Source organism: Frankia canadensis (genome assembly GCF_900197875.1).
Lineage (GTDB): Bacteria > Actinomycetota > Actinomycetes > Frankiales > Frankiaceae > Frankia > Frankia canadensis.
Map to the genome: position 1 here is coordinate 1 of NZ_FZMO01000279.1, position 42,514 is coordinate 42,514.

Sequence of the window (42,514 nt, forward strand, 5' to 3'; positions counted from 1 at the left end):
CGGCCTCGCCCGGGCGTTGACGCTGAACGAGCCGCAGGTCGCGCTCCGCGACGGGAGGTGGAGGTGGCGGTGGCCGTGGGTGTGGACGAGGTGGTGGGCGAGGATGCGGGCGAGGGTGCCGGTGCCGCCGGTGATGAGGATGGTGCCGTTGCGGTCCCAGCCGAGGGCGGACAGGTCGCGGGGGGTGTCGGGGGGTGTGGTGTTCCTGTCGGTGGCCGGCCGCGCGGGTGCCGTGATCTCGACCGGCGCGAGTCGGGGCACGAGGACCGCCCCGTCGCGGAGCGCGACCTGCGGCTCGTTCAGCGTCAACGCCCGGGCGAGGCCGTCGTACCCGGCCGGGGCGAGATCGACCAGCACGAAGCAGTCCGGGTTCTCCGACTGAGCGGTGCGCACCAGTCCCCAGACACCCGCCCGAGCCAGGTCGGCCAGGTCGTCACCGGGCACGGCGGCGACGGCGCCCCGGGTGAGCAGCACCAGCCGGGAACCGGCCAGCCGCGGCTCGGCCAGCCAGCCCTGCAGCAGGGCCAGCGCGTCGGCCGTGCACCGCCCGACACCGTCGTCGCCGGTGCCGGCGGATCCCGGGTCGCTCAACAGAGCCAGCACGACCTGCGGCGCTTCGGTGTGAGGGTCCGCGTCGAGGGCGGCGCGCAGCGTGGCCAGATCCGCGACCTCGTCCAGCTGCCCGCCGGGGCACGCCGCGGCCAGACCGGTGCGCCCGGCCTGGTGACCGCCCGGGCCGACGAGTGCCGCCCAGCGGCCGGACGGCACCCGCTGCAGCTCGTCGGCGGCGGGCACCCAGTCCACGCGGTACAGCGCGCCGCCGCCGCGGGTGGCCGGCAGCCCGCCGGCGGGCAGCGGCCGCAGCACCAGGCTCGCCACCGACGCCACCGGTGCGCCGACGTGGTCGGCGACGGCGAGCGCGATCCGGTCCTCGCCGAGCGGCGAGATCCGAACACGGAGCTGGGCCGCGCCGGACGCGTGCAGACGCGCCCCGGACAGGGCGAACGGCAGCCGGATCGGTGCGGTCGCCTCCGCCGAGCCCACCGCCGGGTGCAGGGCGGCGTCGAGCAGGGCCGGGTGCAGGCCGAAGGCGGTCGCCTCCGAACGGGCCGGTTCGGGCAGCCGCACGTCGGCGAACAGGTCGTCGCCGGCCCGCCACGCGGCGGTCAGCCCCCCGAACGCGGGCCCATAGCCATAGCCGCGGTGCGCGAGGCGGCTGACCAGAGCGTCGACGTCGACCGCGGCGGCGCGCGGCGGTGGCCAGGAGCCGGGGTCCGCCCAGCCCCACCGGTCCTCGTCGTCACCGGCCGGCACCGGGGCGGACGGGTGCTGGCTGATGCGTGTGTCATCCGCGGGGCGCAGGACGCCGTGGGCGTGCCGGGTCCAGGAGTCCTGGTCGGCCTCGGTGTCGGCACGTCCGTAGAGGGCGATCTCGCGGCGCCCGTCCTCGCCGGGAGCGGTCAGGGTGACCTGCAGCCGCACCCCGCCCTGCGCGGGCAGAGCCAGCGGAGCCTCCAGGGTGAGCTCGTCGAGCTCGTCGCGGCCGGCCAGGTCCGCCGCGCGCCAGGCCAGCTCCAGCAGGGCCGTGCCGGGCAGCACCGGCACGCCGTGCACGGCATGGTCCGCGAGCCAGGGATGCGTGCGCAGGGAGATCCATCCGGTGAGCAGGTGGCCACCGGTGCCGAGCGTCGCCGCGGCGCCGAGCAGGGGATGACGAGCGGGGTCCAGTCCGGCCAGCGGCAGCCGGGGCGAGCGCTCGGGTGCGGTGAGCCAGAACCGTTGGCGTTGGAACGGATACGTCGGCAGGTCGACGCGACGCGGTCGGCTGGGGTCCGCCCCGTGATCCGGTGTGGGCGCCGCGTCGCCGCCCGGGCCCGCGTCCGGGCCGGCGGGGACAGGATGTGCGGCGGCGACGAGGCCGGTGAGATCGACCGGCACACCCTCGACGTGCACGCGGGCGGCGGCCTCGAGGAAACGGGCCTGGCCGCCGTCGCCGCGGCGCAGCGTGCCGGTGACCGTGTGCTGCTCGCCGGGTGCCGCGGCGTCGAGGACGTCCTGGACGGGAACGGTGAGCACGGGATGCGGACTGGCCTCGACGAAGACCCGGTGCCCGTCGGCCCGCAGCACCCGCACCGTCTGCGCGAAGCGCACGGTCTGGCGCAGGTTGCGGTACCAGTAGTCGGCGTCCAGGCCGGCGGTGTCGACGCGCGACGCGCTGACCGTCGAGTAGAACGGCACGTCGGCCGGGTGCGGTGCGATGCCCGCGAGCGCCTGGAGCAGGTCCGTGCGCAGCGGTTCGACCTGCGGGGAGTGCGAGGCGTAGGTGACCGGCAGCCGCTGTGTCCGGATGCCGTCGCGCTCGCAGGCGGCCAGCAGCTCCGCGAGCGCGGCCAGCTCCCCGGAGACGACGGTGGCGTGCGGCCCGTTGACGACGGCGACCGCCAGCCGTCCCGACCAGGGTTCCAGGAGACCGTCGGCCCGGTCGGCCGGCAGCGCCACCGACGCCATGCCGCCGCGGCCCGCCAGCGCGGAGCCGATGATCTGACTGCGCAGCGCCACGACCCGCGCCGCGTCGTCGAGGGACAGCGCGCCGGCGACATGAGCGGCGGCGATCTCCCCCTGTGAGTGACCGACGACCGCCTCGGGCTCGACGCCGACGGACCGCCACAGCGCGGCCAGCGCCACCGCGAGCGCGAACGACGCGGGCTGCACCACCTCGACCCGCTCCAGCTCGTCGCCCGTGCCCGCCGTGAGCAGGTCGACCAGGGAGAAGTCCACGAAGGGCGCGAGGGCGTCGGCGCAGGCGTGGATCCGCTCGCGGAACACCGCGCTGGTGCGCAGGAGCTCGGCGCCCATGCCGGGCCACTGGGCGCCCTGGCCCGGAAAGACGAGGACACTGCGGCCGGTGGCCTCGGCCACCCCCTGGACCAGACCTGGCTCCTGCTCGCCGGCGGCGAGCGCGTCCAGCCCGCGCAGCAGGTCGGCCCGTCCGCTGCCGAGGATGACGGCGCGGTGCTCGAACGTCGCCCGGCTGTGCGCGAGCGAGTGGGCGATGTCGGCGTCGCGCAGCCGTGGCCGGGCTCCCAGCCAGTCGCGCAGACGCGCCGCCGCGTCCCGCAGTGCCGCCGGCCCGCGGGCGGACAGCGCCCAGGGCAGGACCGTCGCCGGGTGATCCCCGTCCGGGCCGTCCTCGCCACGGTCGTGCGTGGTGGAGCGGTACCCGTCCGGGTTGTCCGCGTCGGAACCGTGCACGTCGGAACCGTGCACGTCGGAACCGTGCACGTCGGAACCGTGCACGTCGGAACGGGGCGCGCCGGAGCTGTTCGCGTCAGAGCTGTTCGCGTCGAGGCGGGCGTCCACTGGTGCCGCCTCCAGCACGACGTGCGCGTTCGTGCCGCTGATGCCGAACGAGGAGACCGCGCACCGGCGCGGGCCCACACCGGCCGGCCAGCTCACCGGTTCGGTCAGCAGGGCCAGGGCACCCCGTGACCAGTTCACGTGCGGCGACGGCGCGTCCACGTGCAACGTGCGGGGCAGCAGCCCGTGGCGCATCGCCAGGACCATCTTGATGACCCCGCCGACGCCGGCGGCGGCCTGGGTGTGCCCGATGTTCGACTTGAGCGAGCCGAGAAAGACCGGAGCGTCGCTCGGCCGGTCCCGGCCGTACGTCGCCAGCAGCGCCTCCGCCTCGATCGGGTCGCCGAGGGAGGTGCCGGTGCCGTGCGCCTCGACCGCGTCGACGGTCCGCGCGCCGAGGTCGGCACTGGCCAGGGCCGCGCGGATCACCCGTTCCTGGGCGGGACCGCTCGGCGCGGTCAGGCCGTTGCTCGCGCCGTCCTGGTTGATCGCCGAGCCGCGCAGGATCGCGAGCACCGGGTGGCCCTGGCGGCGGGCCTCGCCCAACCGCGCCAGAACGACGACGCCGACCCCTTCGGCCCATCCGGTGCCGTCCGCCGCGGCGGCGAACGCCTTGCACCGTCCGTCCGGGGCCAGTCCGCGTTGCCGGGCGAACTCGACGAACATGCCGGGGGAGGCCATCACGGTCGCGCCGGCGGCGACGGCGAGGGTGCACTCGCCGCCCAGCAGCGCCTGCCGGGCCAGGTGCATGGCCACCAGCGACGACGAGCAGGCGGTGTCGATCGTCACCGCGGGCCCCTCGAGGCCCAGGGTGTAGGCGAGCCGGCCGGAGGCGACGGAGGTGGTGGTGCCGGTCAGCAGGTAGCCCTCGGCCCCGGGCGCGGGTTCGTGCAGCCGCGGGCCGTACTCCTGCGCGGTGACGCCGACGTAGATGCCCGTCGCGCTGCCGCGCAGGCTGGACGGGTCGATCCCGGCGCGTTCCAGCGCCTCCCAGGAGGTCTCCAGCAGCAGCCGCTGCTGCGGGTCCATCGCGCTCGCCTCGCGGGCGCTGATGCCGAAGAACCCCGGGTCGAACTGGTCGGCGCCGTCGAGGAACCCGCCCTGGTCGGTGTAGGTGGTGCCGGCGGCGTCGGGATCGTGCAGGGCGTCGACGTCCCAGCCGCGGTCGCGGGGGAAGGGGCCGACAGCGTCGCGGCCGTCGACGACCAGCCGCCACAGCTGCTCCGGCGAGGTGACGCCACCCGGATAGCGACACGCCATGCCGACGATCGCGATCTGCCCGTCGTCGTCGCCGTGCTGGCTGTTCCCGGCGCCCCGGGACTGCCCGCCGGCCTGGCTCGGCCGCTCGGCGCCGCCGGCCCGCAGCAGGTCGTCGAGGTGATCGATGAGCCCGTCGGGCGTCGGATGGTTGTAGATCAGGGTGCCGGCCAGCGGCAGACCGGTCGTGGCCGCCAGCCGTTCGCCGAGCTCGACCCCGCCGAGCGAGTCGAAGCCGAGGTCCCGGAAGCTGCGGGTGGTGTCGACGGCGCCCGCATGGGCGTGGCCCAGAACCGCGGCCGCGCTGGCCCGCACCAGGTCCCCCAGAACACGACGCCGGTCGCCCCGGGAGAGCCGGGACAGCTCGGCCGCTGTGTCGGCCGCGACCGCGTCGTGGTCGGCGGCAGGGATGCCGGCCGCCGCGGCGGGGGCGGCATCCTGGGCGCCGTCCGCGCTGGCCGGCTCGGGCAGGGGGGTGAGGGACACGGGTTCGCCCCCGGCGCGCTCGACGCCGTCGAGCCAGTACCGCGTCCGCTCGAAGGCATACCCGGGCAGCCTGACCCGCCGCGCCCCCAGGCCGTCGAAGGCGGCGCTCCACCGCGCCGGCACGCCGTGGACGCTCGCCCGCGCAAGTCCGGTGAGGAACGTCGCCTGTTCGTCCTGACCTCGGCGCAGCAGCGGTGCCACCACCGGCGACTCGCCGTCGGGCGGGTCGGCGAGGCTCGCCCGGGTCATGCCGCTGAGCTGGCCGCCCGGTCCGACCTCGACGAACACCGCGGCGCCGAGCCGGCGCAGGTGGCGGACACCGGCCATGAACCGCACCGCCGACCGGGCGTGGGCGACCCAGTAGTCCGGGGAGGTGAGCTCGTCCGCGGTCGCGATCAGGCCCGTGACGTTCGAGACGACCGGCAGCGCCGGCGGGGCGAACGACAACCCGCGGGCGATCCGGCCGAACTCGTCGAGGATCGCGTCCATGTGCGGGGAGTGGAAGGCGTGACTGACCCGCAGCCGGGTCGCGCGGTAGCCGCGTTCCCGCCAGCGCCGTGCCAGGTCGGTCACCGCCGCCTCGTCACCGGAGACCACCAGCGCCCGCGGGCCGTTGACGGCGGCGATGCCCAGGTTCGCGTCCTGCCCGGCGAGCAGCGCGGTGATCTCCTCCTCGGTGGCCTCCAGCGCGGCCATCGCGCCGGTGGCGCGCACCGCCTGCATCAGGCGTCCCCGGGCGGCGACCAGCGCGCAGGCGTCGGCCAGCGGCAGCACCCCGGCGAGGTGTGCCGCGGTCAGCTCGCCGATGGAATGCCCGGCCAGCAGATCCGGGCGCACCCCGAACGTGCCGAGCAGGCGGTGCAGCGCGACACCCAGGGCGAACAGCGCCGGCTGGGTGTAGGCGGTGCGGTCGAGCAGCGCCGCGTCGGGGGTGTCGCCCCGCGCGGCCAGGACGTGGCGCAGGGGCCGCTCCAGGAACTCGTCGAAGTGGGCGCTCACCTCGGCCAGCGCCGCGGCGAAGACCGGGTACCGCGCGGCGAGGTCGGCGCCCGCACGGGCGTACTGGCTGCCCTGGCCGGGGAACAGAAACGCGACGCGACCGCCACCGGCCCGGCCCTCGACACGCCGCGCCCCCGGCCCGGTGGTCGCCTCCGGCGCGCCGGAGGCGACCGAGCGCAGGCCGTCGAGGAGCTCCTCCCGGTCGCGGCCCAGCACGACGGCACGGTGCTCGAAGACGGATCGGGTGGTGGTCAGCGAGTAGCCGACGTCGACCGGGTCCGTGGCCGGCCCGTCGAGCAGGGCGGCCAGCCGCCGCGCCTGGACGCGCAGGGCCCGCGGGCTGCGCGCGGACAGGACCTGCGGGACGAGGTCGGCGGGACGGTCCCCGTCCGCGGGGCCCTGCCGCCGCCGAGCCGGCGCGGGCGGCTCGGGCGGCTCGGGCGGCGCGAGCGGGGACGGCGCCTCGGCGAGGACGACGTGGCAGTTGGTGCCGCCCATGCCGAAGGAGCTGACACCGGCGACCAGGGGACGGTCGGGCCGGGGCCAGGGGCCCAGCTCGGTGCGCACCCGAAGGCCTAGCTCGGCCAGGGGGATGCGCGGATGGGGCCGCTCGAAGTTCAGGCTCGGCGGCACCTGTCGGTGCCGGATGCACAGCGCCGCCTTGACCAGCCCGACGATCCCGGCGGCGCCCTCCAGGTGGCCGACGTTCGTCTTCGCCGAGCCGACCAGCAGCGGATCCGCCGCGGGCCGGCCGGCGCCGAGCGCGGCGCCGAGCGCGGCCGCCTCGACCGGGTCGCCGAGCGCGGTGCCGGTCCCGTGCAGCTCCACGTACTGCGCGTCGGCCGGGTCGGTCCGCGCGCGGGCGTACGCGGTCCGCAGCACCTCCTGCTGCCCCCGCGGGCTGGGGACGGTCAGGCCGTCCGTCGTCCCGTCGTTGTTCACCGCGCTGCCGCGCAGGACGCACACGATGTCGTCGCCCGCGGCCAGCGCGTCCGACAGCCGGCGCAGGACGACGACCGCGCCGCCCTCACCGCGCACGTAGCCGTTGGCCCGAGCATCGAAGGTGTGGCAGCGCCCGTCAGGCGACAGGCCGCCGAAGCGGGCGGCGGCCAGGCTGCTCTGCGCGGCGAGCACGACGTTGACCCCGCCGGCGAGCACCAGGTCGGACTCGCCGCGACGCAGGCTCTCGCAGGCCAGGTGGACGGCGACGAGCGAGGACGACTGGCCCGAGTCCACGCTCAGGCTCGGTCCGTGCAGGCCGAGGGCGTAGGAGACGCGGTTGGCGATGATCCCGTGGTTGAGGCCGGCCAGGGTGTGGGCGCCGATCGCCGGGGCGCCGGCGCGGGCGGTCAGGGTGGCGTAGTCGCTGCCGATGGCACCGACGAAGACGCCGACGGCGTGCGCGCCGAGGCCCGCGGGTAGCAGTCCGGCGTCCTCCAGGGCATGCCAGCACAGCTCCAGGGCGATCCGCTGCTGGGGGTCCATCGCCGAGGCCTCGCGGGGCGAGATTCCAAAGAAGCCGGCGTCGAAGTCGGCCACCCCGTCGACGAACGCGCCGAAGCGGGTGTGCCCCGTCCCGGGCAGCTCGGCCGGGCTCCAGCGGTCGGCGGGGACCTCGGTCACGGCGTCGACGCCGTCCCGGAGCAGACGCCAGAACGCGTCGATGTCCTCGGCTCTGGGAAGGCGGCAGGACATGCCGATCACGGCGATCGGCTCGTCCGCATGGTGACCGGCGAGCTGGTGACCGGTGGGCTGGTGACCGGTGGGCTGGTGACCGGTGGGCTGGTGACCGTCGGGCGTCGCGGGCGGGGGCGGGTTCATCGGGTCTCCTCGTCCTGGCTCGTCGTTCCCGCGGTCGTCGGCGCCGCGCCGATCGCCCCGGCAGGGTGGGGGAGACGGCCGGCGACGCGGTGCCCGGCCCGCAGCAGCGCCACCGAGGGGCCGAGCAGGGCCCGTCTCGCGGTGCGTGCGCCATGCATGCGCAGGACGGAGCGCAGCAGCCATGGCCCGGTGACGGCGACGTGCCGGGGGGAGCCATGCACGTCGTCGTGTTCGAGCAGGTCGAGCCGGCGCACATGGCGGCGTAGCAGATCGATGTCGGCGGCCGGGATGATCTCGTCCTGGCGGCTGGCCACGTAGGCGACGGGAATGTCGAGGGCCGTGAGCTGCCCGGGGGTGAGGGCCCGCTCCCGCAGGTGCTCGCCGACCGCGTCGACGGTCGTGCCGGTCAGATGGGCGAGGGTGGCCAGGGTGATCCGGGGCAGCCCGCGCTGCCACGCCGGATCCGCGAAGGCGCCGTGCACGGGCGCCCCGACCGTGGCGACGCCACGGACGCGCGGGTCGTCCAGCGCGCACCGCAACGCGAGATGGCCGCTGAAGCTCAGCATCATCGCGAAGGTCCGGCTGGTGTCGGCCCGGCCGTCGAGCGCGTCGAGCAGGCCGGAGAGAAAACGCCAGCTGCCATCGTCGTACGGAACGGTGCTGGCGCCGGCCCGCGGCATATCCGTGACTATTCCGCTGATGCCGAAAAGCCGCATGCGCAGCAACACGGGGGCCCACTGCTCCTTGGTGCTGACTATTCCCCCCATCAGCACCACGAACGGCCCCTTCGGCCTGGTTTCGCGAGCGGTGAATCCGCTTGCCCAGCAGGTGACGGAACCGCCGTCGACCGCCAGGGTGAGCTCCTGCAGATCGACGTTCCGGTCGGCCCGCCAGCGGCGGAACTCCGCGACGGACAGCTCCAGGGCGCGCTGGCGGCCCGGCCCGTCGACATAGGGGAACCTGGCCATCGTGTACAGGCGGGCGGCCAGCAGCGGCCGGCCCCGCTCGGACTGTCCGCGGGCGGCGGCGCTCCATTCCGCGGTCCAGGAACCGGGACCCTCACCGTCATGGGTGACGCGGGCGAGGACATCGCGCTGGACGCGGTCGGGAACACGTTGCGCGCGAGCGTGGACAGCGGCGAAAACCCGGAGTTCCTCGACGTCGTTCACTGCGTTTCCATCCTCCGTTCCGCTGCCGCGCGAACGCCGTCACAGCCCGGCTCACCGCTGTACGGCGCTTGCGGTCGAGTTTTTCGACGCTCATCGTCGGGCGACTTCCTGAAGCCGAACTAGCCTCGTTCTTGCGCGGCGCGGGAACACCCGCCTCGACCTGGCAGGAAAGATTGTCGTAAGCGCCTCTTTAGCGGGCCGGGTGATTCTGCCGAGGCCCGCGCGGTACCGGGTCCGCCGGCGGCTGGCGCCGGCGGGACGAGCAGCGGCCGAGCATGGTGGGAGACCACACAGGTGGGACAACAGGGCAGGCGGGGACGGCCGATCGCCCGCGAGCGCCGGCACACCCTCTACTTCCTGGCGGAGACCCGGGCGGTCGCCGCGGTGTTCCTGGACACCGAGGTGGACATGTCGGCGGTCCTGGCACACCGGGACCGGCAGCGGGCCGCCGGCCGTCGGTACTCGATCGTGACCTACGTCCTGTCCGCGGCGGCCCGCGAGCTAGCCCGCCACCCGGCCGCCAACGCCGTCGCGCGCGGCCGGGCCCGCCCGCGCGTGCGGCGCCAGCCGGCCGTCGACGTCAAGCTCACCCTGGATCGCATGCTGGGCGGGCAGCGGGTCGTGCTGTCCGCGGTACTCCCCGGTGCCGATCGCGCGAGCCTCGCGCGACTGCAGGAACAGGTGGATCACTACACGGCGGGCGACCCGGACCGGATGCCCGAGTTCGCGGGCGTCCGTCTGCTGCATCGGCTGCCGTGGCTGGTCGGTCGCTGGGCGTTCGCCCGCGAGGTGCGCTCGCTTGACCGCCGCTCCCGGCGGTTCGGGACCCTCGCCGTGACCTCCCTCGGCCACCGGCCGGTCGACGGGTTCCACTCCCAGGGCGGCACCACGGTCACCCTCGGCGTCGGCCGGGTGGTGGACCGGGCGGTCGTGCGCGCGGGCCAGGTCGCCGTCGCCCCGGTCATGCGCCTGAACCTGGCCTTCGACCATCGGGTGATCGACGGTGCCCAGGCGGCGGACCTTCTCGCCGACATCCGTGACGCCCTCCAGCGCGGCCCGGACCGGCCCGCCGGCTCCGCCACCGCCGACGGCCAGGCCTCGCGGCCGGTGCCGCCGGGGCTGGCGGCGGCCCAGCTCACGGCGGCCCCGCATGCCGCGGCCCCACCCGCGGCGTCGGCACCCGCGGCACCGTCGGACATGGACGCGCATGATCGCGCCTGATCCCGGCCGCGCCGCGGCCTCGGGTCAGTCCGTCGTGGGCACTGGCGGCGACCGGGCGGTGCTGCGGCTGTTCTGCTTTCACCAGGCCGGCGGCACGGCGTCGATGTTCGCCCGGTGGCAGGAGGCTCTCGGCGACGACGTGGACGTGCGGCCGGTACAGCTGCCCGGCCGTGAGACACGGGTCCGCGAGACGGTGGCGCGGGAGATGCGCGCGCTCGTCGCCGATCTGGACCGTGAGCTCGACTCCCAGCTGCGAGCTCCCCATGTCCTCTACGGTCACAGCATGGGTGCGCTCGTCGCCCACGCGCTGGTGCGCCGCCGCCTGACCCGGGCGGCGCCCGCCCCCGCCTGCCTCGTCGTCGGCGCGGCCCGGGCGCCGCACCTGCCCGTCGTCCTCGCCGAGGCCACCGCCCTGTCCGACGTGGAACTCGGACGGGAACTGGTCCGCTTCGGCGGCATGTCCGCCATGATGCTTCGCTACCCGGACTGGCTGGCGGCGGCGGTCGCGCTGGTCCGGGCCGACCTGCGGGTGTGCCTCAGCGACCGGCCGCGGGACCTGGTGCGCCTCCCGTGCCCGATCCACGCCTTCGCCGGTGCCGGGGACCCACTCGTCGGCCTCGACGAGATCCTCGCCTGGCGCGCGCACACGGCCGCGGAGTTCACCGTCCGGGAGCTGCCCGGCGGTCACTTCTTCACCCGGGACGGCCACGAGGAGCTCATGGTGGGCCTGCGGGACCTGCTGGCTCCCCTGGCCAGGAGCGCAGCGGGGCAGGATGAGCCCGCCCGGTCGGACTCCTGGGCGCCCTCGGCCCGCTCAGGTCATCCCTTCGGGGCCGGAACGGCGTAGACGGACTCCAGCGTCGGTTCTGCGACGGTGATCAGTCGACTGAGCGCCGTGCGGGACGAGACGTTGAGCTTCCGGTAGATGCGGGTGAGGTGCACGTCCACCGTCCGTGGGCTCAGGCCCAGCTCCTCCGCGATCTCCCGGGTGCGCTTGCCCATCGCCACGATCTCCGCGATCTGCATCTCCCGCCTGGTCAGGGTGGCCATCGCGGCCGGGCGGGCGGGTGCCGGCGGAAGGGTCCGGCTGGCGTTGCCGGTCGCGGGCGGGGTGGGCCGCTGCCGCGTGAGCTCGTTCTCCAACTGGGTGACGCACGGGTTCGCCGCGCTGCTCTTCGCCATCGCCAGCAGGTCGGCGGCGCCTTCGGGGTCGCCGCCGGCGATCGCCGAGCGGGCCGCGCGGATCAGGGCCCGGGCGCGGTCGTCCGGCATGCCGGCCAGGGCGAACAGGTCCGCACTGCGCCGGTAGAGCGCGGTGGCCGCGCGCGGATCGTCGCCCATCCGCAGATTCCCCTCGGCCGACATGGCGTAGGCCTGCTCGCCCGGCACGGAGGCGGCGGCCGCGGCGTGCCGGGCCCAGTCGACGGCGTCGGCGTGGCGACCGAGCCGGATCGCGCAGGCGGTGAGCATCTCGAAGCACATCGAACGCAGGCATGCCGGCGCGTCCGGCAGTGTGGACCCGCCGCAGGAGGCGATGAGCGTGCGCAGGCTGCGGTGATGCTCGTGGCGTATCCACAGGGCCTGGGCGAGACAGACCGCGGCGACACCGTCCCAGCGACAGTCGCGCGGGCGACCGTCGGTCGCCGCCCGCTCGGCGATCGCCAACGCCTCGTCGCAGCCCGCGTCGTCGTTCCAGGCCAGGGCACGGGCCCGCATCGCGAGAGCCAGCCGACGCACGTGGCGGACACCCGCGGTGTGCACGGCGTCCGTCGCCGCGGCGGCCATGGCGAGGGCCTCCTTCGGCCGTCCGGCGTCGTGGTGGACCGCGCTGAGTCCGCAGAACAGCGCGGCGAGGGCCTGCCGGTCGCCGGTGCTCCGGGCGGCCCGCACACCGCGAAGGAGATGGTGCTCGGCGTCGTGCAACCGGTGCAGGAGCAGCTCGGTCCAGCCCAGCAGCCCCAGCACCTCCGGCCGGCCCTCCAGGTCGTACGGTGTCAGCACGTCGACGAGGTGACAGCCGGCGATCACGGGGGGGACCGCGGCGGCGGGCTGCCCGCGGAACAGGCGGGTGAGGCCGCTCAGGGCGAGGGCGCCGAGCTCCGCCTGCCGGTCGTTCGCGTCGCGGGCCCGCTCCACGGTGCTGGCCAGCACCTGTTCGGAGGGCAGCCCGCCGCTGAACAGCTCCACGCTGGCCTGGACGACCAGGAGGGTGACCGGCGGCCCGTTCGAGGTGTGCCGCTGCTCGCTGAGTTCCGCGCTGAGCATGGCACGCGCCTGGGCGTACCGGCTCTGCCGGCAGTCGATGAGGGCGTGCAGAATGACGGCGTCGAGTCGGGCCGCGGTGTCCTGACGATCCGTGGCGAGCACCTCGTCGAGGACTCGTCGGCCCTCGCCGGAGCGGTTGGCGGTGGCGAGCGCCCGGGCGTAGTGCAGGCGGATCGTCCGCCCCTGCGCGGCGTCGCCGCCGTCCGCCCGATGGGAGTGCAGGGCGGCCTCCAGCCATCGGACGGCGAGCTGTGGTCGTTGGGTGCCGATGGCCGCCTTCACCAGGACCTGGCGATCACTGTCCGTGAGGCCGATCATGGTGCGTTCGAGGTGCACCGCCCGTTCCGAGGCCGCCGCGCCGAGGTCGCCCAGCAGCAGGAAGACCCGGCGGTGCAGGCGTGAGCGGGTACAGCCGTCCAGCCGCCAGTACGCGGATCGCTGGACCAGCGGATGTCGGAACTCGAACAGGGGCTTGTGGGACGGCGCGCGCAGCAGGTCACGGCGCAGCAGGCGCCCGACGGCCTGGCAGGTGCTGTCCTGGGTCGTGTCGCTCACCCGGGCCAGCTCCGCGAGGTCGGCGGAGCGGCCGAGGACCGCGGCCGCGGCGATCACCGCTGACTCCGCGGGCGTCAGGGGAACCATCTCGGCGAGGATCTGCGCGATGAACGGATCTGTGACGTCGAGGAGATCGAACGGATCTGGGTGATCGGGACCGGCGCCGGTATCCGGCTCGACGCCGAGGCGTGTCCTGGCCAGCGCCTGCAGGTAGAGCGGATTGCCGCCGGCCGCCCGGTGCAGCGCGGTCAGCCTGGGTTCCTGCGCGGACAGCCCGAGAAGCCGGCCGGACTGACCGGCGGACAGCGCCTCGAGCACGACGCGTTCCGCGCCGCCCCGAGAGACCGCTCTGCTGAGCGCGTCGCGGATCGTCGCACAGGTCTGGCGGGACCGGTGTGCCACGACCAGCAGATGCGGGACCGCCAGGGGATCGGACAGCAGCTGCGCGAGGAACCCGGCGGACTCGGGGTCAGCCCATTGCGCGTCGTCCAGGCAGAGGACGCCACCAGCCACCAGCCGGCGCTGGAGGGCGAAACGTATGGTCGACCATGACTGATGCGGTCGAATGTCTCCGGGTGTCCCGCTCGGAAAGGCCATGTCCTCGAACAGCCGCATTGGCCGGCTACCGGGGACCGGGAAGGCCGCAGTCAGTACGGTATATCGTGAACGGTCGGCCGCCTCGGCCGCCTCGGCCGCCTCGGCCAGTCGCGACAGCAGCCAGGTCTTGCCGGTTCCGGGGTCCCCGGCGATCTCCACGATTGTTCGTCGCCCCTGTCGTGCCGCCGCCAGCGCGTCCGACAGGCTGCGCCATTCGGCCTGCCGGACCACACGGTCGGCGGCGTGACGAAGGTTCGACGAGAGGATCATGGCGGTGCACCCTTCGCTGCTTCTCTGGCTGGTCGGCGCGGAACGCGACGGATACGTGTTCGTTGATGGCCGAGGTGGCTCCCGGTGGCCGGCGAGGACTCGATCGGCGCTGGTACCGCGTTCGCTCTTCCGGTTTGTGTGGAGAGACTGGCGTCCGATCGCCGAGCGTGGGCATCGTTCTCTTGCCGAATTATTGCATCGAGAAGTACACTTCTCGATGGGTGCGCGCAGGTGTTCAGCCGGTCGAACGGTGCTTCCCGGATGTGACGCGCTCCGACGAAATATACCATCAGCACATCCCGATCGGGCTCGTCGAGAAGAATTCGTGTGGTCTCGGATGTCCGGTATGGCTCCGTTCTCGACTCTGAATCGGGGTCGAATTCCTGACAGCGCCGGTTCCGTCCGAATCAGCAGTGAGCCTTTCCCCGTAACCTCCTGTCACATTGCGTGACAACAATGGCATGTTGGTGTATTGAGCGTCAGGCGGCCCTGCGGTACCCGGTGTGGAGGACGACGAGGGCGGCTTCCGCAACGAGTCCGATCTCCCAGGGGTCGATCGTGATGTTGTGAAGCAGCCGGAAGGTGACCTTGAGCAGGGCGTTGTCGGGGGCCTGCCAGGCGAGCACGGCGGTTCTTTCGGCGAAGCGATCTGTGGAGGGACTGCTTCCTACCGAGACCTCGCGTCGCCTCGTCTCCCAGCCCTACACCGACCGCCAGGCCCTCGTGCGGTCTTCCTCTGCGCTGTGGACGGTCGCCGTGGGAAGAGGGGCAAAACTAGTACGTGGTAGCGTACTAATCATGTCGGTGGAAAGAGGGACACAGAGGCCTCCCGCGTCGCGGCGATGGTGGTGCGTCCGGTCGCGAGCCGTCGCGGGTGCGGGTCGGCGGGCGTGACCCTGTCTCGCGAACCCGCGTGGGTGCGCCACGCGGTGTGGTGGCACGTCTATCCGCTCGGCTTCACCGGCGCCGACCCCACGGGGGCCCATCGTTGGCCGGGGCGCGGGCTCGCCCACCTGCGTGACTGGCTCGACTACGCGGTGCGGCTCGGGGTGAACGGGCTCGCCCTCGGCCCGATCTTCGACTCCACCACCCACGGTTACGACACCGTCGACCACCTGCGTGTCGATCCGCGCCTCGGCGGCGACGCGGCGTTCGACGAGCTCGTCGCCGCCGCCCGGGCCCGTGGGTTGCGGGTCCTGCTCGACGGGGTGTTCAACCACGTCGGCCGGGCCCATCCCGCCTTCACCGAGACGCTGGCCCTGGGCGCGGGCGCACCCCGGGCGGGGTGGTTCGTCCCGACCGGCGATGCCGGGCCGGACGGCGTCCCGCGGTACGCGACGTTCGAGGGGCACGACGGCCTCGTCGCCCTCGCTCACGACAACCCGGCCGTCGCCGACCATGTCGCCGAGATCATGATCCACTGGCTGGACCGGGGCGCGGCCGGATGGCGCCTGGACGCGGCCTATGCCGTGCCCGCCGCGTTCTGGGCTCGAGTGCTCCCGCGGGTGCGCCGCGCCCACCCGGACGCCTACCTGGTCGGCGAGGTCATCCACGGCGACTACGCCGACCTCGTGCGGCGGTCGGGCCTGGACGCCGTCACCCAGTACGAGCTGTGGAAGGCCGTCTGGAGCGCGCTCAACGACGGCAACCTGTTCGAGCTGGCCTGGGCGTTGAAGCGGCATGACGCACTGCTCGAAACGTTCGTCCCGTTCACGTTCGTCGGCAACCACGACGTCACCCGGCTCGCCAGCCGGCTGCGCGAACCCACACACCTCGCCCACGCGCTGGTCGTCCTGTGCACCGTCGCCGGGACGCCGAACGTCTACTACGGCGACGAGCAGGCCTTCACCGGGCTCAAGGAGGAGCGGGTCGGCGGCGACGACGCGGTCCGTCCGGCCTTCCCCACCGGGCCGGACGAGCTCGCGCCCCACGGCTGGCCGACCTACCGGCTGCACCAGGAGCTCATCGGCCTGCGCCGGCGTCATCCGTGGCTGCACGCCGCCCGCACCGCGACAGTGTTCCTGGCGAACACCCGGATGACCTACGAGTCGGCCGCCGAAGGACAACGGATCCTGGTGGCCCTCAACCTCGCCGCCGACCCGGCCGACCTCCCCGCGCCCGGCGCCGTGGACGTCCTCGCCGGTGGGGGAGACCTGCGGGAGGCCGGTACCGGCGAGGCCGCGGTGCGCCTGCCCGCCCGGGGCTGGGCGGTCCTCGCCACCACCGACGCCTGAACGGCTGGCCGCGTCGATCCGAGCTATGAGGGGCTGGCGTCCGGGAGTGCGGGCGCGGCGGTTGCCGGTATGGGCTGGTCGTCCAGGTCGGTGAGCCTGGGCAGCAGCAACGGCGAGGCGAGGATGAGCAGGCCCGCGACGGCGACGGCCGTGCGTGGGCCTTGGCCGTCGACGTCGGACCTGTCTGTGGTTAGGTGTGCCTAACCTATGGAAGTTCCGGCGGGGAAGGCTGGAGGGTGATCTGGTGCGGCGGTGTGCCTCTGAGTCCCGATCCGGCGGTCCCGGTGGTTCTGGCGGCCCCGGTGGTTCTGGCAGGCCGAACGGCGGAGTCGGGCGGCGTGGCTGATGACCGTACGGGATGAGGCCGGGGCGGCGTCGGGTGCTCTCGACGAGCTGCGACGGCCGGTGCGGGGGCGGATCACCGTCGCCGCGGGGCTGCAGGCGCTCGCGACGGTGCTCGCGGTCACGCCGACGGTCGCGCTGGTGGAGATCGCGCGGCGGCTGCTGCGCGACGAGGGGGAGCCGGTGTGGCCGCTGGCGTGGACGGCCGTCGGCCTGCTCGTGGCCCGCTTCGCGCTGTACGCGTCGGCCAGCCTGCTCGCCCACCTCGCCGACGCCGACCTCGCCCACCTGCTGCGCCGCCGGCTGACCGAGCACCTCAGTGTGCTGCCGCTCGCCTGGTTCGCCGGCGGGGTCTCCGGCCGGGTGCGCACCATCGTGCAGGACGACGTCGCCGACCTGCACCACGCGGTCGCCCACGCCCGCGGGGATCTGGCCTCGGCGATCGCCGGCCCGGTGGTCGTCGTCGGCTACCTGGCCTGGGTGAGCTGGCCGCTCGCGCTGGTGACGGTCGCGCTGGTCGCCGTCGCCCAGACGATCCGGATGCGCCTGGCCGTGCGCGCCACCGAGCAGCGGGCCCGCATCGCGGCGGCTAACACCGAGCTGACCGCGGCGGTGCTCGAGACGGTCCGCGGCATCAGCGTCGTCAAGGCGTTCGGCGGCGACCGGGGCGGTGCGCCGCGCTTCGCCGCCGCCGCGGCCGACTACGTCGACGCCGACGAGCAGGCCCAGCAGATCTTCCTGCGGCCCCGCGGCGTCGCCAGGGCGACCGTCGCGCCGGCCACCGTCGTCTTCGTCGTCACCGCCCTCGGGACGGCGATGGTCGCGGCCGGCTGGAGCGAGCCGGTGGACCTGGTGGCGTTCGCGCTGCTCGGGGTCGGCCTGTTCGAGCAGATCACTCCGATCTACCTGGCCCAGGAGCTGCGGGAGACCGCCCAGGGCGCCGCCGAGCGGATCGGCGCGCTGCTGGACGAGCCCGCATCGCCGGCCGTCGAGCCGGCCCGGGCCCGTCCGGTGGGCGCGCCGCTGACCATGGAACTCGACGACGTCCGCTTCGGCTACGACGTCCGCGCCGCCGTCGCCGCCGCCGCCGCCGCCGTCGCCGCCGCCGCCGTCGTCGCCGACGCCGACGCCGCGGCCCAGGCCGATGCCGGTGGGGGTAGCGGTGGCCGGGAGGTGCTACGAGGGATCAGCGCCACCCTCGCACCGGGAACCGTGACGGCGCTGGTCGGGCCGTCGGGGGCGGGGAAGTCGACGCTGGCCATGCTGCTCGCCCGCTTCGCCGACCCCACCGGCGGCGCGATCCGGCTCGGCGGCGTCGACCTGCGCGAGATCGACCGGGACGAGCTCTACCGTCGTGTCGGTTTCCTGCTGCAGGACGCGGTCCTGCTGCGCCGCTCGATCCGGGCCAACATCGCCCTCGCCGTCCCGACGGCCGGCGACGAGGCGGTGCGCGCCGCGGCCCGCGCGGCGGCGATCGACGAGCGGATCCTCGCCCTGCCCCGCGGCTACGACACGGTCGTCGGCGAGGACGCACAGCTGTCCGGGGGTGAGGCGCAGCGGATCGCGATCGCCCGCACGCTGCTCGCCGGCACCCCGATCGTCATCCTCGACGAGGCCACCGCCTTCGCCGACCCCGACTCGGAGGCCGCCATCCAGGACGCGCTCGCCGAACTCGCCGTCGGCCGGACCTTGTTGGTCATCGCCCACCGCCTCTACACGATCACCGAAGCCGACCAGATCCTCGTCCTCGACGACGGCCGTCTGGTCGAACGCGGCCGGCACGACGACCTGCTCGCCGCCGGTGGCCGCTACGCCCGCCTCTGGCACGCCCAGAACGGCGAGGCCACGGTCGAGGCCGTCCCGCCTGGCACCGTCGCGCCGGCGGGGGGCCCGCGATGACCGGCGGGCTGCGCGGCCTCGTCCCGGCCGGCCAGCACCGGGCCCTGGGCCGCTACCTGGTGGCGGTGGTCGTCTACGCCGTGAGCGAGGGCGTCGCGTTCGGCGTGCTCGTCCCGCTGCTCATCGACCTGATCGACGGCCGCACCGGCCGCGCCGGGTGGTGGCTCGTCCCGCTCACCGCCGCGGCCGCCGTCGGCTGGGTCGCGCACTACTACCTGGGGTCGCGGGCACTGCGCCTGTCCACGGCCTGGCGCCGCGACCTCTACACCCGCATCGGCGAGCAGCTCGTCCGACTGCCGCTGGGCTGGTTCGACGGACCCCGGGCCGGCGAGGTACCGCAGCTGGTCGTCGGCGACGCCGCCCGGGTCGCGGGCAGTGTCTTCCTCGCCCAGGCCCTGCTCGGCGCGCTGCTCACCCCGGTCACGATCGCGGTGTTCCTGCTCGCGTACGACTGGCGGCTCGGGCTCGCCGCTCTGGTCGCCGCCCCCGTCGTCGTCGCCGCGCTGGTGCTCGGGGGCCGGCTGAGCGCACGCACGGAGGCCGCCCAGCACGCCGCGACCGCGCAGGCCGGCGGGCGGCTCGTCGAGTTCGCCTGCGCCCAGCCGACGCTGCGCGCCACCGGGAACACCGCAGCCGGGCGGGCCGCGCTCGACGAGGCGCTGACCGCCCAGCACCGCGCGGCGCGGCGCGAGGTCGTCGGCTCGCTGCCCGGCGAGTACCTGGGTGAGCTGGGACTGCAGCTGGCCTTCACCGCCCTGCTGCTGTCCGGGCTCGCTCTGGCCACCGACGACGCGCTGCGCCCGGCCCGGATGATCGCCCTGGTCGTCCTCGGGATCAGCCTGCTGCGTCCGCTCGACGCGGTCGTCGGCCTGACCGGTGACCTGCGTGGCTGCCAGGCCTCCGCCCGGCGCATCGACGACCTGCTCACCGTCCCGCCCCTGCCGGAGCCGACCGCGGCGCCGGCGTCCACGGCGGCGCGGGCTGAGGGCGCGGCGGCGCGGGCGACGGGTGCGTCTCTGGCCGAGGACCAGGCGACGGGCGCGCACGGCGGGCCACCCGGCGAGGCCGGGATCGAGCTGGTTGACGTTCGCTTCGCCTATCCGGGTGGGCCCGAGGTGCTCGGTGGGCTGACGCTGTCGATCCCGGCCGGGCGCACCACCGCGCTCGTCGGCACGTCCGGCGCGGGCAAGACCACGGTCACCAAGCTCATCGCCCGGTTCCACGACGTCGACGCGGGCGCGGTGCGGGTCGGCGGTGTGGACGTCCGTGACCTGCCCAGCGCCGAGCTGCTGGGTCGCGTCGCCCTGGTGTTCCAGGACGTCTACCTGTTCGACGCCACCGTCGAGGACAACATCCGCTTCGGTAACCCCGACGCCACACCCGACCAGGTCCGCGACGCCGCCCGCCGCGCCCGCGTCGACACGATCGTCGACCGGCTGCCGGACGGCTGGGCCAGCCCCGTCGGTGAGGGCGGCCGGCTGCTGTCCGGCGGCGAGCGCCAGCGTGTCGCCATCGCCCGCGCGCTGTGCAAGGACGCGCCGATCGTGCTGCTCGACGAGGCGACCGCGTCGCTGGACACCGAGAACGAGGCGGCCGTGTACGCCGCGCTGGCCGAGCTCGCCGCCGACCGCACCGTTCTGATCATCGCGCACCGGCTGGACACGATCGTGCGCGCCGACCAGATCGCCGTGCTCGACGGCGGCCGGGTCCTCGAGTGCGGCCCGCACGCCGACCTGCTCGCCCGCGACGGCCGCTACGCCGCCTTCTGGCGGGAGCGCGAACGGGCCCGCGGCTGGCGCCTGCGCCACGACGACGCACCGACCGGTCAGCCCGCCCCCGAACCGGCCGGCTGAACCATCCGGCCAGCCGGCTGAACCGGTCTGGTAGCCCCCCTGCGTCACCCGCGCGGCGTGAGCGAGGTGGTGGCCGGTCGGGGTGCCTTGCGGGTGATGCGGTAGTCGAGCACCAGGAACGGGATCCCGAACAGGGAGAAGGCGTGCTCGGCGCGCAGCTCACCGTCGTGGGCGAACACGTCGAGCTGCTCGGCGAAGCCGTGGACGGCCAGCGCGGTGAGGCGGTCGTCGGACTGGTCGCGGTAGGCGAGGTAGTGGCCGGGGTGCTCCAGCTCGCTGCGGCTGGTCAGCCGCAGGCCGCCGTCGGAGCGGGCCAGCGGGAGCAGGGTCGCGGTGAAGCTGGCCTGCGGCAGCGGGAAGCCGACGCTGACGTAGCCGCGGTCGCCGTCCCGGTAGGTCGTGTAGATGCCGACGTAGATCGGCTCGTCGGTGTCGGCGAACGAGCGGATCCAGCCGCGGACCGTCACCGCGCCGGCGTCCGCCGGGAGGCTGATGGTGTCGATGCGGCTGCGGATGCCGCGTTGGGTCTCCCGCTGGTTCATGGGGACGTTCGCCTGGCCCAGCGGGCGAGCGAGGGCGTTGCGGTAGAGCAGATAGCCAGGGCGGACCCACAGCCGCCAGCGCGGAACGATGTCGAGCGCGAACCGGGTGGTGTGCTCGTAGAACTCGCGGACCAGCGGGTCGACGGCGGTGGGGTCGAACGCCGGGCCGGCCAGGTCGTCCAGTGAGGCGACGATGCCCACGTCGGCGGCGTCGGCGACGTAGCGGCCGCCGAGCTCCTCGGCCAGCTCCCGGACATAGCCGGTGCCGACGCGACGGGTGCGTGCCTGGCGCGGCACGACGAACGGCAGCCGCTCGACGGGAACCCGCTCGGCGAGCAGGCTCACCTGCGCGTCGGGGAACAGCAGCGGCGACGCCGTCCGGTACGCGGCCATCGTGACGGCCGCGGCGACGGCGGCCGGGACCGGCCCGCGCCGACCCGCGAGCGCCGTGAGCGCCGCGCCCACCGCCGCGCCGAACGGCGGCCCGAGCAGCACCTTCTGTGGTCGAAGGCCGAGCAGCCCGGCGACGCCACCCGTCGCCGCGCCCACCGCGACCGGCCCGGCCCCCGTCAGCCGCCCGCCTGCCCAGCCGACCGGGGCGATCAGGGCGGTGCTGGTCGCGATCCGCTGCCACAGCGCAGGAATCTCCCCCGGCCGTTGCCGGGCCCGCGCCCCCGCCTCCCCCGCCAGCCATGGCCAGCGGCGAGCACCGAGCCTGCCGCCCCTCCGATGACGGCTGCCGACACAACCGCCGTGCCAACCTTCATCGACCCTGGCTCCCGGTCCTGCTGCACGGGTGCGAATCTATCCAGGTCCGACCCAGCGGCACCGCGCGGCCGACGGGGTCGAGGATCGGGGTCGGCCGCGCGAATCGGATAGACACCTCCGCGGGCGTGGCGGGTTCGGACGATGTGAGCTGACGTCAACAGCTCCCGTGGCGTAACGGGTACTGGAGGGCCACACGGTCGGTAGGCTGGCCGGAGTATATTTCGATGGGCAGGCGTCAATGCGACGTTCCTCGCTGGGAGGCAAAGAAGTTGGCGGTTCGGTGGACCGAGAAGACGGGTGTGCGTAGGTGGCCCTAGAGGAACAGATTTCCATCAGGGCCAAGGAGATCCACACCGATGGCTATCCGATGTCCATCGGTGAGGTTCTGTCGCTTTATCGCGACGGCGACATCGAGATCCACCCGGAGTTCCAGCGCATCTTCCGCTGGGATGGCGACCAGAAGTCGAGCCTGATAGAGTCGATACTTCTCGGTATTCCTATTCCGCCGATCTTTGTCTCGCAGCGGACGGACGGCGTCTGGGACGTCATCGACGGGGTTCAGCGCCTCTCTACGGTCCTCCAGTTTGTGGGAGTCTATCGTGACGAGTCGGGAGTCATCTCGGAGCCGCTAACGCTGTCGAGCACGGAGTATCTTCCGGACCTCGATGGGTATCGATGGGAGATCTCCGGGCCAGGTTCAAGAGTCTTCTCCGATGCGATGCGCCGGGATTTCAAGCGGGCAAAGCTGGAGTTCAGGATAATCCGTAAGGAATCCGATTCGAACGCCAAGTACGACATGTTTCAGCGGCTCAATGCTGGTACTCGGCTCTCGGAGCAGGAAGCGCGCAATTGTCTGCTCGTAATGCTGAATCGGGCGATGTATACCGAGATCACCCGGCTCTCGTCGACGAGCGATTTCCGCGTTGTATGCCAGGTATCCGATCAGAAGGAGAACCAGGCGTACTATCAGGAGCTCGTTCTACGATTCTTCTGTCAGGCGGACTACGGCGGCGGTTCCTCGGAACTTCCAAAGGAGTTCGGCGAGTACGTAACCTCCTGGATGCGTTCGGCCGCGGACGCTTTCGGTGGTCCACAGTCGCAGGTCGAGCCGCTGGTCTTTGATCGAACCTTTCATCTCCTGGCGGACAGTCTAGGTGATGACGCCATGCGGCGATGGGATGGTCGTCGGCATCTGGGCCCGTTCTCCATCGCCTGTTTCGAGTTCGTGACGGCGGGTGTGTGCGCGAACATCGATCTGTGGGAGAGTCGATCCAGTACCGATCTCGCTGCTCGTATACGCGGGATCTGGTCGGCGCCCCAGTTCAGGGATACGTCTGGGACCGGAGTCAGTCCTCGGCGACGATTCCCGAGGCTCGTGCTGCGCGCGCGCGAGTACTTCGCGAGCTGACCGGTGGCATCACGCACGATTGGTGAGGTCGAGGACGCACTCGACGACGCCCTGTCCTGGCGGAGGGTGGAGCTGCAGGCGCTGGGCGCGGCTATCGCCGAGGCGGAACGCTCGTCTCCCGGATCGCCTTTGGCGAGGGCGCTGGCGCGGAGCGGGGTGGCAATGCTCTATGCGCACTGGGAGGGCTTTGTCAAGGAGTCGTGCCAGTGCTATGTGGACTTTGTCGCCAGACGCCGACTGCGCCTGGACGAGCTCAACGAAGATCTCGTCCGGACAGTCCTCCAGTCCTTAAGCAGGCGTGCCGCTGGCGGAGACGAGAGCAGCATAGCGGCCCTTGTGGAGGCAGTGACGCGGCCAACCGTCGCGCGTGCACGGTTCCAGAAAGGCGGCATCGTCGATACGAAATCGAATCTCCGCTACGCGGTTCTTGCTGAGATCATGACTGCGATCGGATTTCCGGTCTCGAGTTTTGCAACACGCGACAAGCTCATCGACCGGACCTTGTGTGACGGTCGTAATGGCATTGCCCACGGTCGCAGCATGTATCCGGCACCAGGATCATTCGCCGTGCTACACGCGGAAGTCATGGAAATGATGGAGGAGATTCGCGACCTCATTCTCGCCGCCGTTCGTCAGCAGGGCTCCGACAAAGTCGTGATCGGCGTGTCGGCTGGACTGGTAGATGGGTAGCGGCTACGGCGGGGTGAGGGTGGCCCTGGGAACGGGCGAACGCGGCGCCCACGAGATGATCGAGGTTCCTACGCCATGATCATCGAAGAGTGGGGCCGCGTCCGTGTCTCCAGTGTCGCCTGTCCGGATTCCGGATGGTCAGCGGGCCCGCCTGGCGGCTCGGGCAGTCGAGCGGCCGGCCGGGCTGCTCGCCGCGCTGAGCGGGGTGCGTGACCGGCGGAAGGCACGAGGGCGCAGGTTCGAGCTGGCGTCGGTGCTGACGCTGTGGCTCGCCGGGGTGCTGGCGGGTCAGCAGACGTTCGCGGCGGTCTGGGAGTGGGCGGTCGACCTGCCCGCCGACCTGCTCGCGGGGTTCGGGCTGGCCCGTGGGGTGCCCTCGGAGCGGACGATCCGCCGCCTGGTCGAGGGCGCTGATCCGGCCGCGTTGGACGGGGCGCTCTCGGGCTGGATCGCGAAGGCCCAGGCGTCGGCGGACCCGCCCGCCGGGCCGCGGGGGCTGGCCTTCGACGGCAAGACCCTCAAAGGCGCCCGCTCGTTCACCGAGACGGGGGCGATGAGCCAGGAGGCGGTCGTCGAGGCGGTCTGGCACCACGGCGGGATCGCAGCCGGCCACCAACGGATCACCGGTGGGGACGAGATCGCCGCGGTCGAGGCGCTCGCCGGCCGGCTCGACCTGGCCGATGTCCTGGTCACGGCCGACTCGCTGCACAGCCACGAGCGGCTCGCCCGGAAGATCCGGGCCAGGGGCGGCCACTGGCTTTTCGTGATCAAACTGAATCAGCCGACCGTCCACGCGAACCTGACCCGGCTGCCCTGGAACCAGACCCCGGACCTGGTCACGACCTCCGAGAAGGGCCACGGACGGACCGAGGTCCGCTCGCTGAAGGCACTGACCATCACCACGCCGGGACTGGTCGGCTTCTGGGGCACAAAACAGGTCGTCCAACTGCGCCGCCGGACCCGGCGCAAGAAGACCGTCACCGCGGAGCCGACCTGGTCCGAAGAGGTGTTCTACCTGGTCACGAGCCTGGCCGCCGAACAGGGCCACCCCCGCCACCTCGCCGCCCGCGCCCGCGGCCACTGGAGCGTCGAAGCCGTCCACCACGTCCGCGACCGGACTCTCGACGAAGACCGCCACACCGCCCGCACCGGCAACGCCGCCCTCGCCTGGGCGATCGCCCGTGACACCGCCATCAGCGCGTTACGCCTCACCGGACACAGAAACATCGCCAAAGCCATGCGATCCACCGCCCGGAACCCCGAACGCGTCTTCCAGATCATCGCCCTGATCAGCGAAAGGGGACTTTGACGGCGCCCTGGTTCGTCAGGGGAGCTATCGTCGGCCGGCTCCTCTGTAGACCACCTGGTGGTCGGGCGGCGTCGTCGTGGACGTGGCTCGCCGACGTGTCGGGATCCATCGCGCCATCTGACGACATCCCGTCCTCGCCCCTGCTCGGCGACCGTGACGTCGCGGAGGCTAGAGTCCGCCGAGTGCTGATCAACAAGGTTCGTCTGCCGTGATGGGTCGTACGCACGCGCTGAGCGGTGCGGTGCTGTGGCTCGCGGCCGTGCCAGCCCTGTCCCGCGAGCAGTGGTGGGGCTCGCACGCCCTGTCCCTGTCGTCCAGTCAGGTCATCGCGGGGGCGGTGGTGGCCGCGGGCGCGGGGCTGCTGCCCGACATCGACCATCCCTCCGGGCGTATCGCGAGGACGCTCGGACCCGTGACCCGCACGATGTGCCGCTGGGTGAGCCGGGCCGCGGGAGGGCACCGGCACGCCACCCACTCGCTGATGTTCGCCCTGGCCATGGGCCTGGCCATGGGGCAGCTGGCGACGCACGTCCGGTACGGCTGGTGGGCGGCGCTGTTCGTCCTCGTCGGCTTCGGGCTGCGCGGCCTCGGCCTGGACTTCGAGGGGCACGAGTTCTGGTCCGGGTTCAAGGACTGCGTACTCGCCGGGGCGGCCGTCTACTGGATGCACGGACTGGACATGAGCTTCGCGACCTACCCGGTCGTCGCGGGCTGTCTCGCCCATCTGCTCGGCGACTGCCTGACCCCGCGGGGCTGCCCGCTGCTGTGGCCGGTGCCCTGGCGGATGGAGACGGTCCTGGTGCCCCGCACGGACGGCCGGGTCGAACGCCTCGTCGTCGTTCCCCTGCTGGCCTGCGTGGGTGCCGTCCTGACCGTCCAGATCCTGGCCGGCGACTCCCTGTCCCACTGGTGGCGCTGACCAAACGCGCCGCGGCCCTGACCTGGACCGGCTCGCCGACGAAGCCCCGGTCCAGGCGGCCGTCCTGCGGCGGGCCGCCGAACTCGGGGGCTTCGTCAGCCGGGACGAGGTCTACCGGATCGGCGAGTACGGGGAGGAGCGCAGCCTGCGGGGCTTCACCCGCCCGGTGCGCCGCATCGTCGCGGCCTTCCGGGACCGCGGGCTGATCCCCGGCGGCGTCGACGACCTGCTCTCGGCCGAGTACGACGACGAGACGATCGGGCTCGCGACCGGCTTCACCGTCCCGCGCCCTGTTCTTCCCCTCGTGCTCGAGTGGGCGAATTCGGCTGCCGGGGAGGACTGATCACGGGACGGGCGCCGTCGGCGCGTGACGCGTCGCCGCCGTGGAGGCCGGCGAACGGGTTCGGGGCCGTCCCGTCGCCGCCCGGCACGCGCAGGGCGGTGAAGACGACCTCGCGGCGCAGCCGGAAGCCGAGCTGCTCGTAGAGGCGGATGGCGGTCGTGTTCGCCGCCGTGGCGTGCAGGAACGGCGTCTCGCCGCGGGCGCGGACGAGCGCGGTGACGGCGTGCACGAGCCGGGTGCCCAGGCCCTCGCCGCGGTGGGCGGGGTCGGTGCAGACGGCGCTGATCTCCGTCCAGCCGGGTGGGTGCATCCGTTCGCCGGCCATCGCGACGAGTTCGCCGCCGCGGCGGATGCCCAGGTAGGTGCCCAACGCGATGGTGCGGGGCAGGAACGGCCCGGGGCGGGTGCGCGCGACGAGCGCGAGGATGTCCGCGACGTCGTCCGGGCCGAGTACGACCGCCTCGGGATCGGGCCGGGCGGCGACGTCGTCCCCGACCATCTGGACGCCGGGGACGTGCCCGAGGGCCTCCCAGCCCGGCGGTGGCGTGCCGGTGAAGCCGGCGAGCGGCAGGAGCGCCCCCGGCCCGAGCAGCGCCGCCGCGTCGCGCCAGGTCTCGGCGTCGGGTTCGTCGGGCAGGGCGATGAACGGCGTGACGTCGGCGGGGTAGCGCAGGACGCTGCCACGGCGGATGGCGAGGTGCGCGTGCGGCCCCAGCAGGGCCGCCCGGGCCGGGTTGTCGAGCGGATGCGGCCCGCCGTCCCCGCCCGGTCCGCGGGGGGACGCGGCGTCCTCCCTCACGGAGCGACCTCGATCACGATCTTGCCCTGGGCGTGGCCGTCCTCGACCGCCCGCAGGGCGGCGCCCGCCTGGGAGAGCGGGTAGGTCGCGCTCACCCGCGGGTCCAGGACGCCGTCGACGGCGAGGCGGGCGAGCTCCGTGTAGACCCGACCGGAACGGTCACGCTCGACGCCCGCTCCGCCGAGTTTCGCCGCCGCGACCCGGTCCGCGGCCGTGATCAGCTTGCTCCGGTCGGCCAGCAACTCGGCGGCCTCCTCCAGCGCGGCACCGCCGACCAGGTCGTACACGGCGTCGACACCGTCCGGGGCCGCCGCGCGCAGCCGCTCGACCGTCCCCGGCCCGTAGGCGACATGCACGACGCCGAGGGACCCGACGAACTCCCGCTTGGCCTCGCTCGCCGTACCGAGGACGCGCAGCCCGCCATGCCGGGCGAGCTGGGCGACAGCGACCCCGACCCCGCCGCCGACACCGGTGACCAGCAGCGTGGCGCCGGGCGGCAGGGCGAGCTGGGCGAGACCGTCGTAGGCCGTCCCGCCCGCGACCGGCAGCGCCGCGGCGTCGGTGAACGACAGCGCCGCCGGCCTGCGCGCGGCGGCCGCGGCCGGCAGCAGGGTGAACTCGGCGTAGCCGCCCGTGCTGGGGTTGCCGAACACGTCGTCGCCGACGGCGAACCCGTCCACGCCCGGGCCAACCTCGACGACGGTGCCGGCGACCTCCAGCCCGAACACCATCGGGTAGGTGGTGGACATCCCGGGGATCCGGAAGCCGCCGCGCAGCTTCCAGTCCGCCGGGTTCACCCCGGCCGCGCGCACGGCGACCAGCAGCTCACCCTCGCCCGGCGTCGGCCGGGGAAGATCGGCGAACGCCTCCACCTCGGGCCCGCCGGCCGCCGTATAGACGTACGAGTTCGGCATCGCACCATCCCTTCACACGCGCGTGACACGGCGTCCGCCGGTCAGGGCGCACCACGTGCCACGGTCAGCGACAGGACGTGGACCGGCGGTGCGAACCCATCCAGGCGCAACAGCGCTCGCCGGGGTGAATATGCCGCCGCGCGAGATGGCTACTCGTCGTGATGGTTGGCCAGTTCACTCGCGTCGGAGGATGGTGGCTGCTGCGCTTCCGTTCGGCGTCCGCGGTGGTGTCGTGCCCGCAGCTAGGTTCGTGGTCGTCGCAGCAGTTCCTCGACGGTCGACGCGACCTGGCGGATCATGTCGTCGGCGGTTGTGCCGAGGGCGGCGCAGCGGGCCTCGACAGGGCCGTCGAGCCACAGCGTGACGTAGCCGACCGCCAGCGACCAGATCAGATGCACCATGGGCTCTGGGTCGCCGGGGGCGACGGCGCCTTCGTCCTGCGCGGCCTGGACGATCGACCGCAGCAGCTCGATCGGGCGAGCGCCGGCCGACGTCACCTCCGGGTGCGCGTCCGGCTCGGCGAGTTCGGGGCGCAGCATCACGCGCAGGTGTGCGGAGTGGTCGACGGCGAAGCTGGCGTAGGCGACGAGCAGTTCGCGCAGCGCGGCCACGGCGTCGGAGCTGACGGCTCGAGCGGTTTCGAGCCGGGTGAACAGCAGCTCGTGCCCGTCGACGACGATCGCCGCGATCAGCTCCGCCCGGTCGGCGAAGTGGTGATAGGGCGCGCCCGAGCTGACCCCGGCCTCCCGGGCCAGCCTGCGCAGGCTCAGCGCCCCGACGCCTTCAGCCTTCACCAGCTCCAGTCCCGCGGCGAGGAGCTGGCTGCGTAGCGCGCCGTGGTGGTAAGGCCGGCTGTCGACGTCGGGCTGCTGGTCGGCGCTCTGCCCCATGGCCGAAGTCTAACGGCTTGACCGATATCTAAGCACTGCTTAGTCTGCCATCTGAGCATCGCTTAGATATTCATGTCTACCACCGGAGCAGCCGATGTCCCGACCGCTGGCACTCGTCACCGGAGTGACTGGCTTCCTCGCCGGTCACTGCGCGATCGACCTGCTCGACCACGGCTTCGATGTCCGTGGCACGGTCCGAGACCTGTCTCGCGCGCCTGTCGACCATCTGCGAGCCGCCGCCGAACGCACCCATGGCCGCCTCGACCTGGTCGAGGCGTCACTCGACACCGACGCTGGATGGGACGCCGCCGCCGACGGCGTCACGGTGGTCGAGCACGTCGCTTCGCCCGCCCCCAAGTACCGACCCAAGGACGAAGCCGAGCTGATCCGCCCCGCCGTCGACGGCACCCTGCGCGTACTACGAGCCGCACGCCGCGCGCAGGTCCGCCGCGTCGCGCTGACGTCGTCCGTCGACGCCGTCCGCAGCGGGCACGACCTGTCCGACGGACGGGAACGCACCGAAGACGACTGGTCGGTCGTCGATCGCTGTGAGCCGTACGCCAAGAGCAAGACGCTCGCCGAACGGTCCGCCTGGGCCGAAGCCGAGCGGCTCGGAGTCGAACTCGTCACGCTCAACCCGAGCCTGGTCCTCGGCCCGACCCACAGCCCGAAGACCAACGTCTCGATCGACGTCGTCCAACAACTGCTCACCCGTCAGCTACCGGCCCTGCCCCGGCTCGGCTTCGCACCCGTCGATGCGCGCGACGTCGCCACCGCACACCGGCTCGCGCTCGAGACGCCACAGGCCGCCGGCCGCCGGTACATCCTGGCGACCGCCCCGATCTGGCTCGCGGACATCGCCGAGATCCTCGCCCAGGAATACGGTCCTCGCGGCTACCAGATCCCACGCAGGCCGATACCCAGCTGGGCGGTCCGGCTCGGCGCACACGTCAACCCGACCATGCGACTCGCGCTGCCGCTTCTCGACACACCCGCCGGCACCTCGTCCGCCCGGGCACGCGCCGAACTCGGCTGGACCACCCGCGACGTGCGGACCACCATCATCGAGACCGCCGAGTCCCTCCTCGCGACGGGCGCCGTCCCCAGGCGCTGAACACGCGGAAAGGAAAGACCGTCAAAACCGACACCGCAGCGCCCCACACCGGGGCGATCGGCCTGGACCGGCCATTGTTCCGAACCTCACCCGGCGCGGCCTCGTCCGCGCCGGGCAGCCGGTCGCAGCGAAAACGGCCAAGTAGCCGCCACCTCGTCGATGCCCGGCTGGCCAACAACGCCATCTGTGCGGCGCAGGCTGGCCAGCGGGATCCCTACACACGGCACTGACGCCAGCGCTCGAGCACGCGTCCTCGGCACCCGACGCCCTTCGACGGCAGATCCACCACCTCGAACACACCGTCGGCGCCGCACTGCTCCACACCGACGATCACGGGCGCTTCGCGTTCACACCCCGCGGCGAACACTTGGCCCGCGATGTCGAACCCGTCCTCCGTCTCCTCGATCGCAGCCGAACGAAGGCCGCGCCTACCCTTTGACAACGCACCCGTGCCGCGACGGGCAGCGGCCCCAGGTGCATGCACCGTCGGAGCAGGTGCGATGTGGTAGCAGATGCGACCAGGCCGCATTGATCGTTTTCGTCTATCGTCGCGAGACATGGACACCGGCCACCGGCATGCTCACGGCGGGCACACGCACGACGACGGGCATCACCATCACCCGGCCGGCCGGTGGGCCCGGCTTCGCCACCGCCTGTCCGAGCTTGCCGGGGGGCACAGTCACGACAGCGCTGACCAGATCGACGACGCGTTGGAAGCCGACACCACCGGCCGCCGCACCCTTCTGATCAGCCTGGCCGGTCTCGGCCTGACCGCGATCCTGCAAGCCATCGTGGTCGTGCTGTCCGGGTCAGTGGCGCTGCTCGGTGACACCCTGCACAACGTCGCCGACGCGCTCACCGCGATCCCACTGCTCCTCGCCTTCGCCCTCGCACGCCGCCCAGCCACCAGCCGGTTCACCTACGGCTACGGCCGCGCCGAAGACCTCGCCGGCCTCGCCGTCCTCGCGATGATCAGCCTGTCGAGTGTGCTCGCCGCCTGGGCCGCGATCGACCGCCTGCTCCACCCCCAGCAGATCCACCACCTCGCCGCGGTGGCAGCCGCCGGGCTGATCGGCTTCGTCGGCAACGAGACCGTCGCCCGCTACCGCATCCGCGTCGGCCACAAAATCGGCTCCGCCGCGCTCGTGGCCGACGGCCTGCATGCCCGCACCGACGGCTTCACCAGCCTCGCGGTCCTCCTCGGCGCCGCCGGCGTCGCCCTGGGCTGGCACTGGGCCGACCCCGCCATCGGCCTGGCGATCACCGCCGCGATCCTCGGGGTCCTACGCTCCGCCGCCCGCGTCGTCGGCGCCCGACTCATGGACGCCGTCGACCCCGACATGGTCGCCGAAGCCACCAGCACCCTGCTCCACACCGACGGCATCGAAACCGTCCGCGAACTGCGCCTACGCTGGATCGGCCACACCCTGCGCGCGGAAGCCGACGTCACCGTCGACGCGAACCTGACGCTCACCGCCGCCCACGACGTCGCGCATGCCGCCGAAGCCCACCTCCTACGCCACCTCCGCCGACTGTCCGCCGCCACCATCCACACCAGCCCCGCCCACCACCACACAACCGCAGCAACAGCGCCATAACCAGCATCACCGCTCACGGTCAGCGACGACCACACCCGATCGGGTCCCACCTGCGGCATCCCAGAACTGCTCAACTTCCCGACAGCACCCCCAGGGCTTCTGCTCAAATAGGCGCGGACTCCTCGTAGCTGAGCGCTGTGGCTGTTGGCCAGTAGATGGCCAACAGTCGGAATGGTTGGCCGGTTCACGGAAAGTGTCGGGTGGGTTGGAGGCGGTTCTGTTGCTGCCGTCAGCCGGGCCACGTTTCGGCATCCGGACGGACGGTGTGCCGTGGGTTGGTTCAGTCGACTGCCGGGCGGGTCAGGTCCTGGTAGACGTCGGGGATGCCGTCGTGGTCGCGGTCGGCGGTTTCTGCTTCGTGTATCCGTCGGTAGACACGGTTGCGGAGACGGAGCGCCACGGTGGCCAGCAGGGCGGCGGTCAAGGAACCGGTCAGGACAGCGATCTTGACATGATCGTCACGTGCGCTGCCGGTGCCGAAGGCCAGTTCACCGATGAGCAGGGAGACGGTGAATCCGATACCGGCCAGGACCGAAAGACCGAGGACGTCGACCCAGGCCAGCCCGTCGGCGAGGGTGGCGCGGGTGAAGCGGGCCACCAGGTAGGTGACGGCGATGATCCCCAGAGGCTTGCCGACGACGAGACCGAGCACGACGCCAAGGGCGGCGCGGTCGGTCAGGGCGTCGGTGAGTCCGCTCAGGCCGCCGAGGGTGACTCCGGCGGAGAAGAACGCGAAGATGGGCACCGCCACCCCGGCTGAGAGGGGTCGGAAGCGGTGCTCGAAGTGCTCGGCCAGTCCTGGTCCCGCGTCCGTCCGGCCGGTGCGGGTGCTGCGTTGCACGGGCACGGCGAAGCCCAGCAGCACGCCGGCGACGGTGGCGTGTACGCCGGAGGCGTGGACCAGCGTCCAGGTGACGGTGGCCAGGGGCAGCAGGAGCCACCATGAGCGCACTCGACGCTGCACCAGCACGGTGAACAGCGCCAGCGGCAGCAGCGCGCCCAGCAGCGGGCCGACCGAGAGGTGACGGGTGTAGACGACGGCGATGATGGCGATGGCGAGCAGGTCGTCGACCACCGCGAGGGTGAGCAGGAAGGTTCGCAGCGCGGATGGCAGGTGCCGGCCGATGACCGCCAGTACCGCCAGTGCGAAGGCGATGTCGGTGGCGGTCGGGATCGCCCAACCGCGTGCGGCGTCGCCGCCGAGGTTGACCAGGGTGTACAGCACGGCCGGGACGACGACGCCGCCGACGGCGGCGAGGACCGGGACCGCGGCGCGACGCGGGTCGCGGAGGTCTCCGGCGACGAACTCGCGTTTGAGTTCCAGCCCAGCGACGAAGAAGAAGATCGCCAGCAGGCCGTCGGCGGCCCACTGGGCCAAGGTGAGGTTCAGGTGCGCCCAGGCGGGGCCGACCTGGTAGGACAGCAGTGACTGGTAGGAGTCCGACCAGGGCGAGTTCGCCCACACGAGGGCCAGAACCGTGGCGGCGAGCAGCAGCCCGCCACCGATGGTCTCGCTGCGAAGGATCGCGGTGATCCGGCGGGTCTCGGGCCACGACCTGCGGTCGAACAGGCTGAACCGGCGAGGCGGGGTCTGGCTCACGACGGCGCTCCTCACCGAGGGGTCGGGTCACACACTGCCGACCAGACTTCCCGGCGCACCAAGGCCACCCTAGCCGCGACAGCATCATCATGCCCGCCATCGCGGTCGAACCGGCTGGTCACGCCCAGCACGGCCGATCCCCGACCAGCCCGTACCCGCCCTGCCGTGCCGGCGGGTACGGACGACAAGGACCGCCGAGTCTGATCAATCTGGCCAACCGCGACAGAAGACCGCCCACCGAAAGTGGCCAACAACAGCCGTCCCTCCAGCAGGAACTGGCCATCCTCGCGCGATCCCTACAGCGGCCGAGGACGGCCAGATCGTCCACGACGGTCACACAACGGGTGGTGAGGATGCGGTGAACGCGGATGCGTACCGTTCTGGACCTTCTACGATGCGTCCATGCTGCGACGTGGCGGTCGTCCGCCTCTGCGCCAGGCGAGTGCCGGGGTGGCACTGGCGTTCGCGCTGGCGATCGCGGTGGCTCCGGCCGCCGAGGCCACCTCCGACCACCCGTCCGGCTCCGCGCCCGCCCCCTCGGTCTCTCCCTCGCCCGCCTCGGCCGCCATCGCCTCGCCCGCTGCCTCGGTCGCTTCCGCGCCCAGCCCGGTGCCGGGTGCGTCCCCCGACGGCGCTGCTGTCGCCGCGCTGCCCGGCGCGTCCGCGACGGCGCCGCGGCTCACCCTGGTGCTGTTCCAGAAGGACGTGGTGCTCGTCGGCGGGCGGAACTTCCCGGTCGGGGCCGCGGTGCGCCTCGTCGCCGTCGGCGACGGCCTGGGCGCCGAGACGTCGGCCACGGCCGACGCCGACGGGCGTGTCGTCGTGGGCTTCCTGGTCCCGGGTGGCTACAGCGGTCCGGTCACGGTGACCGCCACCGCTTCCGCGCCGTCCAACGGCGCCTCACCCGCCAGCGCGACGCCACCGACCCCGACCCCTTCGCCCGCCTCGACCGCCACGCCCGCGCTCCCGACGCCCACCACCACGACGCCCGCCGGCCCGACGCCCCCCGGCCCGACACCCGCGAGTACGGCGGCCGCGAGTACAGCGGTCAGTGAGGGCGGAGGCCTCCTCACGGCGTCGGCGACCCTGTCCGTCACGGTGCCCACGGGCGCCGCGCAGGGCGCGGTCGTCTCCACGCCGCCCGGCGCGACGCCGCCCGCATCCCCGTCTCCGGGCGGGTCGGCGGCGGGCACGGCGCGACCGCCCGCGGCCAGCCCCGCACCGTCCGCCTCGCCGGCCACGGTCGCGTCAGGCGCGGGCTCGTCAGCGGCCGTGCCGCCGGCCGGACCGACGCCGTCCGGTCCGCCGGCCGGCGCGGGCTGGCGGCTCGTCTTCGGGGACGACTTCACCGGGACCGACCTCGACCGGACCCGCTGGCAGCTGTGCAACCCGAGTTTCCGCGCGCTGTGCCTGCCCTGGAACGACGAGAAGCAGGTGTTCAACACCGCGGCGACGAACAACCCGAACGTCACGGTCGCGGATGGCGCGCTGCACCTGACCGCGACCCGTGACGCCGACGGGCAGATCCGCTCCGGCATGGTGAGCACCGGGCCCTGGCCGGCGTCCTTTGGCACCCCGCCCGCCGGCTACCGCGGGTTCTCGTACACCTACGGCTACTACGAGGGGCGGGTGCGCATTCCCCGCGGCAACGGATTCTGGCCGTCGATGTGGGAACTGCCCGTCAGCAGCGGCCAGGGCGCGGCCGGCTGGCCCGACACGGGCGAGATGGACGTCTTCGAGATCCCGGGGAACAACCCGACCGAATATCACTTCACCGCGCACTGGGGTGGAGGCGGCGGTGCCTGCGGGCACCCCTGCTCACCGCAGCAGGCGACCATCTCCGACGCCTCCGCCGACTGGCACGTCTTCGGTCTCGACTGGGAGCCCGACGGCCTGACCTGGTACGTCGACGGCCAGAAGATGGGGCGTACCGTCACCGACCCGGGTGCGGTGAAGAACACCCCGTTCTTCGTCATCGCCAACCTCAGCGTCGGCGGAACCTGGAAGCCGCTGGGCGCCGGCGTGGACGCCAGCACGCCGTTCCCGGCCAGCATGGACATCGACTACCTGCGGGTCTACCAGCGATCCTGACGAGGTCGGGACGAGGTGGGACCGGGTGCGGGGTGCCGTGGACGTCGAGCCGATCGCCCGAAGCCTGCGGGTCGTGCCGATCGACTGACCGGCCGCGTCGAGGGACGGCGGACGACCGGCGGACGGCCGAGGCCCGGCGCGTCCGGGTCGCTCAGCCGAGGATGGTTGACGGTCGTGCCGTCGCCGGGCGCCGACTCGATGGCCAGCGTGCCGGCCACCCGGGTGACCCGGCGGCGCATCCCTGCCAGCCCGTACCGTCCCGCCGGGGACGGGGTGTCCGTCGCGAAGCCCGCGCCGTCGTCGGCGACGTCGAGGAGCAGCACGTCGTCGAGATAGCTCAGCGTCAGATGGCCTGGCAGGTGACCGACTACTGCCAGGAGGCGGAGTGCGGGGCGATGACGAGGACGACGCGGCGCGGGGCGTCGGGGAGGCCGTCGTAGGGCAGCTGGTAGCGGCGGGCGAGGACGTCGAAGAACGCGCCGTCAGGATCGGGCTCGATCGCCTCGACCTCGCCGCGCACCTCCAGATAGCGGTACGGCTGGTCGGGGTCGTGCACGGACAGGGCGACGCGCGGGTCGGCGACGGCGTTGCGCCCCTTCTGGCGGTCACTGGTCGTGGTCAGGCGCAGGTGGGTGCCGTCCCAGCGAAACCAGACCGGGTTCGACTGCAGGCGCCCGTCCGGTCGCAGCTGGGCCAGGTGGCCGAACAGCGGCCGTTCGAGCAGGTCGCGGTGGCTGTCGGGGATGGTCATGCGACTCCTCGGCCGTCGGGGGAGCGAACGACCGCGAGCCTATATCAAGGGCTTGATACGTATCAGAGGCTTGATATCGGCGTGGCGTCGGTCGCGGCGTAGGTGGACAGGACGGCCGTCGCCCGTGCGAGCAGCGTGCGCAGGGTGGCCAGCTCGGCGTCGGTGAAGGCGTCCGCGAGCCGGCGCTCGACGGCCACGGCCGCCGCGTCGGCGGCGCTCACCAGCTCCCGGCCGGCCTCGGTGAGCTGGGCGAGCTGGACCTTCGCGTGGACGGGCGAACCGCCGCGGGACACCAGCCCCCGACCCTCCAGGATCGCCAGCAGGCTCGCCATCGCCTGCGGTGTCACCCCGCAGCGCCGGGCCAGCTGCGCGCCGGACGTGCCCCCCTCCCGCGCCCGCGACAGCGACAGCATCGCCGCGTACTGGGGAACGGACAGGCCGAACGCCCGCAGTACACGGGTCTTCTCCCGCATGAGGGCCTGCTCGGCCTGCTTGATCGCCAGACCGGGCCGGCCGTCGGGATCGTCGACGAACGGATCCGCCGCCGACGGCGCCGCACTGGTCGTCCTGCTCGCCTCCTGCACCGCTCCAGCCTGCCACCGGCCTGGCAGCCGGGTCGCGCCCGCGGCGTCGCCAGCCGGACGGGCCGGTGCCCACCATGGCGTGCGACCGAGCGGCGGCCGGGCCTGGTGGAAGGCGCCGGGATCGGCTCGGGTCGGCGGAAAACGCGTCGACACCCACGCACATCGCCACTACCGTTACGTTCTGTGCATGTGATTGGGTCGCGCCGCCGGGGGCAGCCGCCTCCCCCCTGGGTGGTCTGGGAGGCGCTGACCACGCCGAACCGCGACCCCCGGCGGGTGTGGCTGATCCCTCACAGGGGCGAGGTCCCGCCCCGGGTGATCGAGGCGGACCGGCCGCACCTGGTCGTCTGGTCGTCGCTGTGGACCAACCGTCCGGGCTACGTCATCCGGTTCGACCTGGAGCCCGCGGGCCAGGGGACGAGTCTGCGCTGGACACTGCTGGCCCCGGACGAGCCCGCGCCCGAGGTCGTCGGCGGGCTGCGCTGGCGGATGAACGAGCTCATCAACGCGCGTCTGCGCTACTCCTTCGGCCAGTAGGCGGCGCCTGGCGCGCGAATCCGGGCCCGGGGCCCGGGTGAGCAGGGGGCCGTTCAGGTGGGTCGCGGAGCCGGTGGTGGCGGTGACGCGTGGGAAGGCGCATCGTCCGCGTACCGGGCGGTTGGCTGTGGAACGTCGCGCTCGACGAGGGTTGCCAGGCCGTCGAGGACGCGGGTCAGACCGAAGCGGTAGGCGTGGTCGGGATCGTGGGCGCTGCCGTGGGCCTCGCCGGCGGCGGCGCCCACCCGGCTGGCCAGGGGATAGCTTTGCTCGTCGAGCACTCGGGCGAGCAGGGGGCCGACCCGGGCCCACCAGCGGGCGTCGTCGCGCCCGTCCTGCTCGGCGGCGATCGTCGTCGCCTTCTGGTTCGCCGACCGCGCGTTCGCCTGCACGAAGGTCAGCAGGTAGGTCAGGCAGTCGTCCATCTCGACGTCGGTGAGGCCGAGGCCGTCGAGGGCGGACAGCTCGTGCTCGTACTTCGCCATGAGGCCGGGGCCCAGCGGCGGGCGCAGCGTGGAGACCTCGGCGGCCCACGGGTGTGTGCGGAACAGCTCCCGGTTCTCCTCCGCGACGGCGGCGAGCCGTTCCCGCCACCCCGCTCCCGCGGTGTCGGTGCGGGGCATCCGGGCGTAGACGGCGTCCAGCATGAGATCGAGCAGCTCGGCCTTTCCCGGCACGTAGGTGTAGAGGGTCATCGGCACCACGCCGAGCAGGCGCGCGAGTGCCCGCATGGTGACGGCGGCCAGCCCCTCGCGGTCGGCCAGCGCGACGGCCGCGTCGATCACGGTCGCGAGCGTCAGCCCGCGGGCCGGACCGCGGCGGGGGCCCGCGGGTGCCGTGCCCCACAGCAGTTCCAGGGTGCGTGCCGGGTCGCCGGCACTCGAACGTTCGTCGACCACCTGGTCATCATCGTCGACAGAACTCTGTACGATGTATCCTGTACGGCGTACGTCATTTTGGTCGATGGCTCTCGTGGGGGTTCATGTGAAGATCAGTTCGTCCGCGGTCTCGTTGAACGTCGACGACGTGGCGGCGTCGTCGGGCTTCCTCGCCCGGCATTTCGGGTTCACCGAGCGGATGGCGGCGGACGGCTTCGCCTCGCTGGCCCGCGACGACGCCGGGGTGAACGTCGTCTTCCTACGCCGCGGCCTGGCCACGCTGCCTGCCGACCAGCGTGAGGATCACGCGCGGGGCCTGATCCTCGCCTTCGTCGTCGAGGACCTGGAGGGCGAGCTCGCGCGGCTGCGGGCCGAGGGTGTGGCGATCACGATGCCGCTGACCGAGGAGGAGTGGGGGGAGCGGGCGTTCCAGGTCCGCGACCCCAACGGCGTCATCGTCCAGCTCGTCGACTGGAACGGGACGGGCGAACCGGCCGGGGATCCGGCGGCTCGGGTCAGTGGCGGTCGCAGGCGGGCTGGATTCCGATGCCGGCGTAGTAACGCGCGGCCTCGGGGGCGAGGGGGATCAGACAGTAGACCGAGCTGGTCGTGATGGCCCGGTTCGCCGTCTCGAAGTGCCGGCCGTCGGAGTCGTCGCCCCACAGGGCGCCCTCGAAGTCCGCGCGGTGCTCGACGAGATCGCGGGCCGTGAAGGCGACCAGAGCAGGGTCGGCGCTCTGGTTGACGACCAGGCCGTTCGGCGCGCCCACAGTGGGGACCTGTCCGACGCCGGGGTAGTCCCGCGATGTGATCGTCGCGGTCTCGTAGACGCCTCCCGCCACGAACCGGGTCCCGAGCAGGGGCCGGTAGTAGTCGTCCCAGTTACGCGCCATCGGGGCCAGATAGTCCGCCAGCGGCAGCATCCGCAGGCGAAGGCCGGCCCCGATCGCCCTGGTGATCTGCGGGGTCGGCGCGCCACCCGCCCACAGCACGGCGTCGATCCGCCCGGTGCGCAGGTCGTCCAGGCTGCTGTCGAGGCCCTTGGGCTCGATGGTGACCGGGCAGCTCAGGACGTTCCTGATCAGCACCTCGCCGATCTGCCGGCTGCCCGAGTTCAGCAGGCCGCTGGAGACGCGCCTGCCACACAGCTGCGCCGCGCTGGTGACGGGAGCATCCTCGCGCACCATCAGGTGGACCAGGTCGAGCCACAGCGGTCCCACGGTGCGCAGGGCGTCAAGCGGCTCGTTGTCGAACTGGTTGACGCCGAACCGCGCGTCCACCGTGGTGTTCAGCTGGCTGACCGCCATGACGCAGAGGGAGCTCGCGCCGTCCTGCAGACGGTTCAGGTTGTCCGCGGTGCCGTTGGTGGCCGCCACGTTCACGGTGGTGCCCGGATACCGGGCCTCGATGTGTCGTTTCAGCACGGTGCCGTAGTTGTAGTAGGGCGTGTTCGCCTGTCCCGTCTGGAGGGTGACGGTGGGACAGGCGCCCAGCCGCGCGCCCGCCTGCGGCTTGAGCGCGAGCCACAGGACGGCCGCGAGGACGGCGACGGCCGCGCCGGCGGCCGTCGCGACGAGCAGGCCGGCTCGCCGTGGCCTCGGCGGCGGGGACGCCGTGTCGGTGCCGGCGTCCCCGGTCCCGGCGTGCGTGCCGGGGGCGTCGGGCTGCCCGGCCGCGGCCGGTAGGCCCACGACGACGGTGGTCTCCCAGCCGCGCCGGGCCTCGGCGTCGCCGGCCCGCACCGGATCGGGTTCGTCGTCGCCGAGCAGGCTCGACAGCAGCTGCCGCGCGGTCGGCCGCCGCGCGGGATCCTTGTGCAGGGCCCGGGAGACGATCGGCTCGAGATCCGCCGGCAGCTCGCGCAGATCCGGCGGGTCGAAGCGCACCCGGGACGCCATGTCCGCGAAGCCCCCGTCCCCGAAGGGCGTGCGACCCGTCGCCGCGTAGACCACCACGCCGGCCCAGGCGAAGATGTCCGCGGCGTAGGTGATCTCGACCTGGCCTCCGTGCAGGGCGAGCTGCGCCTGCTCGGGAGCCATGAACGCGGGGGTGAGCCACTGGGGGACGGCCGGCTCGGTCCGGACGTCGCCGGTGTCCCGCCCGAGCAGGGCCGAGGCCACGCCGAAGTCGATGACCCGGGGTCCGTGCAGCGCGAGCAGGACGTTTCCGGGCTTGAGATCGCGATGCACGATGCCGGCGTGGTGAATGGCGCGCAACGCGGTCGCGACGCCGATCGCGAACCGCTTCGTGTCGTTTCCCGACAGCGTCTCGCCCTCGGTCACCTGGCGGCGCAGGTCCGGCCCGTCGACGTACTCCGTGGCGAGAAAGGGAGTGTCCCCGGTGCTGACGTCGATCACGGCGGCGGTGCAGAACGGGTCGACCCGCTGCGCGTTCCGGATCTCCCGAAGGAATCGGTCCCGGAAACCGGGGTCGGCGACGTATTCAGCCCGGATGACCTTCACCGCCACGGGTGTGCCGCGGCTGGTGACGGCGTAGTAGACGGTCCCCATCCCGCCTTCGCCGAGGACCCGCAGCACCTCGTACTCCCCGATCCACCTCGGATCGAACGGCCGCAGGGGCTCGCCGGGGAGCAGCGGCGCCGGGAAGGACGGCTCGCTCATCCCTGCTGCCCGCACGAAAAGTGACATTTCCACCGGGTGCGGAATGGCTGGCCAGGGCGTGGCTGACGCGGGGTCGCCGGAGAGGTCCGCATCGGGCGGTCGGCGCTGCAGGGCCGCCGGGTATCCCCGGCCTGACGTTCGGATACCCGCGTGCCGATGCCTGTCACCATTCTCCCCGACGCCTTGTTCCCCACCAGGACGCGACCGGATCGTGCCCCTGCCGGGACGTCCAGCGTGGGCCATGACCATACCGGAGAGAAAAGCCCGTCACGAGGAGGCCGGCCGCCACCCGGGATTTCGCGAGGCGCCGGAATGCGGGTGGTGGGGCCGGCGCGGGTGATCGGAGGGTACGGTGCTGGGTGGCGATGTTCGCGGGGTGCCCCGGGTGACCGGGGAGAATCGGGAAGCCGGTGGGAGTCCGGCACGGGCCCGCCGCGGTGACCGGGGAGTCGCCGTCCACGCGCGCACGCGCGGCCACTGGGCCTGACCGGCCTGGGAAGGCGGACGGTACGACGTCGATCCGGAAGTCCGAAGACCGGCCCCGCCTCGACGCCGCCCGTCCAGGGCGGCCCGACAGCGGGAGCCTGCCATGCCCGTCCACCATGATCTGGATGACCACCTGCGGCGTGCCGCGCTGTACGAGCTGGTACACCGCCGCCGGGATGTGCGCGGCGAGTTCACCGGCGCGCCGGTCGCGGCCGAGGTGCTCACCCGCATCCTCGCCGCCGCGCACGCCGCGCCGAGTGTGGGGCTCAGCCAGCCCTGGGACTTCGTCCAGATCATCGACGGCGGGACCCGGCGAGCCTTCCACCGTCACGTCCAGCGGGAACGGGCGGTGTTCGCGGACACGTTGACGGGGGAACGGGCCGAGCGGTTCGCCCGGATCCGCATCGACGGGGTGCTCACGTCGTCCCTGTCGCTGGTCGTGACCTATGACCCGGCGCGCGGCGGGCCGGCGGTGCTCGGCCGGCACGCCATCGCCGACGCGGGCCTGTACTCCGTGTGCCTGGCGGTGCAGAACCTGTGGCTCGCCGCGACCGCCGAGGGGCTCGGCGTGGGCTGGGTGTCGTTCTACCGGGAGGAGTTCGTGCGGGACCTGCTCGGCATCCCGGCCGGGATCCGACCGGTCGCCTGGCTGTGCCTCGGGCCGGTGACGCGGCTCGCCGCTCGGCCCGACCTGGAACGGCATGGATGGGCCCGGCGCCGCCCGCTGGCCGACGTCGTGCACGCCGAGCGGTGGGGGGCACGCGGCGAACCGGCATCGGCGGGGACGGCCTGCGGCCGGGACTGACCCGGAGGTGGGACGCCCGGTCGGGCGGCGCGCGGCCTGATCGGGCGCGCCCGGCCGGGCGGCGACGAGCGCGGACGCGCCGTGTGGCGGGCGGGCGCACCGCATGGGCGGGCCGCGTCAGTGCAGGGCGACGGCCGTGCGGGCGCGCCGCATTCCCGACGGGGGCGGGCGCCGCCATCCCCCGGTGAGCAGAACCATAGTCGCGCCGGTCCGCGCGCCCGCGTGCGTGCTGCATTCTGGCCTCGGACATCGACGGCCGATCCGCCCGGCGGCAGCGCCGAACCGGAGTTACCCGGCAGGGTGATGCCAGGCCATCTGGCGGAGTCGGCGCGGGAGAGGGGACGCGGGCGCGAAATGTGGGGAGAGGGAGAATCCGCCGCGCGCCGGTGAGAACGCGCCGCGCGCCGGTGAGGTCATGTCACGCGCTGACGGGGAGGCTGGCCGGTGGGACGGGAATCGGGTCCGGGTCGCGGGACATCCCCGCGGGGCGGCGGCATGTCCGACGGCCGGCCAGGGACGGCGCCGGTGGGGTGACGGGGCGG

29 protein-coding genes, 1 pseudogene and 1 riboswitch are annotated in these 42,514 nt (G+C 73.2%); of the genes and pseudogenes, 16 read left to right on the plus strand and 14 right to left on the minus strand.

Translation table 11 applies throughout. The annotated features are described in order from the left end of the window. A partial coding sequence (locus C1A33_RS33790) for a type I polyketide synthase (protein WP_115537989.1) occupies positions 1–7,920 on the minus strand: 7,920 nt, incomplete at its 3' end. Then, entirely contained in the window at positions 7,917–9,089 is a 1,173-nt protein-coding gene (locus C1A33_RS20455; RefSeq protein ID WP_115537990.1) for an alpha/beta hydrolase, read from the minus strand. The genes C1A33_RS20455 and C1A33_RS33790, both read right to left, overlap by 4 nt. Positions 9,090–9,383: 294 nt before the next feature. Here C1A33_RS20455 and C1A33_RS20460 point away from each other — a divergent pair, with 294 nt between their 5' ends. Together C1A33_RS20460 and C1A33_RS20465 are read left to right on the plus strand one after the other, a co-directional pair. Beyond that, positions 9,384–10,310 carry a 2-oxo acid dehydrogenase subunit E2 gene (locus tag C1A33_RS20460; RefSeq protein WP_243407759.1) on the plus strand — a complete coding sequence of 309 codons (927 nt, stop codon included), beginning with the start codon at positions 9,384–9,386 and terminating at the stop codon, positions 10,308–10,310. Beyond that, entirely contained in the window at positions 10,297–11,157 is an 861-nt protein-coding gene (locus C1A33_RS20465; RefSeq protein ID WP_165818492.1) for a thioesterase II family protein, read from the plus strand. The genes C1A33_RS20460 and C1A33_RS20465 overlap by 14 nt, the downstream gene beginning before the upstream one ends. On the opposite strand, the gene C1A33_RS20470 is transcribed toward C1A33_RS20465, so the two are convergent. After that, positions 11,130–13,997: a helix-turn-helix transcriptional regulator gene (locus tag C1A33_RS20470; RefSeq protein WP_101833045.1), complete on the minus strand. Its 2,868-nt coding sequence runs from the start codon at positions 13,995–13,997 to the stop codon at positions 11,130–11,132. The genes C1A33_RS20465 and C1A33_RS20470 overlap by 28 nt on opposite strands. A gap of 479 nt (positions 13,998–14,476) precedes the next feature. Continuing rightward, positions 14,477–14,599, minus strand: a pseudogene (locus C1A33_RS20475) (IS5/IS1182 family transposase); the annotation flags it as partial. A gap of 288 nt (positions 14,600–14,887) precedes the next feature. Here C1A33_RS20475 and C1A33_RS20480 point away from each other — a divergent pair. From C1A33_RS20480 to C1A33_RS20490, 3 genes are all read left to right on the plus strand, one after another. Next, a complete protein-coding gene (locus C1A33_RS20480) occupies positions 14,888–16,231 on the plus strand; it encodes an alpha-amylase family glycosyl hydrolase (RefSeq protein WP_243407760.1) in 1,344 nt (447 codons plus the stop codon). A gap of 345 nt (positions 16,232–16,576) precedes the next feature. Next, a complete protein-coding gene (locus tag C1A33_RS20485) occupies positions 16,577–18,472 on the plus strand; it encodes an ABC transporter ATP-binding protein (protein WP_101833047.1) in 1,896 nt (631 codons plus the stop codon). Then, the gene (locus C1A33_RS20490) at positions 18,469–20,325 is read left to right on the plus strand and encodes an ABC transporter ATP-binding protein (protein ID WP_101833048.1); all 1,857 of its coding nucleotides are present in this window, start codon (positions 18,469–18,471) and stop codon (positions 20,323–20,325) included. Before C1A33_RS20485 ends, C1A33_RS20490 begins: the two co-directional genes overlap by 4 nt. A gap of 44 nt (positions 20,326–20,369) precedes the next feature. Here C1A33_RS20490 and C1A33_RS20495 read toward each other — a convergent pair whose 3' ends face one another. Next, the gene (locus tag C1A33_RS20495) at positions 20,370–21,416 is read right to left on the minus strand and encodes a hypothetical protein (RefSeq protein WP_243407761.1); all 1,047 of its coding nucleotides are present in this window, start codon (positions 21,414–21,416) and stop codon (positions 20,370–20,372) included. A 526-nt stretch (positions 21,417–21,942) separates the two neighbouring features. On the opposite strand from C1A33_RS20495, the gene C1A33_RS20500 reads away from it, so the two are divergent. The 4 genes from C1A33_RS20500 to C1A33_RS20515 all read left to right on the plus strand — a co-directional run bounded on the left by C1A33_RS20500 (position 21,943) and on the right by C1A33_RS20515 (position 25,961). Beyond that, complete coding sequence (locus C1A33_RS20500; protein WP_101833049.1) at positions 21,943–23,043, plus strand: DUF262 domain-containing protein; 1,101 nt, start codon at positions 21,943–21,945, stop codon at positions 23,041–23,043. Between the two features lie 3 nt (positions 23,044–23,046). Further along, entirely contained in the window at positions 23,047–23,733 is a 687-nt protein-coding gene (locus C1A33_RS20505; RefSeq protein ID WP_101833050.1) for an MAE_28990/MAE_18760 family HEPN-like nuclease, read from the plus strand. Between the two features lie 112 nt (positions 23,734–23,845). Then, complete coding sequence (locus tag C1A33_RS20510) at positions 23,846–25,042, plus strand: ISAs1 family transposase (protein WP_243407762.1); 1,197 nt, start codon at positions 23,846–23,848, stop codon at positions 25,040–25,042. 211 nt (positions 25,043–25,253) lie between these two features. Then, the gene (locus tag C1A33_RS20515) at positions 25,254–25,961 is read left to right on the plus strand and encodes a metal-dependent hydrolase (RefSeq protein WP_101833051.1); all 708 of its coding nucleotides are present in this window, start codon (positions 25,254–25,256) and stop codon (positions 25,959–25,961) included. Between the two features lie 111 nt (positions 25,962–26,072). Here C1A33_RS20515 and C1A33_RS35085 read toward each other — a convergent pair whose 3' ends face one another. The 4 genes from C1A33_RS35085 to C1A33_RS20530 form a co-directional block, all read right to left on the minus strand. After that, on the minus strand, positions 26,073–26,240 hold the full coding sequence (locus C1A33_RS35085; protein WP_165818493.1) for a hypothetical protein: 168 nt from the start codon (positions 26,238–26,240) through the stop codon (positions 26,073–26,075). Next, positions 26,237–27,103 carry a GNAT family N-acetyltransferase gene (locus tag C1A33_RS20520; protein ID WP_101833052.1) on the minus strand — a complete coding sequence of 289 codons (867 nt, stop codon included), beginning with the start codon at positions 27,101–27,103 and terminating at the stop codon, positions 26,237–26,239. The genes C1A33_RS35085 and C1A33_RS20520 overlap by 4 nt, the downstream gene beginning before the upstream one ends. Then, positions 27,100–28,017 carry an NADP-dependent oxidoreductase gene (locus tag C1A33_RS20525; protein WP_101833053.1) on the minus strand — a complete coding sequence of 306 codons (918 nt, stop codon included), beginning with the start codon at positions 28,015–28,017 and terminating at the stop codon, positions 27,100–27,102. The genes C1A33_RS20520 and C1A33_RS20525 overlap by 4 nt, the downstream gene beginning before the upstream one ends. A 242-nt stretch (positions 28,018–28,259) precedes the next feature. Next, positions 28,260–28,907 (minus strand): TetR/AcrR family transcriptional regulator, encoded by a 648-nt coding sequence (locus C1A33_RS20530; RefSeq protein ID WP_101833054.1) that lies wholly within the window; start codon positions 28,905–28,907, stop codon positions 28,260–28,262. Positions 28,908–29,001: 94 nt separating this feature from the next. On the opposite strand from C1A33_RS20530, the gene C1A33_RS20535 reads away from it, so the two are divergent. Then, entirely contained in the window at positions 29,002–30,021 is a 1,020-nt protein-coding gene (locus tag C1A33_RS20535) for an NAD-dependent epimerase/dehydratase family protein (RefSeq protein WP_101833055.1), read from the plus strand. A 557-nt stretch (positions 30,022–30,578) separates the two neighbouring features. Further along, positions 30,579–31,619 carry a cation diffusion facilitator family transporter gene (locus C1A33_RS20540; protein ID WP_243407763.1) on the plus strand — a complete coding sequence of 347 codons (1,041 nt, stop codon included), beginning with the start codon at positions 30,579–30,581 and terminating at the stop codon, positions 31,617–31,619. Between the two features lie 280 nt (positions 31,620–31,899). Here C1A33_RS20540 and nhaA read toward each other — a convergent pair whose 3' ends face one another. Then, positions 31,900–33,219, minus strand: a complete 1,320-nt coding sequence (gene nhaA / locus C1A33_RS20545; protein ID WP_101833057.1) for a Na+/H+ antiporter NhaA — start codon at positions 33,217–33,219, stop codon at positions 31,900–31,902. A gap of 402 nt (positions 33,220–33,621) precedes the next feature. Between nhaA and C1A33_RS33795 the strand changes: the two genes are divergently transcribed. Both C1A33_RS33795 and C1A33_RS35090 read left to right on the plus strand, forming a co-directional pair. Further along, positions 33,622–35,310, plus strand: a complete 1,689-nt coding sequence (locus C1A33_RS33795; protein WP_207770400.1) for a glycoside hydrolase family 16 protein — start codon at positions 33,622–33,624, stop codon at positions 35,308–35,310. A 165-nt stretch (positions 35,311–35,475) separates the two neighbouring features. Beyond that, positions 35,476–35,646 carry a hypothetical protein gene (locus tag C1A33_RS35090; RefSeq protein WP_165818495.1) on the plus strand — a complete coding sequence of 57 codons (171 nt, stop codon included), beginning with the start codon at positions 35,476–35,478 and terminating at the stop codon, positions 35,644–35,646. Positions 35,647–35,677: 31 nt separating this feature from the next. Here the strand turns inward: C1A33_RS35090 and C1A33_RS20570 are convergent, their stop codons facing one another. Both C1A33_RS20570 and C1A33_RS36835 read right to left on the minus strand, forming a co-directional pair. Further along, the gene (locus tag C1A33_RS20570) at positions 35,678–36,061 is read right to left on the minus strand and encodes a PPOX class F420-dependent oxidoreductase (RefSeq protein WP_101833061.1); all 384 of its coding nucleotides are present in this window, start codon (positions 36,059–36,061) and stop codon (positions 35,678–35,680) included. Between the two features lie 62 nt (positions 36,062–36,123). Beyond that, a complete protein-coding gene (locus tag C1A33_RS36835; protein ID WP_243407764.1) occupies positions 36,124–36,798 on the minus strand; it encodes a MarR family winged helix-turn-helix transcriptional regulator in 675 nt (224 codons plus the stop codon). Positions 36,799–36,834: 36 nt separating this feature from the next. On the opposite strand from C1A33_RS36835, the gene C1A33_RS20580 reads away from it, so the two are divergent. Continuing rightward, on the plus strand, positions 36,835–37,182 hold the full coding sequence (locus C1A33_RS20580; protein WP_243407765.1) for an SRPBCC family protein: 348 nt from the start codon (positions 36,835–36,837) through the stop codon (positions 37,180–37,182). Between the two features lie 53 nt (positions 37,183–37,235). Here C1A33_RS20580 and C1A33_RS20585 read toward each other — a convergent pair whose 3' ends face one another. Beyond that, a complete protein-coding gene (locus tag C1A33_RS20585; protein ID WP_101833063.1) occupies positions 37,236–38,081 on the minus strand; it encodes a TetR/AcrR family transcriptional regulator in 846 nt (281 codons plus the stop codon). An 85-nt stretch (positions 38,082–38,166) separates the two neighbouring features. On the opposite strand from C1A33_RS20585, the gene C1A33_RS20590 reads away from it, so the two are divergent. Beyond that, complete coding sequence (locus C1A33_RS20590) at positions 38,167–38,673, plus strand: VOC family protein (protein ID WP_101833064.1); 507 nt, start codon at positions 38,167–38,169, stop codon at positions 38,671–38,673. Here the strand turns inward: C1A33_RS20590 and C1A33_RS20595 are convergent. Then, a complete protein-coding gene (locus C1A33_RS20595; protein ID WP_165818496.1) occupies positions 38,576–40,681 on the minus strand; it encodes a serine/threonine-protein kinase in 2,106 nt (701 codons plus the stop codon). The two genes, C1A33_RS20590 and C1A33_RS20595, sit on opposite strands and share 98 nt — an antisense overlap. Positions 40,682–41,041: 360 nt before the next feature. Next, positions 41,042–41,239: riboswitch (cobalamin riboswitch) on the plus strand. Between the two features lie 31 nt (positions 41,240–41,270). On the opposite strand from C1A33_RS20595, the gene bluB reads away from it, so the two are divergent. Continuing rightward, positions 41,271–41,972, plus strand: a complete 702-nt coding sequence (gene bluB, locus C1A33_RS20600) for a 5,6-dimethylbenzimidazole synthase (protein WP_101833066.1) — start codon at positions 41,271–41,273, stop codon at positions 41,970–41,972. Positions 41,973–42,514 lie beyond the last annotated feature (542 nt).

Coding starts and splice junctions, on each gene's coding strand:
- C1A33_RS20465 (WP_165818492.1), top strand. CDS start 10,297: ATGATCGCGCCTGATCCCGGCCGCGCCGCGGCCTCGGGTCAGTCCGTC.
- C1A33_RS20470 (WP_101833045.1), bottom strand. CDS start 13,997: ATGATCCTCTCGTCGAACCTTCGTCACGCCGCCGACCGTGTGGTCCGG.
- C1A33_RS20485 (WP_101833047.1), top strand. CDS start 16,577: ATGACCGTACGGGATGAGGCCGGGGCGGCGTCGGGTGCTCTCGACGAG.
- C1A33_RS20490 (WP_101833048.1), top strand. CDS start 18,469: ATGACCGGCGGGCTGCGCGGCCTCGTCCCGGCCGGCCAGCACCGGGCC.
- C1A33_RS20515 (WP_101833051.1), top strand. CDS start 25,254: ATGGGTCGTACGCACGCGCTGAGCGGTGCGGTGCTGTGGCTCGCGGCC.
- C1A33_RS20525 (WP_101833053.1), bottom strand. CDS start 28,017: ATGCCGAACTCGTACGTCTATACGGCGGCCGGCGGGCCCGAGGTGGAG.
- C1A33_RS20530 (WP_101833054.1), bottom strand. CDS start 28,907: ATGGGGCAGAGCGCCGACCAGCAGCCCGACGTCGACAGCCGGCCTTAC.
- C1A33_RS20535 (WP_101833055.1), top strand. CDS start 29,002: ATGTCCCGACCGCTGGCACTCGTCACCGGAGTGACTGGCTTCCTCGCC.
- C1A33_RS20540 (WP_243407763.1), top strand. CDS start 30,579: ATGGACACCGGCCACCGGCATGCTCACGGCGGGCACACGCACGACGAC.
- C1A33_RS33795 (WP_207770400.1), top strand. CDS start 33,622: ATGCTGCGACGTGGCGGTCGTCCGCCTCTGCGCCAGGCGAGTGCCGGG.
- C1A33_RS20570 (WP_101833061.1), bottom strand. CDS start 36,061: ATGACCATCCCCGACAGCCACCGCGACCTGCTCGAACGGCCGCTGTTC.
- C1A33_RS20595 (WP_165818496.1), bottom strand. CDS start 40,681: ATGAGCGAGCCGTCCTTCCCGGCGCCGCTGCTCCCCGGCGAGCCCCTG.
- bluB (WP_101833066.1), top strand. CDS start 41,271: ATGCCCGTCCACCATGATCTGGATGACCACCTGCGGCGTGCCGCGCTG.